The organism is Lentilactobacillus hilgardii (genome assembly GCF_009832765.1).
In the GTDB taxonomy this organism is placed as follows: domain Bacteria; phylum Bacillota; class Bacilli; order Lactobacillales; family Lactobacillaceae; genus Lentilactobacillus; species Lentilactobacillus hilgardii.
Genome location: NZ_CP047121.1, coordinates 115344 through 173014 on the forward strand (window position 1 = coordinate 115344; position 57671 = coordinate 173014).

The 57671-nt window shown below is 40.2% G+C and carries 50 protein-coding genes and 2 other annotated features (2 of these 52 cut by a window edge); of the genes, 39 read left to right on the forward strand and 11 right to left on the reverse strand.

Annotated features, from left to right (window positions below; genetic code table 11):
- The 15 genes from GQR93_RS00555 to GQR93_RS00625 all read left to right on the forward strand — a co-directional run.
- Window positions 1-586, forward strand: partial view of an ABC transporter substrate-binding protein gene (locus tag GQR93_RS00555; RefSeq protein WP_003551222.1) — the 3' portion only. 461 nt of this gene lie to the left of the window's left edge; 586 of the gene's 1047 nt are visible here — the last part of the coding sequence; the start codon falls outside the window, past its left edge; its stop codon occupies window positions 584-586.
- A gap of 12 nt (window positions 587-598) precedes the next feature.
- Window positions 599-1621, forward strand: a complete 1023-nt coding sequence (locus tag GQR93_RS00560) for an ABC transporter permease (protein WP_003551224.1) — start codon at window positions 599-601, stop codon at window positions 1619-1621.
- A 16-nt stretch (window positions 1622-1637) separates the two neighbouring features.
- Complete coding sequence (locus tag GQR93_RS00565; protein ID WP_003551226.1) at window positions 1638-2396, forward strand: ABC transporter ATP-binding protein; 759 nt, start codon at window positions 1638-1640, stop codon at window positions 2394-2396.
- A gap of 25 nt (window positions 2397-2421) precedes the next feature.
- On the forward strand, window positions 2422-3453 hold the full coding sequence (locus GQR93_RS00570) for an ABC transporter substrate-binding protein (RefSeq protein ID WP_187117499.1): 1032 nt from the start codon (window positions 2422-2424) through the stop codon (window positions 3451-3453).
- A gap of 6 nt (window positions 3454-3459) precedes the next feature.
- The gene (locus GQR93_RS00575) at window positions 3460-4557 is read left to right on the forward strand and encodes an Ldh family oxidoreductase (protein ID WP_159298822.1); all 1098 of its coding nucleotides are present in this window, start codon (window positions 3460-3462) and stop codon (window positions 4555-4557) included.
- Window positions 4558-4563: 6 nt separating this feature from the next.
- Window positions 4564-5868 (forward strand): O-acetylhomoserine aminocarboxypropyltransferase/cysteine synthase family protein, encoded by a 1305-nt coding sequence (locus tag GQR93_RS00580; RefSeq protein ID WP_003551232.1) that lies wholly within the window; start codon window positions 4564-4566, stop codon window positions 5866-5868.
- Window positions 5861-7033, forward strand: coding sequence for an amidohydrolase (locus GQR93_RS00585; RefSeq protein WP_003551234.1), 1173 nt, complete (start codon window positions 5861-5863; stop codon window positions 7031-7033). The genes GQR93_RS00580 and GQR93_RS00585 overlap by 8 nt, the downstream gene beginning before the upstream one ends.
- Before the next feature lie 9 nt (window positions 7034-7042).
- Window positions 7043-8236, forward strand: a complete 1194-nt coding sequence (locus GQR93_RS00590; protein WP_003551237.1) for a pyridoxal phosphate-dependent aminotransferase — start codon at window positions 7043-7045, stop codon at window positions 8234-8236.
- On the forward strand, window positions 8233-9231 hold the full coding sequence (locus GQR93_RS00595; RefSeq protein WP_003551239.1) for an NAD(P)-dependent oxidoreductase: 999 nt from the start codon (window positions 8233-8235) through the stop codon (window positions 9229-9231). The genes GQR93_RS00590 and GQR93_RS00595 overlap by 4 nt, the downstream gene beginning before the upstream one ends.
- A 16-nt stretch (window positions 9232-9247) precedes the next feature.
- Window positions 9248-9667, forward strand: coding sequence for a GNAT family N-acetyltransferase (locus tag GQR93_RS00600; protein ID WP_003551241.1), 420 nt, complete (start codon window positions 9248-9250; stop codon window positions 9665-9667).
- 383 nt (window positions 9668-10050) lie between these two features.
- The gene (locus tag GQR93_RS00605; protein ID WP_035462153.1) at window positions 10051-11049 is read left to right on the forward strand and encodes a ketopantoate reductase family protein; all 999 of its coding nucleotides are present in this window, start codon (window positions 10051-10053) and stop codon (window positions 11047-11049) included.
- 509 nt (window positions 11050-11558) lie between these two features.
- Window positions 11559-12257, forward strand: coding sequence for an amino acid ABC transporter permease (locus GQR93_RS00610; protein ID WP_003551247.1), 699 nt, complete (start codon window positions 11559-11561; stop codon window positions 12255-12257).
- A gap of 12 nt (window positions 12258-12269) precedes the next feature.
- Window positions 12270-13025: an amino acid ABC transporter ATP-binding protein gene (locus GQR93_RS00615; RefSeq protein ID WP_003551248.1), complete on the forward strand. Its 756-nt coding sequence runs from the start codon at window positions 12270-12272 to the stop codon at window positions 13023-13025.
- Entirely contained in the window at window positions 13025-13840 is an 816-nt protein-coding gene (locus GQR93_RS00620) for a transporter substrate-binding domain-containing protein (protein ID WP_003551250.1), read from the forward strand. The genes GQR93_RS00615 and GQR93_RS00620 overlap by 1 nt, the downstream gene beginning before the upstream one ends.
- 71 nt (window positions 13841-13911) lie before the next feature.
- Window positions 13912-14155, forward strand: a binding site (T-box leader).
- Window positions 14156-14251: 96 nt separating this feature from the next.
- Complete coding sequence (locus tag GQR93_RS00625; protein ID WP_035444208.1) at window positions 14252-15250, forward strand: ketopantoate reductase family protein; 999 nt, start codon at window positions 14252-14254, stop codon at window positions 15248-15250.
- Window positions 15251-15254: 4 nt separating this feature from the next.
- Here the strand turns inward: GQR93_RS00625 and GQR93_RS00630 are convergent, their stop codons facing one another.
- Window positions 15255-16097 carry a prephenate dehydratase gene (locus GQR93_RS00630; protein ID WP_003551254.1) on the reverse strand — a complete coding sequence of 281 codons (843 nt, stop codon included), beginning with the start codon at window positions 16095-16097 and terminating at the stop codon, window positions 15255-15257.
- A gap of 293 nt (window positions 16098-16390) precedes the next feature.
- Between GQR93_RS00630 and GQR93_RS00635 the strand changes: the two genes are divergently transcribed.
- From GQR93_RS00635 to GQR93_RS00650, 4 genes are all read left to right on the forward strand, one after another.
- Window positions 16391-17326 (forward strand): alpha/beta hydrolase, encoded by a 936-nt coding sequence (locus GQR93_RS00635; RefSeq protein WP_003551256.1) that lies wholly within the window; start codon window positions 16391-16393, stop codon window positions 17324-17326.
- Between the two features lie 496 nt (window positions 17327-17822).
- The gene (locus tag GQR93_RS00640) at window positions 17823-18239 is read left to right on the forward strand and encodes a hypothetical protein (RefSeq protein WP_225430364.1); all 417 of its coding nucleotides are present in this window, start codon (window positions 17823-17825) and stop codon (window positions 18237-18239) included.
- Window positions 18240-18446: 207 nt separating this feature from the next.
- Window positions 18447-19049, forward strand: a complete 603-nt coding sequence (locus GQR93_RS00645; RefSeq protein ID WP_003551262.1) for a nitroreductase family protein — start codon at window positions 18447-18449, stop codon at window positions 19047-19049.
- A gap of 173 nt (window positions 19050-19222) precedes the next feature.
- Complete coding sequence (locus tag GQR93_RS00650; RefSeq protein ID WP_225430365.1) at window positions 19223-20332, forward strand: low temperature requirement protein A; 1110 nt, start codon at window positions 19223-19225, stop codon at window positions 20330-20332.
- A gap of 90 nt (window positions 20333-20422) precedes the next feature.
- On the opposite strand, the gene GQR93_RS00655 is transcribed toward GQR93_RS00650, so the two are convergent.
- Window positions 20423-21394 carry a 2-hydroxyacid dehydrogenase family protein gene (locus GQR93_RS00655; RefSeq protein WP_003551267.1) on the reverse strand — a complete coding sequence of 324 codons (972 nt, stop codon included), beginning with the start codon at window positions 21392-21394 and terminating at the stop codon, window positions 20423-20425.
- Between the two features lie 321 nt (window positions 21395-21715).
- Window positions 21716-21961, forward strand: a binding site (T-box leader).
- Window positions 21962-22109: 148 nt separating this feature from the next.
- Between GQR93_RS00655 and brnQ the strand changes: the two genes are divergently transcribed.
- Together brnQ and GQR93_RS00665 are read left to right on the forward strand one after the other, a co-directional pair.
- Window positions 22110-23513: a branched-chain amino acid transport system II carrier protein gene (gene brnQ / locus GQR93_RS00660; RefSeq protein WP_003551269.1), complete on the forward strand. Its 1404-nt coding sequence runs from the start codon at window positions 22110-22112 to the stop codon at window positions 23511-23513.
- Window positions 23514-23651: 138 nt separating this feature from the next.
- Entirely contained in the window at window positions 23652-23864 is a 213-nt protein-coding gene (locus GQR93_RS00665; RefSeq protein ID WP_003551271.1) for a DUF3923 family protein, read from the forward strand.
- A gap of 79 nt (window positions 23865-23943) precedes the next feature.
- Here GQR93_RS00665 and GQR93_RS00670 read toward each other — a convergent pair whose 3' ends face one another.
- The gene (locus GQR93_RS00670; protein WP_003551273.1) at window positions 23944-24561 is read right to left on the reverse strand and encodes an isochorismatase family protein; all 618 of its coding nucleotides are present in this window, start codon (window positions 24559-24561) and stop codon (window positions 23944-23946) included.
- Between the two features lie 155 nt (window positions 24562-24716).
- On the opposite strand from GQR93_RS00670, the gene GQR93_RS00675 reads away from it, so the two are divergent.
- Together GQR93_RS00675 and GQR93_RS00680 are read left to right on the forward strand one after the other, a co-directional pair.
- Window positions 24717-25445, forward strand: a complete 729-nt coding sequence (locus GQR93_RS00675; RefSeq protein WP_003551275.1) for a peptidoglycan recognition protein family protein — start codon at window positions 24717-24719, stop codon at window positions 25443-25445.
- A 156-nt stretch (window positions 25446-25601) separates the two neighbouring features.
- On the forward strand, window positions 25602-26510 hold the full coding sequence (locus GQR93_RS00680; protein WP_003551277.1) for a metal ABC transporter solute-binding protein: 909 nt from the start codon (window positions 25602-25604) through the stop codon (window positions 26508-26510).
- 127 nt (window positions 26511-26637) lie between these two features.
- On the opposite strand, the gene GQR93_RS00685 is transcribed toward GQR93_RS00680, so the two are convergent.
- From GQR93_RS00685 to GQR93_RS00700, 4 genes are all read right to left on the reverse strand, one after another.
- Window positions 26638-27357 carry a GH25 family lysozyme gene (locus tag GQR93_RS00685; RefSeq protein WP_003551278.1) on the reverse strand — a complete coding sequence of 240 codons (720 nt, stop codon included), beginning with the start codon at window positions 27355-27357 and terminating at the stop codon, window positions 26638-26640.
- Between the two features lie 236 nt (window positions 27358-27593).
- Window positions 27594-28760 carry a GH25 family lysozyme gene (locus tag GQR93_RS00690; protein WP_003551280.1) on the reverse strand — a complete coding sequence of 389 codons (1167 nt, stop codon included), beginning with the start codon at window positions 28758-28760 and terminating at the stop codon, window positions 27594-27596.
- Window positions 28761-28834: 74 nt separating this feature from the next.
- A complete protein-coding gene (locus tag GQR93_RS00695) occupies window positions 28835-29032 on the reverse strand; it encodes a hypothetical protein (protein WP_003551282.1) in 198 nt (65 codons plus the stop codon).
- A gap of 56 nt (window positions 29033-29088) precedes the next feature.
- Window positions 29089-30039, reverse strand: a complete 951-nt coding sequence (locus tag GQR93_RS00700; protein ID WP_159298615.1) for a helix-turn-helix domain-containing protein — start codon at window positions 30037-30039, stop codon at window positions 29089-29091.
- A gap of 383 nt (window positions 30040-30422) precedes the next feature.
- Here GQR93_RS00700 and GQR93_RS00705 point away from each other — a divergent pair, with 383 nt between their 5' ends.
- The 5 genes from GQR93_RS00705 (at window position 30423) to GQR93_RS00725 (ending at window position 38922) form a co-directional block, all read left to right on the forward strand.
- Complete coding sequence (locus tag GQR93_RS00705; protein WP_003555072.1) at window positions 30423-31841, forward strand: MFS transporter; 1419 nt, start codon at window positions 30423-30425, stop codon at window positions 31839-31841.
- A 103-nt stretch (window positions 31842-31944) separates the two neighbouring features.
- Window positions 31945-33912 (forward strand): glycoside hydrolase family 127 protein, encoded by a 1968-nt coding sequence (locus tag GQR93_RS00710; protein WP_159298616.1) that lies wholly within the window; start codon window positions 31945-31947, stop codon window positions 33910-33912.
- A 488-nt stretch (window positions 33913-34400) separates the two neighbouring features.
- Window positions 34401-35585, forward strand: a complete 1185-nt coding sequence (locus GQR93_RS00715) for an MFS transporter (protein WP_050757939.1) — start codon at window positions 34401-34403, stop codon at window positions 35583-35585.
- Window positions 35586-35772: 187 nt separating this feature from the next.
- Window positions 35773-37659: a DUF2264 domain-containing protein gene (locus tag GQR93_RS00720; protein ID WP_003551291.1), complete on the forward strand. Its 1887-nt coding sequence runs from the start codon at window positions 35773-35775 to the stop codon at window positions 37657-37659.
- Window positions 37660-37926: 267 nt separating this feature from the next.
- Window positions 37927-38922, forward strand: coding sequence for a LacI family DNA-binding transcriptional regulator (locus tag GQR93_RS00725; RefSeq protein ID WP_003551293.1), 996 nt, complete (start codon window positions 37927-37929; stop codon window positions 38920-38922).
- A gap of 144 nt (window positions 38923-39066) precedes the next feature.
- On the opposite strand, the gene GQR93_RS00730 is transcribed toward GQR93_RS00725, so the two are convergent.
- Window positions 39067-39966, reverse strand: a complete 900-nt coding sequence (locus tag GQR93_RS00730) for a glycoside hydrolase family 43 protein (protein ID WP_003551295.1) — start codon at window positions 39964-39966, stop codon at window positions 39067-39069.
- Window positions 39967-40319: 353 nt separating this feature from the next.
- Here GQR93_RS00730 and uidA point away from each other — a divergent pair, with 353 nt between their 5' ends.
- Together uidA and GQR93_RS00740 are read left to right on the forward strand one after the other, a co-directional pair.
- The gene (gene uidA, locus GQR93_RS00735) at window positions 40320-42131 is read left to right on the forward strand and encodes a beta-glucuronidase (RefSeq protein ID WP_003551297.1); all 1812 of its coding nucleotides are present in this window, start codon (window positions 40320-40322) and stop codon (window positions 42129-42131) included.
- Window positions 42132-42263: 132 nt separating this feature from the next.
- On the forward strand, window positions 42264-44810 hold the full coding sequence (locus GQR93_RS00740; RefSeq protein WP_003551299.1) for a glycoside hydrolase family 30 protein: 2547 nt from the start codon (window positions 42264-42266) through the stop codon (window positions 44808-44810).
- A gap of 75 nt (window positions 44811-44885) precedes the next feature.
- Here the strand turns inward: GQR93_RS00740 and GQR93_RS00745 are convergent, their stop codons facing one another.
- Window positions 44886-45470, reverse strand: a complete 585-nt coding sequence (locus GQR93_RS00745; protein WP_003551301.1) for an LOG family protein — start codon at window positions 45468-45470, stop codon at window positions 44886-44888.
- Between the two features lie 138 nt (window positions 45471-45608).
- Here GQR93_RS00745 and GQR93_RS00750 point away from each other — a divergent pair, with 138 nt between their 5' ends.
- The 7 genes from GQR93_RS00750 to GQR93_RS00780 all read left to right on the forward strand — a co-directional run bounded on the left by GQR93_RS00750 (window position 45609) and on the right by GQR93_RS00780 (window position 52432).
- Window positions 45609-46679: a M24 family metallopeptidase gene (locus tag GQR93_RS00750; protein WP_035444209.1), complete on the forward strand. Its 1071-nt coding sequence runs from the start codon at window positions 45609-45611 to the stop codon at window positions 46677-46679.
- Window positions 46680-47118: 439 nt separating this feature from the next.
- Window positions 47119-47682 (forward strand): ECF-type riboflavin transporter substrate-binding protein, encoded by a 564-nt coding sequence (locus GQR93_RS00755; RefSeq protein WP_003551305.1) that lies wholly within the window; start codon window positions 47119-47121, stop codon window positions 47680-47682.
- A complete protein-coding gene (locus GQR93_RS00760; RefSeq protein WP_003551307.1) occupies window positions 47683-49419 on the forward strand; it encodes an ABC transporter ATP-binding protein in 1737 nt (578 codons plus the stop codon).
- Window positions 49376-50233, forward strand: coding sequence for an energy-coupling factor transporter transmembrane component T family protein (locus GQR93_RS00765; protein WP_003551309.1), 858 nt, complete (start codon window positions 49376-49378; stop codon window positions 50231-50233). The genes GQR93_RS00760 and GQR93_RS00765 overlap by 44 nt, the downstream gene beginning before the upstream one ends.
- Before the next feature lie 72 nt (window positions 50234-50305).
- Window positions 50306-51031, forward strand: coding sequence for a gamma-glutamyl-gamma-aminobutyrate hydrolase family protein (locus GQR93_RS00770; protein WP_003551311.1), 726 nt, complete (start codon window positions 50306-50308; stop codon window positions 51029-51031).
- A gap of 110 nt (window positions 51032-51141) precedes the next feature.
- The gene (locus GQR93_RS00775) at window positions 51142-51492 is read left to right on the forward strand and encodes an iron chaperone (protein WP_003551313.1); all 351 of its coding nucleotides are present in this window, start codon (window positions 51142-51144) and stop codon (window positions 51490-51492) included.
- A 22-nt stretch (window positions 51493-51514) separates the two neighbouring features.
- Complete coding sequence (locus tag GQR93_RS00780; RefSeq protein WP_003551315.1) at window positions 51515-52432, forward strand: DMT family transporter; 918 nt, start codon at window positions 51515-51517, stop codon at window positions 52430-52432.
- A gap of 126 nt (window positions 52433-52558) precedes the next feature.
- On the opposite strand, the gene GQR93_RS00785 is transcribed toward GQR93_RS00780, so the two are convergent.
- Window positions 52559-53416, reverse strand: a complete 858-nt coding sequence (locus GQR93_RS00785; RefSeq protein ID WP_225430366.1) for a fructosamine kinase family protein — start codon at window positions 53414-53416, stop codon at window positions 52559-52561.
- Window positions 53417-53570: 154 nt separating this feature from the next.
- Here GQR93_RS00785 and GQR93_RS00790 point away from each other — a divergent pair, with 154 nt between their 5' ends.
- On the forward strand, window positions 53571-54944 hold the full coding sequence (locus GQR93_RS00790) for a glutamate--cysteine ligase (protein WP_035444211.1): 1374 nt from the start codon (window positions 53571-53573) through the stop codon (window positions 54942-54944).
- Between the two features lie 368 nt (window positions 54945-55312).
- Here GQR93_RS00790 and GQR93_RS00795 read toward each other — a convergent pair whose 3' ends face one another.
- Entirely contained in the window at window positions 55313-56569 is a 1257-nt protein-coding gene (locus tag GQR93_RS00795; protein ID WP_003555416.1) for an ISL3 family transposase, read from the reverse strand.
- Window positions 56570-56711: 142 nt separating this feature from the next.
- Between GQR93_RS00795 and GQR93_RS00800 the strand changes: the two genes are divergently transcribed.
- A protein-coding gene (locus tag GQR93_RS00800) for a glutamate--cysteine ligase (RefSeq protein WP_003551322.1) crosses the window boundary here: on the forward strand, window positions 56712-57671 show its 5' portion. 378 nt of this gene lie beyond the right edge of the window; only the first 960 of its 1338 coding nucleotides appear in the window; the start codon lies at window positions 56712-56714; its stop codon lies off the right edge, out of view.

The following is a 57671-nucleotide window of genomic DNA, read 5'->3' on the forward strand; positions in this document are numbered from 1 at the left end:
TGTGACATCGATTGCACTACAGCATGCGGGACTTGATCCTAAAAAGGATGTGACATGGAAGGTCTTTAGTACCGATTTGTTGGCGAAGGCTGCCCAAAAAGGTGAGGTTGATGCCATCGGAACAGTTGATCCATATGCTTATCAAGCACAAAAACAAGATGGATTCAAAACCATTGTCGACAACAATAATGATAACGGCAATAATGCTATGGCCAAAATGGGTATGAAGAAAAAAGGGTCTTGCTGTTACCTGTATCTCTCTAATAAATTAATTCAATCCAATAGCAAAAAAGCCAAGGCAATTGTGAAGTCATATCAGGAAGCTGCGGCATGGATTAACAAACATCCGGAAGAAACAGCCAAAATTGAATTGAATAAGGGATATGTTTCAAAAACGAAATTCATTAACGTCGCCAACGTATCACAAATCATTAAAGACGAACATTTCGATTTAAATTTAACCAAAGGTAAATCGGATTTGAATTATTATATCAGTCAGTTAAAACAGGCGGGTTACCTGAAAAAAGATACCAAAAATGCACAATTATTGAAACAAGCTTACTGGAATCCAAAATTAGGAAACTAGATTGGGGGATAAATGATGTTAGATGCTGTCACGTTATCTAAAAAGCAGCGCAGTAAAGCTGTTAAACAGGATAAAGCAGAAACTAAATATTGGAAGCCATGGCGAACCAGCTGGAATATTTTGAGTTTGGCTGCCGTTATAGCTGCCTATGTTGAAAACCAATTGGTACCATCCCAGGAGTTGGTTAATAACGGCGCGTACAAATGGTTTCTGATTGCTTACTTTATTTATTTAGTTGCCGTCTATGTTATTGGGGCCGTTGTTCATGGCAGGATTAGAGTGTATGGCGGACATTTTGCACAGCTAAATGCAGTTTTGGGTCTCTTGCTTATTGGGCAAGACTTATTAACAGAGAAATTTGCAGTCATTAAATTACCATTTTTTGTTAGTTTTGCTCAAATTCTTGATCAGATAAAAACAGATCAAAAGCTATTGATCGAATCAACGTGGTCGTCACTTGGATTATGGCTGATTAGTTTTATTATCGGGACGTTGATTGGTGTTGTCCTGGGGCTCTTTATGGGACGTTATAGACAGTTTAATTACTGGTCATTTCCCTTCCTGAAAGTTATTGGGATTATTCCGGCGGCTGCCTGGATGCCCCTAACGATGGTCATTTTTCCGACCAGTTACATGGCAGAAATCTTTTTAATTGCGTTTGCGGTTTGGTTTCCGGTTGCGTTTATGACGATTGGAGGCGTTCAGAGTATTTCAACGGATTATTTTGAATCTGCTAAGACATTGGGCTTTTCAGAATTTCAAATTCTTCGAAAAGTCGTAATCCCCGGTGCGTTACCAAATATCTTTATTGGTATCTTCACAGCGATGGGCCTTTCATTTACGATGTTGGTTATTTCTGAAATGATTGGCGCAAAAGTTGGGCTTGGCTGGTACATCAACTGGGCTAAAGGTGTCGGTAACTATACGCAGGTGTACGCAGCCATTGTCATTATGGCGGTGTTGTTCTCAGTTATTTTTAGCTTTTTAAATAAATTACAAGAGTACGCACTTCGTTGGCGTCAACGATCAAATTAAGAAGGGAAGATGTCCTATGGTTCAACTCTCTGTCCAAAACGTTAATCGAATCCTGCATGATAATGCCGGTCAGCGGATTAATGTTTTGGAAGACATTAATCTAAGTGTCGGATCTGGTGAATTCATTTCAATCATTGGTCCGTCTGGTTGCGGGAAAACGACATTGCTACGACTTATTTCAGGATTGGATCGGCCGGAGGAAGGCAAAGTAACAATTGATGACCAGTTGATTACCCGTCCCGATGTATCAAGAGGTTACGTCTTTCAACATGGTAGCCTTTTTCCTTGGGAAACAATCAGGGAAAATATTAGTTCAGGTTTAAAGGCTGTCCATGGTAGGCATTATGATAAAAAATTGGTGGACCACTACATTGAGTTAATGGGATTGAAAGGGTTTGAGTCGGCTTATCCCCATCAAGTTTCAGGGGGAATGGCACAGCGGGCAGCTCTGGCAAGGTCAATTGTCTTAAGACCGGAATTATTATTACTCGATGAGCCGATGGGAGCATTGGATGCTTTCACAAGGGCCGATGTTCAGGACGTTATTCAGCGGGTATGGAAGCAGACTAAAACAACAATGATTTTGGTTACACATGATATTGATGAAGCGATTTATTTAGGAACCCGCATTGTTGTCATGACACCGAGACCTGGCAGAATTAAGGAAATCGTTAGCAATCCGCTTACCTTTCCAAGAGATCGAACAAGTAATCAGTTTTTGGAATTTAGAAGAGAAATTCAAGATAAATTGAATTTTGGGGTTGCAGAGAACTAAATACATTATTTGAGGAGTGGCGTATTTGAAAGTAAAACATATCATTATCAGTGCATTAGGGTTGTTACTGGTTGCCGGTGGTCTTGCAGGCTGTGGCAATAAACAAAGTGCTGATTCAACGAAGGGTTATAAGAACGGAACAATTACAATTCCGGCAAAGAATGGATCTATTTGTGGTGCTCCTAACTATATTGCCTACGAAAAAGGGTTTTTCAAGAAAAACGGCATTAAAGCAAATCTGGTTGCCAAGCCAACCAATATTGCTGATTTGGAAGCTGGTTTTGCCAGTGGTAAATATGATGCATTAAATGGAGATTTTCAATATTTGCCGGCAATTCAAAATGGTGCTCAAATTCAAGCTGCAGGTGGTATTCATCAAGGTTGTATTCAGGTACTGGTCCCAAAGAACTCGTCTATTAAATCCGTTAAAGATTTGAAAGACAAAACCATTGCGACTCCAGGGCAGGGATCAACACCTCAATTTGTTGCTTCGATTGCGCTCCAGCATGCAGGAATTGATCCTAAAACAGGTGTCACATGGAAAACTTACGATTATGACTTATTAGCCAAGGCAGCCCAAAAGGGTCAAGTAGATGCAATTGGAAATGTTGATCCATACGCCTATCAAGCAATCAAAGAAGATCATTTCCGGGTAATTGTTGATAATAACAATCATGCCGGAAATAATGAAATGGCAAAAATGGGCATGAAAAAGGATGGTTCCTGTTGTTACTTATACCTTGCTGATAAACTGACCAAACAAAATCCGAAGAAAGCTAAAGCGATTGTTAAAGCTTATCAGGAGGCTGCTGACTGGATCAACAAGCATCCACAGCAAACCGCTTCAATTTTATTAAACAAGAAATATGTTTCATCCAGTAAATTTGTTAATCAGAAAAATGTGTCTAATTTGATTGCCAGCTACCATTTTGGGTTGAAAAAATCAAAGGGTAAAGCCGACGTGACTTACTATGCAAATCAATTAAAGCAAGCAGGATTTTTAAAATCCGATACAAATGTTAAGCAACTGGTAAATAAAGCATATTACGATGGCTAAATATTGATGGAGGTGACCAGTGTGAGAATAAAAGTGTCAAAAGAAAAACAGTTTATTGAACGGATATACAACGGTTATGGCTTTTCACGCAAAGACAGTGCTTTAATTGCCGATACCCTGGTTGATGCCGATTTACGCGGCATTACATCGCATGGTGTCCAACGGCTTGCCATGTATGACCGAAAAATCAGATCAAAGTATATTATCCCTTACAATAAATGGACGGTGCTCAATCAAACGAAAACCAGTGTTTTAGTAGATGCCAATCACACAATGGGTCAGCTCGTATCAGTATTTGCGATGGATCATATCATTAATAAGGCACAGCGTCATGGCCTTGCAATTGGAATTGTACGGAACTCTAATCATTTTGGTGCTGCTGGGTATTACGCCAGAATGGCTGCCAAGAAAGGACTGATCGGGATTACATCTACAAATACTAACCCGTTACTGGTACCGCCACATGCAAGGCAACCATTCTTGGGTAGTAATCCACTTGCGTTTGCGTTTCCGACCAGGACGGGGTCGTTTGTATTTGATGCGGCAACGTCAACCGTTTCTCTTGGGAAAATCGAGGTTTTGCTGAAAAATAACCGACAGGTACCCGGAGAATGGGCGATTGATGGGAACCGTGAACAGCAAAATGATCCGCAGACAATTCTTGATGAACTTTCACGAGCGCATCGACTGGGTGGCATTTTGCCATTGGGAGGACTTGATGAGGCCAATTCAAACTATAAGGGATTTGGTATTTCTTTAATCGTTGAGTGTTTAACATCGATTTTGGCTCAAGGGTCGATTTCTGCCGATCTTGGGAATAAGAATCATGATATTAGTCATTTTTTTCTGGCACTTGATCCGACGTTATTTGGGAGTCTTGATGATATTGAAGGATCTTTATCAGACATGCTGGAAAGAATGCGTCATTTAGACCATTTACCTGACGACGAGATTACAATTCCCGGAGATAAAGAAATTCAAAACTATGATAAAAATCAGACTAACGGTGTTGTTGTTGACGAAAAAACGTTAAACGAAGTGAATGAAATTGCTGATCGGCTTGGTGTTTCCGAGTTGGTAACTTCAAATACAATCAGGGAGTGATCAGGTTTGACTGAAGAAAAATTTGATACATTACGAATTCACGGCGGATATGATCCGGCCAAGCATAACAATTCCGCAACGGTTCCAATTTATCAGAATGTCGCTTTTGCACTGGGTTCCGCAGAAAGAGGCGAGGCCGTCGCTCAGGGAACCGTTCCTGATGCTTATATGTATTCTCGGGTTGGCAATCCAACGGTTGGCGTCCTTGAAAGACGACTGGCGGCATTGGATGGTGGCACGGAGGCAGTTGCTGTTGGCTCAGGCATGGCCGCAATTACTTATGCCATTTTAAACGTTGCAGAAGGCGGTGGTAGAATTATTGCACCATATGACATTTATGGTGCGGCACTGGATGAATTTGAAACACTTTTTCCAAAATATGGCATTAATTTTGATTTGGTTGGCAATATTAATGATTTTGACGAGGTAAAGTCATTGATTCAACCTGATACAAAGGCAATTTATGTAGAAAGTGTTGCAAACCCGACAACAGAGATTTCGGATGTGGAAAAATTGGCCCGAATTGCTCATGAGGCTCATATTCCACTCATTGTTGATAATACTTTTTCAACGCCTTATTTGTTCAAACCAATTCAGTATGGTGCAGATATTGTCGTTTATTCATCTACAAAAGGAATCAGTGGGCATGGCAACGTTGTGTCAGGTGTGATTATTGATGGTGGGCATTTTGACTGGGAAAATAGTCAATTTCCACAGTTCCAGGAAAATGAATTTATTTTGAAAAGTGCGGAACATCCAGAAAATTATAGTTATACGACCGTCTTTAAAAACCAAGCGTTTATCAAACGAATTCGGATGAAGTATCTTCGCCTAATGGGCGCGGTTTTAGGACCATTCGATGCTTATCTGGAGTTGGTCGGGTTGGAAACAATTTCCGAACGGCTGGATAAGGAAGTGGCAACCAGCTTAAAAATTGCCAACTATTTGGAGAAAAATCCACATGTAAAAGCGGTTTATTATACCGGATTACCTGATTCATCCCAGTATTCTTTGGCTAAAAAGTACTTTCCAAAAGGAATCGGAACTGTGCTGTCCTTTGAGTTGAACGGGACAGCTGAGCAGACAAAGAAAGTTGTCGATGCGGTTAAGTTATTTCTGTATTTACCAAATGTAGGTGATAGTCGGTCACTGATTGTCAACCCAATTAAAATTACGCATCGAGAGGTGCCCGAGGATCGTCGAGCAGCCAGTCACATTACGGATCAATTGCTTAGATTGTCAATTGGACTTGAGGATAGTGACGATTTAATCAGCGACTTGGATCAAGCAATTAAAACAGCATTTGAATGAGGTGAATCTTTTGACGATTGACACAAAGACCAATATTCTACCAGAAATTATTAACCTGAGACATCAATTCCATCGTCATCCAGAACTGTCCAATCAGGAATTTGAAACAACCAAGCAGATTGCGGCAATTCTTTCAAATTGGGGAATTTCAATTGTTCCAACGGATTTGGATACCGGTTTATTGGCTGAAATAAAAGGCGGTCAACCCGGACCAATGATTGCGCTGCGTGCCGACATTGATGCGTTACCGGTTCAGGAACAAACCGATTTGTCTTTTAAGTCTGAAAATCCCGGTGTTATGCATGCTTGTGGTCACGATCTTCACTTTTCAAGTTTACTCGGTGCTGCTTATGTTTTAAATGCACAAAAAGAAACGTTGAAGGGAACGGTCAGATTATTGTTTCAGCCGGCTGAAGAGGCTGGTCATGGTGGTGATCAGGTATTGGCCAAGCATGTTTTGGATGGCGTACGGGGGATTGTCGGGTTCCATAACAACCCTAATCTGCCGGTAGGACAAATTGCGTTGCAAGCCGGTCCTTTGATGGCGGGATGCTATCGATTCCTAGTGACCATTCATGGTGCGGGTTCACATGGTGCCAGACCTGAAAAAGGAAAGGATCCAATTATTACTCAAGCGGCAATTATTTCTCAGCTGCAGACCATTGTTAGTCGAAGTAATAATCCCTTTGATGCAGTAGTCGTGAGTGTGACAAAAGTTCGCGCCGGTAAAACCTGGAATGTACTACCCGGCGTTGCAACGCTTGAGGGGACAGTCCGGACATTCTCAGATGAAAATACGGCATTGGTAAAAAAACGATTTTATTCAATTGTAAATGGTATCGCTGATGCCTATGAGCAAACGGCTGATATTGATTGGAGCGTTGGCGCTTACCCGATTAAAAATGATCCTACAATTACAGCCGTTGTTAAGAGTGGGTTAAAAGCTAAGGTCATTAAGCCCGAGTTGACAATGACAGGTGAGGATTTTGCAACGTTTGAAGCACAAATCCCCGGAACCTTTGCATTTATCGGGTCAAACGGCCGTCCAAATGCTTCGGATTTACATGATCCGGGTTTTGTTGGCGAAGATGAAACCATTTCTGCTGCAATTGATTATTTTGTCCAAAGTGCAAACAGTTTATTGACTTACTTTAATTCAAAATGAGGTGGTTGGATGATTGATATTTCGTCCTTAATTAAAAATGATCTGCATAAGGTTGCACCATCACTGATTCGGCAAATTAACAATCGGTTCGGACAAATTCCCGATATCGTTAATTTAACAATTGGTGAACCGGATTTTCAAACGCCGGACCATATTAAACTGGCGGCGGTCCAGAGTATTTTAAATAATCGCACCCACTATGCGCCCAATCGGGGGACCAAAGAACTACTGACAGCGATTAGTAATTACCTGGCAAGCCGATTTGGATTGGATTACGATCCTGATGATCAAATTGTTGTCACTAACGGTGCTAGTGAGGCTATTAGTACCGTTTTTAACGGTATTATCGGGCCTGGGGATGCTGTGCTTATTAGTTCCCCGGCGTTTAGTTTATACCATACATTGACATTGTTGAGCGGCGGAATTCCGATTGAAGTTGATGTTTCATCAACCGGCTTTAAATTGACACCTGATGTTTTGGACCGCTATTTGACACAGTATGGCGACAAAATAAAAATGGTAGTTCTCAATTATCCAAACAATCCGACGGGTGTTACGTACACACCAAATGAAGTTCGCGAACTGGCAGCTGTTTTGCGGAATTACCAAGTGGCTATTTTGAGTGATGAGGTATACAGTGAATTAGCTTATTTTGATGAACACGTTTCGATCGCAACCTATCTTCCGGAGCAAACCCTTTTGGTGAATAGCGTGTCCAAATCATATGCAATGACCGGGTGGCGAATCGGTTACCTATGTGGGGACAGGACAGTTATTAAAGAACTCGCCAAGGTTCATCAGGCTAATGTTGCTACCGTTGGCACACCGAATATGGATGCAGCAACCGAAGCCTTTCTATTTGGCGATCAGGATATTCGGCGAATGAAAGGTGTCTACGATCGGAAACGGGATTATTTATGCAAAGCACTTGAAAAAATTGGCTATGAGTTTGTTTCTCCTAGAGGGGCGTTCTATATTTACGTTCAAGTACCGAAGACGTTTCAAGGAACGGCGATGGCATATGCTGAACAGTTGGCTCAAGATGCACTTGTTGCCGTAGTGCCGGGTGAAGCTTTTGAAAACGGTCATTCGACCTACTTTAGAATTAGTTATGCGACAAGTATGAAAAACCTTCAGCTGGCAGTCCAAAGGTTAGCCGAATATGTCAAACGGCAGTCAGAAAAGGAGGTATTAAAACCATGACAAAAATTCTTGCTTACCACGTTCGGGATGATGAGCAATTCTTTATTGATGAATGGGCAAATCAGCATCATATTCAAGTTGACAGTGTGCCATATGAATTACATGACGATACGGTTGATCGGGCAAAGGGTTATGACGGTATCGACTATAAGCAGCGAAGTATTCTGAGTAGTCGACCGGATTTATATCGAAAATTACATGATTTTGGCATCAAACAACTATCAGCCCGATCTGCAGGCATTGACTCAGCTAACTTAAATTGGGCAAAGCAAAATAATCTGCGGGTGACAAACGTGCCGTCTTATTCACCGCCGGCCGTGGCGGAACTGGTGCTAACCCAAGTGATGCAGTTGATTCGTCATATTCCCCAATTTAATCAACGGCTTAACCGTAACGATTATGTGGTAAACGGGTTACGGTCACGCGAATTATCTGAATTAACGATTGGCATTATCGGGGTGGGTCGAATTGGCGGTACAGTTGCCAAAATCTTTCATGCGTTGGGCGCAACGGTACTTGGAAATGATATCGCGTCTCCAAGAGATGATTTAAAAGGCATTTTAACGTATACCTCGAAAGAAGACCTTTATCGTAAATCGGATATTGTAACGGTTCACGTTTACTATGCCAAACAAAATTACCACTTGATTGGTGAAAAACAATTTGACCTGATGCGGGATACAACATTCTTTATTAATGATTCAAGGGGGCCTGTCGTAAATACAAACGCCCTGTTAGCTGCCCTTCATGAAAAACAGCTCGCAGGAGCAGCACTTGATGTCGTTGAGAATGAAACTAATATTTTTAATTTAAAGTTTGACGAGAAAACGCCGGAACCATTATATAACGCGTTAAAAGAACTACCCAACGTGTTATTAACGCCTCATATCGGTTTCTTTACGGATAAAGCCGTTGAAAATATGGTCAAGCAGTCATTGGATGACACACTTGCTATTATTGAGGGTCGACATAGTGAACACGAAATCTTGCTTTAGGATTGGAGTTAAAGAAATGGTTCAAATTAGAAAAATGAAGGTGACGGATTATGCTGCGGCATATGCACTTTGGGAGTCGGTACCGGGGATGAATTTGGCCTCACTTGATAATTCAGAGCAGGGCATTGCTCGAGTTATTAACAAGAATCCCGATCTGTGTTTTGTTGCAGTTGATGATGAGAAGGTTATCGGGACCGCTTTGGGGGCAACTGATGGCCGAAAGGGGTATCTGTACCATGTTGCAGTTGCAAAATCCTATCAAGGTCAGCATCTCTCAACCCAATTAATTGATCGGGTCACAACGGGATTTAAGAATAAAGGCATTGATAAAATCGGCTTATTTGTTGTCATTGGTAATGAAGAGGGCAAAAACTTTTGGAAGCATCAGGGATTTAAGGAACGACCAGATATAAAATACTTAGATTTGGACTTATAAGGTTGATACTTAAAACGTCGAAATAGTCAACTTGACAATTAAAATTCAATGAGTTACATTAAAACCACATTAAATTGATAGAAAAAATGCATTGAAAAGGAAAGTAGAATTGTGGTTGTAATCAAGTGAATTCCGTTAAGTGTGAAGGAACAGTGCAAAGCAATTTGAAAATCACCTTTGAGCAGTAAATCCGAACAGTGAAGATTTACGGAAACGCACGCCTTATTGTGCCAACGTATCGTTCAGATAATGAACCGTACGCATAAAGGCAACTTTTAAAGTTGCGAATAAAAGGTGGTACAGTGCAAAAGCGCCCTTGGTTTTGAATAGAAGCCAAGGGCGCTTTTTTCTTTCAAAATAATAGTAAACGGAGGATGATTGATATGAAATTTGTAATGGTTGGTGCAGGCGCTATGGGACTACGATATGGTGTTTTGCTTCAAGAAGCTGGTAACGATGTAACATTTGTAGATACGTGGCAGCAGCATATTGATAAGGTCCGCCAGCAAGGGGGCGTTTATGTTATGCGTGATCATAAAGACCGTCATCTAGTGAAAATCAAATTGGAAACACCGGAAACTTACCATGGTGATCCGGACGTTGTGGTTTTCTTTGTAAAACAAATGCAATTAAACGATTATTTAAAGCGCTGTGCCCACTTTTTCAATGACCGTCAATACGCCTTTACTTGTATGAATGGCATGGGACACATTGAAAAACTCCAGAAGTATTTTGCCGACGACAAGATCATTGGTGGGACCGCTTTAATTGCAACCGTCCTTCCAGGCCCTGGTGAAGTTGATTTTATGGGCAAGAGGGGTGCCGGCATGATGAATATGTGCCCACTCAACGAAAAGCCTGACGAGATGTGTCAGCGCCTTTACAATGAATTGGAAAAAGCTCAAATGAATCCGACACTTACAAAAGATTTTACTGGAACATTAATGACGAAGGTGATTTTCAATTCGGTAATGAACTCGCTTTGCACCATGTTTGAAATTCCAATGGGGGAATTCGGTAACTTCTCCGGTGCCCGTGAAATGGCGCGTCAATTAATTGATGAGGCTTATGATATCTGTGCCCGTGCAGACATTAAGCTGGTATCGACACGGGAACAAGAATTAGCTTCTTTGGATCATAACTCACGAATTGATATGCCTTTACATTATCCATCAATGTGCCAGGACATGTTTAAGGATCGTCCAACCGAAGTAGATTACATAAACGGCTACATTGCTAAATTAGGCCGGAAGTATCATTATGAAGCCCACACACATTTATTTGTCACTCAAGAAGTCCATTTGGCTGAATATCATCGGCAAAATGAAGCAAAAAAGCGTCAAATGAAAGAATCAACACAAGCAAGTGTGAAATCTGCGTAAGTTTTGAGAAGAAAAGCATAGAAAATAATTAATCTGTTGAGTCTAAACATGAGATAAGCGAAATGAATTTTTATGCATGTTTAACAAACCTCATGAAAATAAAATCTGATCTTGACACCTTTACTATAAAACTGTTAGTATCACTCTGTATATATAATCAATGTGTTGATGAGAAGAGTAGGCTAGTTGTTCTTGGATCAGGGACCGTCGGTAAGTGAGAAGATGGCTGAGAAACTAATCGAAGATGAGCTCGGAGCAGATTATCAAGGGTGCAAGCTCAAGATACGTGGGAATCACGATACCATTCCGGACATTAAAAAGTGTCTTAAGGTATTGATGGCAACATCAATATAAATTCGGGTGGTAACACGGCTAATATAAAAGGGTCGTCCCTCTGCATGTTTATATGCAAAGGGACGGCTCTTTTGTGATATCATAGAATGCCGTTATTATTAGTCTGGTCATAGTGTCAGAAGCAAACTTCATTTTTAAAGGAGGAAATAGTTAATATGTGGCATATTATTCAAACGTCAACGCCTCAGCTGTTGGAAGCAGGCTTTAAATACACAATTCCAATCGCCATTATTTCTTTTGTTATTGGCTTGATCATTGCTCTATTTACAGCATTGATTCGTCTTTCGTCAAAACGAGGTGCTTTTTTAATGCTAAAAGCAATTTTTCGCTTTTACGTTTGGCTTTTCCGAAGCACGCCATTATTGGTTCAATTATTTATTGTTTACTTTGGACTCCCATATTTAAAAATTAAAGGAATCTTCCCGAATGGCATCCAGCTAAATCCGGTTATTGCTGGGATCATTACATTTTCATTGAATACAGGTGCATACTGTTCGGAGACGATCCGGGCGTCCATTTTGTCGATTCCAGAAGGCCAGTGGGAAGCCGCATATTCAATTGGGATGACTAAATCCGTTGTTTTAAGAAGAATTATTTTACCACAAGCAATCCGAATCTCGTTACCGCCATTGGCAAATAGTTTCATTAGTTTGGTGAAGGATACATCATTGGCAGCTTCGATTACGATTGTTGAAATGTTTGAAGTGAGTCAACAAATTGCTGCCCAAAATTATCAGCCATTAATTATGTATAGTTTGGTTGCTGTTTATTATGCTGTCTTTTGTACCGTACTGACTTGGCTGCAGGGGTATTTGGAAAAGGTAACGTCACGATATGTAACGACAACCAGATAGGGGGTGGATTGTATGTTAAAACTCGAAAACCTAACGAAAACATTCGGAAACCATCAGGCATTAAAGAATATTTCAACAACTTTTCCGGAAAATCAAACAACGGTCATTGTTGGGCCTTCAGGTTCGGGGAAATCAACTTTATTGCGATCGCTGAATTTTCTTGAAAAACCCGAGTCCGGTCATTATTATTTTGATGATTTGGACATTGATTTATCAAAACCGATTTCCAATCAAACAATTTTAAATATTCGGCGTCATACTGAAATGGTGTTTCAAGGCTATAACCTATTTCCACATTTGTCCGTCATCAAGAACGTTATGGAAGGGCCGGTTCAAGTTCTGCACAAGAATAAAATTGAGGCAAGAAAACAGGCGGCTGAACTATTGGCAAAAGTTGGCCTGGAAGAGAAGGCGGATGTTTATCCTGCTCAGTTGTCGGGCGGACAGGCACAGCGAGTTGCGATTGCCCGCTCATTAGCAATGCACCCCGACTATATCTTTCTTGATGAACCCACCAGTGCGCTTGATCCGGAGCTTGAACTGGAAGTATTGAAAGTATTACTGCAAATTGCCAAAGAAAAGCAGTCCATGATTATTGTGACGCATAATTTGGCATTTGCGAGACAGGTTGCTGATAAAATGATTTTTGTTGAAGATGGCCGAATCTTGTTTGACGGTTCGGAGCATGATTTCTTTGCTACTGATAATAAACGAATTTTAGATTTTATTTCGGCAATGACATTTTCTGATTTGGAGGAGGATTCATAATGAAAATAGGAAAAGGAATTAAACGGTTTGCATTAGCTTTAGGTGTTGTCGCAACAGGGGTATTATTGACTGCCTGCGGATCAAGCAACTCATCAAGTAAGGGTGGTTATACATCAGAATTAAAGCAGAGCAAGCAACTAACGATCGGATTGGAAGGCACTTACGCACCTTATTCATATCGACAGGATGGAAAGCTGACTGGATTTGAAGTTGATTTAGGTAAGACGGTTGCCAAGAAGATGAACTTGAAAGCCAACTTCGTGCCAACTAAATGGGATAGTTTAATTGCCGGTCTTGGAAGCAGTAAATACGACGTTGTGTTGAACAATATTGCTGAAACACCGGAACGTAAAAAATCATATATTTTCTCTACACCGTATATTTATTCACGATATGCCTTAATTACTAAAGCCGGTGACAAGTCGATTCAGAAACTTTCAGATGTCAAAGGTAAGAAGCTTGCCGAAGGAACGGGAACTAATAACGAAGCTCAGGCTAAAAAACTTGGTGCCAAAACAGTTCCCTCAGGAGACTTTACCACAACCTTGGCATTGATTCGTCAAGGTCGGGTTCAGGGAACTATCAATGCACGCGAGGCATGGTTTGCTTACGCAAAGAGTAATTCTACCAAGGGATTAACCTATCATAAGGTTTCTGATTCCCAAGCAGAGCCGGTTAACATTTCTGCAATGTTTAATCAAAAGGATACCAAGCTAAAGGCTAAGTTCAATAAAGTTCTACAACAATTGCGTAAGGATGGCACCTTGACTAAATTATCACAGAAGTATTTCGGCGCAGATATTACCAAGGAATGAAATAATTTTGAACTTTGTGTTGACAATTAGAATTATGTGCGTTAGATTAAAGACACATTAAAATTTCGATTGAAAATGCAATGAAGAGGAGAGTAGTTTCGCCAAGTCATTTCAGGGAATCCCGGTAAGTGAGAAGGGATAATGATCACCGAAACGAAAGTAGCCTTTGAGCAGTAAATGCGAAGTAATGAGTGTTTACGGAGAGCACGCCTTAAAGTGCCAGTGTATCGTTGAGTAAAATCAGCCGTACATGATAAGGTAATTTGTGAGAACAAATTATAAATTAAGGTGGTACAGTGCTAAAGCGCCCTTGATCTTTTATAAAAAGATCAAGGGCGCTTTTTTAATCGAAATGATTAATGGCTTTATGAAATGGTAATCAATGATAGTCAAAATTGGAGGATGATTGATATGAAATTTGCAATGATTGGTGCAGGCGCTATGGGACTTCGTTATGGGATTTTGCTTCAAGAGGCAGGAAATGACGTTACATTTATTGATACTTGGCAGCCGCATATTGATAGAATCCGTGAACAAGGTGGCGTTTATGTCATGCGTGACCATAAGGATCGTCATTTAACCAAAATTAAGTTGGAAACGCCCGAAAGCTACAACGGCGATCCCGACATGTTCATTTTCTTTGTTAAACAAATGCAATTAGATGGCTATCTTAAGCGATGTGCGCACTTCTTCAACGATCGTCAATACGCCTTTACCTGCATGAATGGCATGGGTCACATTGAAAAACTACAAAAGTACTTTGCTGATGATAAGATTATTGGTGGTACTGCTTTAATTGCAACAGTTCTACCAGGACCAGGCGAAGTTGACTTTATGGGTAGGCGCGGTGCCGGCAAGATGAACATGTGCCCATTAGATGAGAAGCCTGATGAAATGACCAACAAGCTTTTCAACGAATTGGACAAGGCTCAAATGCACCCAACCTTGACTGATGATTTTACTGGAACTTTGATGACAAAAGTTATCTTTAACTCGGTTATCAATACGCTCTGCACAATGTTTGAAATCCCAATGGGCGAACTTGGAAACTTTAAGGGCTTTTACTCGATGGGCCGACAATTGATTGATGAGGCTTATGATATTTGTGCCCGCGCCGATATCCACTTGGTTTCTACTCGTGATGAAGAAATGACGGCCCTTGATCGCAATGTCCGTATCGATATGCCGCTGCATTATCCATCAATGTATCAGGATATGATTAAGGATCGTCCAACCGAAGTCGATTACATCAATGGCTACATTGCTGAATTAGGCCGGAAATATCATTATGAAGCTGCAACCCATCTATTTGTTACACAGGCTGTTCACTTGGCTGAATTCCATCGTCAAAACGAAGCTAAGAAACGTGCTGCAAAGAAGCAGGCTGAGCTACAGCGCCAGACAGCTTAATGATTTAGTCGGCGTAAAAGCCAAGTAGATGGACGTTATATTTTGAAGCCATGTCACGAAGCGTTGCGAATATGACCTCCTGTTGATCGCGAGTTCCGGAAACTTCAATATAAAACGAATATTCACCTAATTGGGTTTTAGTCGGTAATGACATTAAGGTAATGAGGTTGAGATCGGCTTTAGCAAAGTATCCCAAAATATCGTAAAGTGTTCCCGGTTTATCATTTGACGAAGGCCTGATAAAGAGCGGAGCCTTAAAATGATTGGTTGTGAGCGTCAGGCGTGAAAGGTCATCCAATTTTGCAGGCTTTGCTTTAAAAATGATAAATCGCGTGCTGTTATCATCCTGATCAGCAACGTTTTCCAACATGAAAGGTGCGGATTGATCCGCCATCTGTGATTGAGGAATAATCGCGGCATCACCCTTTTCACCACTTAAAAATTTCTCTAAAGAAATCATATTGGATGAGGTTGTGATGATTTGGATGCCGGGCATTCTTGATAGCAGTTTTTGACACTGGCCTTCCGTTTTAAATTGAACATATAGCCGCTTAATATGAGTTAAGCTATCAGCGTTTGCTACTAATCCAAAGTTCACCGGAATAGTCATTTCACCGATTTCCGTAACGTCGGCGATTTGTAAACGTTGAAGAGTTGCGGACACATAACCGTCAAGCTGGTTTTCTAATGGCAATAAACCGATATTTTCGCCAGTTACTGCTTGATATACCTGATCAAAAGTGGGGTGATAGTCAAAGATAACGTTGGTATATGGCTGGGTTTTTAAATAAGCTTTTGCGGCTGCATCGGCAAAAGTTCCTTCAGGACCAAGAACTGAAAGTTTCATATTTTTTCTCCTTTATAAATGATTGTTAGTTGATTAATACTTATTGTACTTTCTTAAAATTATCTCATAAATGATATGGGTTATGATGACTAAAAATGAAATTAGAAATATTTCTTTGATAAGCTATTCCGTCATGTCGCGCGAGTAACTTGTTGAAGGAATTTTTTCTTTTTTAAAGTTAAGCAAAACAAGGTTGATTATTTCGGAAAGTTGTTATAATAAGTAACTATTAATTCCAAATTGGTTTTTGTTCAAGATGAGAACCAATGTACTTAAGAGGTTATAATTTATTCATGAAAAGATCAATTGTTAGACCATTGTTAATTCCATTAACGGCAGTTACTGCCGGTAGTTTCTTACTCAGTTATCATTTGTTTAAGTTTGCGTTTGAGCGTGTTGATCACGTTCCACCAACTTCCAAGGAGAAACAAAAGTACGCTGATGCTTATTACGACTACGTTGATTGGATGAAAAATGTGCCTTCAAAAACCTGGATACTAAATGCAAATTCACCGGAGAACAAGGTGGTGGCCAGTTTTATTCCTGCGGACAAACCGTCAAAAAAAACGGTTATCATTGCTCACGGCTATAAAGGAAATCGTGAAACAATGGCAAACTATGTCAAAATGTTTCATGAAATGGGATTTAACGCGTTGGTTCCGGATGATCGCGGACATGGTGAAAGTTCCGGAGAATATATTAATTTCGGCTGGCTGGATCGTTTGGATTACTTGCGGTGGATTAAGCGAGTGATCGGTTATGTTGGTGAGGACAGTCGTATACTGCTCTTTGGCGTTAGCATGGGTGGGGCAACGGTAGAAATGATTTTTGGTGAGAACTTACCCTCACAGGTAAAAGCACTAATTGCTGATTGTGGCTATTCAAGTATCCGAGAAGAACTAACCTATTTGTTAAAGCAACAGTTCCATTTACCTGAATACCCGGTTGAACCGTTGGTAAGCCAGATTAATCACCATGTTCTTGGCTTTTCATTAGACAAAGTATCGTCAACGCATCAACTTGCTAAAAATAAATTACCTATTTTGTTTATTCACGGTGGTCGTGATACGTATGTACCTGTAGGAATGGCTTATGAAAATTATCAGGCAACTAAAGCGCCGAAGCAATTATGGATCGTTAAGAACGCGACCCACGCAGAGAGCTTTTGGTACAACCCGGAAGCTTATAGAGATCGTGTGATGACATTTTTGAAGACGTATTTTAGATGATTTAAATCGGCTAACTAGATAATTTAAGATTAGGTTCAGTTAGAAATGACAAAAGTCGGCTTCTGACTGGATCTTTTTCATTGTAATCAGGAATGAAGGCTGAAGCAATAATAATTTCACTCAGTCTTTTTTGTATCCTTACGGTTATTATCAAGCAAAAATGTGAAAAAAAAGCAACTTCCTGCTATGCAACCGGATTATCCCCAATTGTGCTTTGGAAGTTAACTGTTTTTTCTCTTTTTTTAAAACAAATTTGCTATAGTTTTCAATGCACTAAAGAATATGGCAACAGCATACGAAGCAATGGCACTAAACGACATCCATACTCATCTCCATCCTATCTGGGCACTATTAAAATAACTTCGAACCAATATCATATTACCTCGATTTTAGGGCCTTATGCCTTATGAATGTGATAAATAATATAAGCGAATTACTTTGACGCATAATTGTCATGTTGTATATTGAGTGTGGAAGGTCTGAGGAGGCTTTGAATATGAAAAAAATTGCAACTTTTGTAACGGCACTTTCGTTGGCACTACCATTCGCATTTGCAGCCGCACCACTTGCTGCTAATGCCTCGGTAACATCGTCTCAAACAGTTGCTGCGAAAACAGCTGGTACGACATATACGATGACAAAGAAGGGTGCAACTTTCTTTAAGAAGGCAAAATTCTATCACACTAAGGATAAGTCACCTGTTTATTATAAAGGGGCGTTTGCAGCTGACAGTGCAACCTTTACCATGACTAAATACAGTACACTTAATTCAGCAAAGACTTATAAGGTAACGCGTTCTGTTACAGGAATCGCCAAGAAGACCCACAAGACTCAAACATTTCTTTATGTAAAGGGATATGGTTGGGTGAAGTCTTATAGTTTAACAAAGGGTATTTTTAAGCAAGCAGACTAAAATGCTGAATTGGTAGGCATCTTTTATCAATCTGCTAATTAGAAATGATAAGATTTAGATCAGGAAGACGGATTTGTTTTCTTGATCTTTTTAAGTTGAAATTTTTTGTTTTAAACCCTTTACTTACTAAAAGTAACTGGTATAATGTTCTTATACACATTAACTATTTATCGACTATAACAATTAATAAGGGAGTTTAACTTTACCATGAAAGAACAATTACTGAACCTTGCCAAGAACCGTCGCTCAATCTATGCATTAGGACGTAACGTTGACCAAACACCTGATGAAATTGCAAACTTGATTAAGGAGAATATCAAGTGGGCACCAACACCATTTAATAATCAAACGACCCGTGCCGTGATCTTATTCGGTGACAATCATGAAAAGCTTTGGGACATCGTTGCCAATCGTTTGAAGTCCGAGGTACCGACTGAGGAAGCCTACCAAAAGACTTTGAACAAGATTAACGGGTTTAAAGCTGCTTTCGGAACTGTGCTCTTTTATACCGATACGGATGTTGTTCACCGGTTTGAAAATGATTTTGCTTTATACGCTGACAACTTCGCTGATTGGTCGGAACAAGCTCAAGGAAATGCTCAGTTCTCTGTATGGACATCGCTTGCTGAAAACGGTATTGGTGCCAACCTGCAACATTACAACCCACTCATTGACGATCAGGTTAAGGAAGCCTTTGGTATTCCAGACAGTTGGAACCTCCGTGCTCAGTTAGATTTCGGTTCCATCGAAGGTCCTGCTGGTGAAAAAGAATTTATGAATGATGACGATCGTTTTAAGGTTCTTAAATAATTAACGAATTAGTATAGTTTAAGATACATCCTTCAAAGAAGAGGCTGGGTCAAAGATCATTTTTGATTCAGTCTTTTTTGCTGTCTTCATATTTTGGTCTACGATATTGGAGCGTCAATCAATTCAAAAGACTGCAAATGAGCTATTCTATACTTAGTTTGGAGGAAACGGTTATGAAATCAAAGGAAGTCAGCAATTTTGAGCTATTTTATGATTTGATTTTTGCTTACGCTATCAGCAGGATTACCAGTGTTTTACATATTATTAACAGTGAAAGAATTCCGGTTTTGGATGTTGCTGAGTTTTTAATGATGATGCTGGTTTTTTGGACGATTTGGACGTATCAAACAGTGTTTGCAAATCGCTTTTATCACACTAATTTGAGTCATGTTGTCTTTTTAGTTTTCAATATGTTTTGGGTTGTCATACTTTCTCAATCTATTAATACAAATTTTGAGCAAACACATGCTACCTTCGCAGGTGCAACGTCTGTTCTTTTTATGAGCTTGGCAGTTCAATATTTAATTCAAGCAAAGAGAAATAAATCCCAAGAAGTGCGTCATCTGTGCATTCAATTAGGATCACTGTTAACATCAATCGCAGTGATTGGCGCGCTTACAATGATTCAATGGGGGAATTATGGTTTGCGGTTTTCGATTTATGCCATCACTATTTTTATGGCGGCGTTTGTGCCAATCGGCATGAAAAAAACGTTGCGGCATTTTCCAACCCATTTTGATCATCTTACAGAGCGTTACAACTTGTTTACGATCATTTTGTTTGGAGAATCAATTATCAGTGTTGCAGGAACGATTGATAGTCTCAACGTTCACATTGATAGCTTGCTGTTCTTTATCATCATTGCACTGTTATTTTCAATTTATATCCTAACATACGATCTCGGTATTAATCGACATTTAATAACAGCTGGTCTCGTATTGATCCATGCACATTACTTTGTTTTCGTCGGTATTGAATTAATAACGGCATCGTTAGAGTTGTTCATGAATCAAGAACTAACGCAAACCTACTTTATTTGGTTGTTAATTATTGGCTTGTTCTTTTTTTTGGTTCCTGAAAGTGTTGTTTTGTTTGTCTATGGTCAAAAAGGTCGGCGATCTGCCGGCAACGTGTTTTTTATTTTAGCAGGATTCTTTGTTTTGCTGGGGATTATTGCTAACTTCAAGGTTGAAATATCGATGATATATGGCTTGATAGCATTATCAATATTGGTCCTTTGTTATCTTTGGTGGCGGGTATTGCTTAGGGGACAACGCTATTAATCATTTAATGATAAAGTCGATTTAGGCTTGGCCAGGTTAAACAAAAAAGCTCGGGAATTTGCCCGAACTTTTTGTAAAAAGAATTAAATTTTATTCAACACCATTGATCACGTACTTAGGCTTGTCACCCTTGTCCATAGCGACCGTGTTCTTTGCAACAATTTCAGCCATAGCATCACGGGCTTCGACAGTGGCATTACCGATATGTGGTGTCAAAACAACATTTTTAAGTGACTTAAAGCCATCATCGACATGCGGTTCTTTTTCGTAAACATCCAAACCAGCACCGGCAATTTCATGGTTAACCAATGCATCGTAAAGTGCCGCTTCATCGATAATTGGGCCTCGAGCAGCGTTAATGAGCATGGCACTGTTTTTCATTTGCTTGAACTGTTCGGCACCGATCATGTGATGGGTTTTAGGAGTAGCCGGTAAATGAAGTGTAATGATGTCGGCATTCTTAATAATATCATCCGTTGTGGTGAACTTGGCACCCAGAGTTTTTTCGGTTTCGGGATCCAATTGATGACGTTGTGTATAAAGAATATCCATGTCGAATGCATGCATACGTTTTGCAACGGCTTGACCGATTTGCCCCATTCCGATAATACCTAATGTCTTATGGGCAAGTTCGTGGCCTAAGAAGAATAGTGGAGCCCAGCCGCTGAACCCTTCGTGGCGCATCAACGTGTCGCCTTCCATCATTCTGTGAGATAGTGCAATCATTAATCCGCAGGTTACTTCAGCTGTCGAAACAGTCGAAACTTTTGGTGTGTTCGTAACTGGGATTCCTTTTGATTTTGCATAATCGACATCGATGTTATTGAACCCGGCGCCATAGTTGGCAATCAGTTTTAAATTTGGTGCTTTATCAATAACGTCTGAGTCAACTTGAGTTGAAAGTGGTGTGATCAGGAAATCTTTGTCAGTGATTCGTTTACTGAGTTCGTCCTTTGTGATCAAAGATTTACTATCATCGTACACGTCGATGTCCAATCCAGCATCTTTCAAAATGTTTAATGCATGTTCTGGAATCCTTCCAGCGATTAATACCTTTGACATATGCTCACGTCCTTATATAAATTTGTTTGTACAACTCTATTATAGGAGCAATGTTCAAGAAATGAAATCGCTTTCGGAGCTAAAACCCGGTTCTTTTTTGTTCAAAATGACTAATGCAAGTGACAATGTGTTAAATTGATGTTGATTGGGAGGCATATTTCTTTTTTTAGTTATAGGGTAAAATAGTCAACACCAAATTAAATAGATGTAAATTGTCATTTAACGCCGATTTATTAAAAATCCAGTCGTTTTTGGAAATAATCATTACAAAACAAGTTGACATTTGCATGAAAGGTTACTATTATAAGAACCAATAAATTATAAAACGCTGCGAGAAAGTTGAGTAACACTTTCGAAACCTTAAGCGAGCTTTAGTTGGTGAGAGAAAGCAGGCAAGAACGTGTGAAAATCCCTTTTGAGCGATGCATCGAATTTGTGAAAGTAACGTGCATTGGTAACACCCATTAACGTGTTAGCGTATCGCTTCTTCAAGGCCGTACGTGAGAGAGGCAGAATTAGCAATAATTTTGCAAAATAAGGTGGTACAGTGCCGTAAGCGCCCTTAGTTCAGTGAATACTGAATGAGGGGCGCTTTTTTGCGTTGAGTAATTTATTTAATAATTTAAAAGGGGAGTGGTTGTCTTGAAATCTCAGATTGACATTGGTCAGATTAGGTTGCAGTTAAAAATTGTATTAATAAGGGAGTCTATTGGGCATGAAAGATTTACAAGATTTAAATCCAAATCCGTTAACTAAAAAAGAATATTTTGTTGTGAGTTCAATGTTGTTCGGCTTGTTCTTTGGTGCAGGAAATTTAATTTTTCCAATTCATTTAGGCCAATTAGCAGGTTCCCACTGGGTGTTGGCAACAGTTGGCTTCTTGGTAACGGCAGTCTTGTTACCGCTTTTGTCAGTGCTGGCCGTTAGTGTTACCCGATCAGAAGGCGTTTATGATATCGGGGTACCGCTTGGTTCGGTTTTTGCGCTTGTCTTTATGGTATTAATTCATTTAACGATTGGGCCGCTGTTTGGAACCCCTCGTACTGCAACGGTACCCTTTACAGTCGGTGTTCAGCCAATGTTGCCGGCCTCGTGGGCCCACGTTGGGTTGTTTGTTTTTTCGGTTCTTTTCTTTGGAGCTGCTTTTCTGGTTTCTTATCATCAGTCCAACGTGATGAATTCGGTTGGTAAACTTTTAAATCCACTATTTCTTTTGCTATTATTTTCAGTATTTTTAATGGGGGCTGTTCATCCTATGGGTTCTGCCTCACACCAGGCAGCCACGGCTGCTTATCAACATGCCGGCTTTTTTAATGGCTTTCTTCAGGGTTATAACACAATGGACGCGCTAGCTGGTTTAGCTTTTGGGGTAACGGTTGTAACGGCTGTTCGTCAATTGGGCAAGACCCGGCCAAGCAGTAATGCAAAGGTAACAGCAAAGGCAGGGGTGTTTGCGACATCAATGATTGGTTTTATCTATGTTGTTCTAATTTGGTTAGGTGCCACAACCTTGGCTAATTATAAAGTATCCGCAGACGGTGGTGTTGCTTTTAATCAACTAGTTACTTATTACCTTGGCGGTATTGGTCACGCACTTTTGGCAACGTTGATTACGGTTACTTGTTTGACGACAGCTGTTGGGTTGGTGGCTGCCTTTGCACAAGATTTCCATAAACATTTTCCAAAGGTCAGCTACCATACTTGGCTGGCACTAACATGTTTTGCATCATTCTTTACCGCTAACTTCGGCCTTGATCAAATCATTCTCTGGTCAACGCCAATGCTGATGTTCTTATATCCTTTCGCAATGGTCTTGATTTTGCTATCAGTCTTTTCGCCATTCTTTAATCGCGATCCATTAGTGTATGCGTTGGTTGTTGGTTTCACAACAGTTCCGGCACTATTGGACATGGTTGCTGCATTTCCGCCAGTTGTTAGTCAAAGTGCATTTGGCCAAACATTGGGTGCCTTCCAACATAATGTCTTACCATTTGCAAGCCTTGGAATGGACTGGGTAGCACCAGCAGTTGTCGGTGCGGTTCTCGGTTTGGGTTTGCACTTCTTGAGACCGGTTTTTGCCCGAAGCGGTCAAACTACATCTGAGCATGTGTCAAAATAATAGTAAATATCTCATCTAAAAAATGCCTGGTATATAATTTATATATCAGGTATTTTGATATGAGTAATAAAGTGCTTTTATTCAACCTTCTTAGCTTTCGAAGCTTGTTTTAAATTTAGTGCAGATGGGGGGACTTTAATGAATTGGTGGAAGATGACCAGCATTCTTTGGTTGGTCCTTTTTATAGTTGGAGCCGCTTTTCTTTGGTTAAGGAAAACCGATGCGACAGGAGCAATCAATACACCGGCTTATCAGATGACATCGCTGGCAATTTGGTGTGTGCTGTTTGGGTTTATATTAATTATCCAGTTGATATGGTTTGTGATCATGCGCGTTAGGCATCGAAAATGATACTAAGTTAACTAAACAAAAGAGCTTCCAACATCCTTAAATGATGTTGAAAACTCTTTTTTGACGTACTCAATGAGAATTATTGAAGCGGTGTAAAAGCACCATCTTCAAATAGATCTTGGACGAATCCAGGAACAGTATCAGTTCTGTTCCAGTCACGTTGGTACTCACAAATTAATTGTGGAATTGTAATGAGATGGGCACCAGCTTGTTCTACTCGACGTAAGGCAGTTTCATGAGACAGAGGTGATGTGCCGCCGACCGCGTCAACAACCGGGTAAACGTCGTATCCTTCCGCAAGCGCATCAATCGTTGGGAATGTGAGACATGCTTCAGTCCAAAGACCAAGCATAATAATCTTTTTACGTTTCGTTGCTTTAATAGCGTCGTTATAATCTTTATCTTCCCAAGCATTGATGGATGTTCGGTCATATGACGGAACGTCCCCAATTGCCTTTTTTAATGGTGAGATGGTATCTTGATTCCTACCTGTATGAACGTTAACGGTTGAGAGAACGATGGGAACTTTATATTGGTTGGCGATCTTGGCAACTAAAACGGCATTGTGAACAAGATCGGCATGTTTCATTGACCCAATTGAATTGATTTGAGTTGATTGATAATCAATAAAGGTAATTAATGAATTTTCTGGTGAAAGTAGGCGGTCATCAGCACCGCGTTTTGGAAAACTTGTCATAAATTAAAACCTCCCCTAGAGTTAAATCAATATTACTGAATCCGGTTACATAATACACCTGAAAATTGTAAGCAACCATTATTTGCACTCAAAACCTCATTTCTTAAAAAGCAGTTATAAAGCTTTGTTATAGTTGCTTGCAAGGGGCGCAGAGAATGATTAGCATAGAGTTTGAATACAAAATTGTAAGTAAAGTGGCGACGTTAGTAGTGAAGAAACAAATTAACAGTCTTTTTTTAACGGTTTTAACTGTTCTTATCATGTTGATAATAGTTAATGTAGCTGCAAATGCAGCTTCAGTTAACCATTACATTTCTGCACATCATTATTCGCCATCTACAATTACCAAACAAATTTGGAAGGGATTCCCCCATTATAAGTACCGCCATGGTAAAGGTAAGCCAGAAGGCGTTGTTGTTCATGAGACCGGCAATCCAAACTCCACGATTTTTGATGAAATTGCGTATATGAAGAAGAATTATCGAAATGCGTTTGTTCATTCATTTGTAGATGACGATCATATTATTAATATTGCCAATACAGACTACCTATGCTGGGGTGTTGGTTATCCTGGAAATGCCAGGTTTATTCAGTTTGAGCAAATTGAGATGCACAGTAAAAAGAGTTTTGCACATGAGGTGGAAAATGCAGCATATTATACAGCTTATTTACTTGATGAATATAACTTGAAGCCTAACGATGCTGTTTACGACGGCAAGGGAACAGTTTGGTCGCACGGTTCAGTTGCCAAATACATGGGTGGTTCCGATCATACAGATCCGGTTGGCTATTATAAAAAAGCAGGTAAGAAGTATTTTCATAAAGCTTATACGATGAGTCAATTTTATCAACTTGTTTTGACAAATTATAAGAATATAGAGTGATATGAAAGGATTTAATTCACAATTATTTCTTTGATAAGGGGACTGAAGTTACTTGAAATCATGAAAAGTTTTCAAATTCATGTTTACAAGTAACTTTTTTTATATTATCATCGTAAGGGTAATCGTTACTATTTAAAAAACGGAAGAGGTAGACAAATGTTTCGAAAAATATTAAGATTCAAATTCGTGTTACTTGCATTCTTAATTGTAACGCTTGGCATAGTTGCTGCGGGTTGTTCAAGTCATTCATCAAGCAGCAATGGTAAAATCAAAATTACCGCAACCACGGACTTTTACGGTGAAGTTGCCAAAGCGGTTGCCGGTAATAAAGGCGAGGTGACATCCGTTATCACTAATCCCAATATTGATCCCCATGACTATGAGCCAACAACCAAGGTAGCAAAAAACATTGTTGGGTCAAAGATGGTAATTGCTAATGGAATTGGTTATGACGGTTGGATGAATAAATTGGTTTCCAGTAACAAAAAAACCGACTACATAAAGGTTGGCGAGGATTTAATGGGTAAAAAAGACGGGGACAATCCTCACCTTTGGTATAATCCCAAAACGATGCCAAAATTAGCAAATACGATTGCAACTAAGTTGGGAAAGATTCAACCTAAAAATAAACAATATTTTAAGAAAAATGCTCAGAAGTATATCGCATCTCTTAAACCGGTTGAGAAAAAGATTACCCAGTTAAAACAAGTTTCTGCCAAGAGTAAGAACAAGGATGTTTATGTCAGCGAACCGGTCTTTGATTACGCACTTGACGCAATGGGCTTTAAAGTTGGCGATTCTCAATTTGAAAATGATACTGAAAAGGATGTAGATCCATCACCAAAGACGATTAAGGCAATGCAAGACGGTATCAAAGGACGTCAGATTGCATTCTTTGTTTATAACTCTCAAGTTGATGATAAAACGGTCAACAACTTGGTTGCACTTGCTCATAAGAATAAAGTTCCTGTATTGAAAGTAACTGAAACGTTACCGGCAAATAAGAATTATAAATCTTGGATGCTAAGTCAATATAATAGTTTGCTGAAAATTTTAGAAAAATAAATGCAGGTTGATAAAATAGAGTGAAGAAAAGGCGTATCAGTTAGGCAATAGGTATTAATCAAAACGGGTCGAAGCAATTTTTGCTTCGACCCGTTTTAATTAAAATAAAGAATTGAAAATAACCTTTTTAGTCATTTAAATAATAACTGTTATTAAGTTGACTGACATCTAATTTACCTGCCTGACCGGCAAATTTAAAGTTGGATGTCCATTGCCAAGCATTGGCAGCAACATATTTCTTTCCTGTTGGATTATTTGGATAGTTGGCAAGCCACCCGAGATTAGCGGTGTTCATGCTGACATAACTATCAACCCAATTAGCGTTGGTATAAATATCGGTTTTGCTGAAACCGGCAGCTTTAACGACCTTGTTAAATGCCTTGATATTTCGATCATTGGTTGCAATTGAAAGATGAGCTAGTTTGGGAGCCTCAAAATCAACGGCCATGACGACATTTCGCTGACTGGTTACCCCTTTTACTTTTTTTACAAAGTATTTTGCCTCTTTTTTAGCTTGGCTCTTGGTAGCGAATTGAGCATAATGATAAAAATTAATGCTTAAGCCCGATGATTGGGCTGTGGCAGTTTGCTGACCCAGTAATGGATTGGTGTAAAAAGTGCCTTCCGTTGCTTTAATTGTCATGGCCTGTACGCCGGAATCCTTCATATTTTGAAGGCCAAGGTTTGTTTGAGCCCCTTGATAAGCCGAGATGTCAACCATATCAGCGTTTGGGTGATTTGACGAAAAAGTGTTGGCCTGGACGGATAAGCTGGCATTACCAGCAAATAGTGCACCAAAAGTAGCTAGTGCCAAAGCGGCAAGTTTTAGGGAATTTGATTTTTTCATTTAAATTGTACTCCTGTGATTGGATTCTAAGTTGTCGGTAATGATAATATAGTCCGAATCGTATCACAATAGTTGTCTTTTTAAAAATAGCTCTTATGTAGCCTTTCTCAATAGTGGCGCGGATAAAAGCATTTATTTACAGTCATACAACAATCAGGTAACAGGCTGTAATATCTAAAAAAATGAGACTGGAACAAAATTAAATTTTGTCCAACCTCATTTTGGGTTTCTATAGATTATTTATTCAAATAACCGCGCCAAATCCAGCCACCATGCTGGCCGTCTGCACTCTTAACGTGATAATAAATAGCGTAATGTCCGGAATTCTTCATATATAACTTTTCATGGGCGTCGGTGTACCAAGTGATGTCGGGCATATCCGAATTGTAACCGTAACGCATGCCAAGATGCTTGGAGTAACGGGCACCATCCGTTGTTTTGTAGGCATGACGGCCCATATTGCTCCGCCATACTAGTTTAACGGATTTGGAACGGCTGGCTGAATACTGTTTGCCGGATGGTCCCGGTACTTTAACAATTTCACCCGGTGTTGATGATGTTGAACCGCTCGTTGTCGAACTTGACGAGCTGGAAATTGAACTTGATGAACTTGATAAACTCGATGAACTTGATGAACTGCTGGAGCCGGTTGTTGGCGTCGACGTATCAGTTGTTGAGCCAGCTGTTGAATTCAAGTAAAAATCGTTGTTCATTTGGCTGACATCCATGTTTTGATTAATTGACGGGAATCGATAATCGGATGCCCATTGCCATGCGTTGGCAGAAGTATATTTACTGCCGGTTGGGTTATTTGGATAGTCTGCAATCCAACCATTATTGGAAGTGTTCGTATCAATGTGTACACCCAACCAACTTGCCATTGTGTATAGGTCGGTTTTATTATAGCCGGCCTGGTTAAGTGTTGCATCAAAGGCGGCCAGGTTGGCATCGTTTTGCGATTTGGAAACGCCTGCTAATTCTGATGATTCAAAATCGGCAACCATGACGACGTCTTTGGAGTTGGTAACAAGTTGAACTGCTTTAATAAAGTTTTGAGCTTCACTTTGAGCCTGATCGGTTGAGGTGAAGTGGACAAAATGGTAGAAGTTGACACTCAGGCCTGCCTGTTGTGCATATTGAACCTGTTGTGACAGGTAGGGATTCGTATAGTAGGTACCTTCGGTTGCTTTAATTGTCACGGCCTTAACACCGTTGCCAGCCATTGTTTGGTAATCAGCGGCAGTTAGGTTTCCCTGCCAGCTGGAAACATCGACCATATCGGTTTTTGGTAAAGTACTTGATGGGGACAAAGCAGCGTTTGCTGTTACAGAGGTTCCCAACAAGATTCCTCCGGCAATCATTCCAAGGATTGCCAATTTGGTTTTTTTATGATTAAATGTCATCTGATTCTCAACCCCTCATATTCGTTGTGTTCACTTGCGATACTAACATGAATACGGGGTTAACAAAAGCGAATTCACTTGTTGTTACTTCTTTTTCGATCAAGTGAAAAACTCCAGTAAATTGCTAGTAATATAACGGCTGCAAATGTAATAGTTGTTACATTGTTTGGCAACGTGCCGTTATGGACTGCCCAGGCAATCCAAATTAAAATGATTTGGAAAAACCAAGAGATAATTGATTGACCGGCAAATTTTTTTGTGAAGATATGCATTGTAAATTCCTCCTAAGAATTTTTGTGTTGTAATGGAAAGTATGATCGTTTGGGACTTATTCAGGGATGTCACCATTTTCAGGAATGTAATCGATAGAATCCGCAATTCGTTTTGGAATTGGAATTTGAGGATCAACGTGTGGATTATTGAGGTGAATTAAGTTATATGATTTCCTGTATTCACTGGGGGATAATCCTGTTGAGCTTTTGAAACGTCTCATAAATACTTTTGGATCATTAAAATATGAATTATAGGCAACCTGTTTAACCGGCATTTCTGTTCGGATTAGAAGCAAGGTAGCAACTTCTATTTTAATGTGGTTAAGGTACTGAAGTGTGGTCATACCTGTACAATGTTTAAAGAGTCGGGTTAAATAATCCGCGTTTAAACTGACATTATCGGCAATTTCCTCAACCGTTAACGTACTGGACATATTTGCCCGGATCCATTCTTTGATTGAATTAATTCGCGAGCTTTCTTTATTTGAATCCGGATGATTAAAGTAAGATTTATAGAGCTGAATTAAAAGAGCTGACACTAGATAATCCCGTTCTTCAATAAATGAAAGTTCGTTATGAATTGATAAAATCTGGTGAATTAAAATGGTGGCTTCTTCGTAGTCGGACAACTTGAATTGCATCGGTAAGAAAATCTTTCGCTTGGACTGTTTGTTTGTCTTGATCTCAGAAATCATTTGGTCTTCTTCGGATTCAAAAATGTCTTCCCGGTATTGAGAGAAAAAGTGTAACCAGTAAAAATCAACGTCATTCTTTGAATCTTGATAGCCGTACATTGTGGTGAATGGTGGAACAAACAAGACTTCATGGTCATTCAAAGTGACACGACGATCTCCGATTTGTAAATAAATGGGCCCTTTAATACATAGTATTAATTCGTAATCTCCTTTGTGATACATCCTGCGGTGCTTCCACGGCCCGTGCGCAAGAAATTCGCCACCCTTATAATAGAGAAGTGTTTTTGCGATATTAAATGTAGAGAACAACATTTCTATAGCCTCCGTTCTATGTCGGAAATGATCACCATAAGTACATAAATTTGTTCAAAAAAAGATTAAATCAATGAATGTCGGAAATCGTCACCAAAAGTATCAAACTTGATACAAAGCCCTTTGTGAAGTGCTATTTCAACCGAATAAAAATGACAACTAGTCGGAAACCATCACTTCTTTTGCTATTATAGACCTTTTTTTCTTCCTTGCAAACGCTTACTATAGAAATCGTAAATGAGATACAAATAAATATTCGGAGACAAAGGTCTGAAGATATTTATTACTCGCGAGTTGTATCGACTTTTCATTTATCGATTTTGTGCAATAAATTCCCAAATATTGTAAGCGTTTGTATTTATAACTAATTGGAGGTCAGAATCATGAGTTCAAATGCAAGTCATGTAGATTCAAATACGGCCAGTGCGCAGGCACTCTTGGCCAATGACACATTGCCATGGCACAGAAAAATTACCTATGGCTTTACGGATATGTCTGGTAACTTGCTTTACTGTATTATCAGTTCATACATGCTTTACTTCTTCACCAACGTCTTTGGTTTGACGGTTGGAACAGCCGGTGTCTTACTGTTGATCGGTCGTATCTTTGATGCGATTGGCGCACCGGTCATGGGAATTTTGGTTGACCACACCCATAGTAAATATGGTAAGAGTCGCCCATGGTTCCTCTGGATGTCCTTACCATTCGCTGTCTTTGTTTGGTTACTGTTCACTACCCCCGCTTTGAGCGGCACGGCTAAGATCATTTACGCCGGGGTAATGTATATCCTGGCTGACTTGTCTTATACCGCAATGTCAACCCCAATTACCTCCGTTCTGCCTAACTTGACTTCAAGTACCGACGGCCGAATGCAAGCCAACTCAGTTCGTTTGGTTCTTGGTAACGTTGGTAACTTCTTCGCCGTTACGTTCATCATTCCATTCGCCGGTCTCTTAGGCAATGGTAACCAACAACGTGGCTGGTCATTAGCAGTTGGTATTTACTCAATCGTTGCTTTGATTTTGCTCTTAATTGCCTTCTTCGATATGCGTGAAAAGAATATCGAATCTGAAAAAGTGATTACGATTAAAGAAAGTTTGAAAGCCACTAAGGGTAACTGGCCTTGGGTTCTGATCGTCGTTGCCAACTTGGCTTACTGGACCGCCTTTATCGTTCGTAACGCTTCGATGCCTTACTACTTCCAGTACAACATGGGGAGCACCGGTTTAATTTCATTCTTCAACGGCTTTACCATTATCCAGGTTATCGGTATGGCTTCGGTACCATTTTTTGTTAAGTACATGCACAAGTGGGGCACGACCGTCTTCATGCTGGCTTTGACCATGGTTGGTCAAGCTTGGATCGGTTTTGCCGGTGCCAACACCACGTCCGCTTTAATCGGCTGGTGTATTGCATGTATCGGTTCCGGTTCTGCCTGCACCATGTTCTTTGCCATGGTTGGTGACACGGTTGACTTCGGTGAATGGAAGACCGGCGTTCGTGCCAACGGTTTCTTAACGGCCATTGGTGCTTCATTCTGTATCCAAATGGGTTCCGGCTTCGGTTCATTTATCGCTTCCATGTTGTTGAAAGGCTTTGGCTTTAACGCTGCTGTTAAGACCCAAACTGCTTCAAGTCTTTCAGGTATCAGCTTTACCTTCGTTTGGGTTCCGGTTATCATTTACGCCATCAGTTTGATTTTGATGATTGTTTACCGTAAGTGGGAAAATCATGAACCAGTTGTTAAAGCCGACTTGGCAGAACGTCATGCGCAAGATGCCAAGGCTGCCACAGCCAACTAAGCAGTTGGTTGAATCACCATGCCTTTAATCAGTTTATTTAATCGATTTATCTAAACAGCTAATTACTAACTAATCACTGTATTTTCGAGAGGAAGGTCCATTTATGCAAGTCTATACCACGCCGAAGTTAAATAAAGTCAAGGTGACATCCGACTTTTGGAAACGCTATCGGGAGCTCGTCGTTAAAGAAGTCTTACCTTACCAATGGAAAGTTATGAACGACGAAGCCGACATTTCGATTGCCGAAGATCCACAAAACAACGGTCAGGACAAGAACAGTCACGCCGTTGCCAATTTGAAGATTGCCGCCGGTGAAATGACCGGCCATCACTATGGCTTCCCATTCCAGGACACGGATGTCTACAAGTGGTTGGAAGCAGCTGCCTATTCGTTTGGCTACCATCCCAACCCGGATTTAAAGCAGATTACCGACAACCTGATTGATTTGATTGCCAAGGCTCAAGATGATGACGGCTATCTGTCAACCTATTTCCAAATCGATGCCCCGGAACGTAAATTCAAGCGTCTCCAACAATCACATGAATTATATACGATGGGTCATTACATTGAAGCCGGTGTGGCTTATTACAACGCCACCGGTAATGAAAAAGCTTTGGACATTGCTAAACGTATGGCCAACTGTATCGATAACCACTTTGGCCTTGAAGAAGGCAAAATCCCCGGCTATGATGGTCATCCCGAAATTGAATTGGCTTTGTCACGGTTGTATGAAGTCACCCAGGACAAGAAGTATCTTGACTTGGCCCACTACTTCCTCACCCAACGGGGTCAGGATCCGGCCTTCTTTGAAAAGCAGATCAAGGCCGATGGCGACAGCACTGACCGTGATTTAATTCCCGGCATGCGTGACTTTACCCGTGAATATTACTTGGCCGCAGAACCCATTAAGGACCAAAAGGTCCCTCATGGTCACGCGGTTCGGGTGGTCTACCTTTGCACCGGCATGGCCTACGTTGCTCGTTATACAGGTGATAAAGATTTACTGGCTGCCTGTGATCGCTTCTGGAACGATATTGTTAAGCGCCAGATGTACATCACCGGTAACATTGGCCAAACCACCACTGGTGAAGCCTTCACGTATGATTATGATTTACCCAACGATACGGATTACGGTGAAACCTGTGCCTCAGTCGGCATGTCCTTCTTTGCCCGTCAAATGTTGAACATCCATGCCAAGGGCGAGTACGCCGATGTGCTGGAAAAGGAACTCTTCAACGGCGCTTTAAGTGGGATGTCATTGGATGGCAAGCACTTCTTCTACGTTAACCCGTTGGAAGCCGATCCGGCTGCCAGCAAGGGTAACCCCGGCAAGTCCCATGTCTTGACGCATCGGGCTGACTGGTTTGGTTGCGCCTGCTGCCCGGCCAACCTGGCGCGTCTGATTGCTTCGGTTGATGAATATCTCTATACCGAAAAGGGTGACACCATTTTGTCCCATCAATTCATCGCCAACGATGCCGAATTCGATGACGGCATCCAGGTTTCCCAAACCAACCACTTCCCATGGAGCGGTGATATCCACTACGAGATTCAAAATCCCAACCAGGCCGCCTTTAAGTTTGGCATTCGGATTCCCAGCTGGTCTGCCAGTTACGAATTAAACGTGGATGGTGCTGCCAAGACCTTACCGGTTAAGGATGGTTTCATTTATCTCGATGTTGACGGCCAGTCATTAACCATTGATCTCAAGTTGGACATGAGTACCAAGATTATGCGGGCCAACAACCGGGTCAGCCATGACTTCGGCAAGGTTGCCGTTCAACGTGGTCCGGTGGTTTACGCCGCTGAACAAGCCGACAACCAAGCACCGCTTTGGTTATACCAGGTTTCACCGGATGCCCAGACAGACTATCACTTTGATGAGAAGTTATTGGACGGCGTTGGGGTCATCAAGGTGGCTGCCAAACGTGAGAAGCTTAATGCCGACGATGCTGATCTGTATACCGAAGCTAAACCGGCGGATACGGAAACGGTTGACCTGACCATGGTGCCATACTATGCCTGGGCTAACCGTCAGGACGGCCAAATGAGGGTTTGGTTGAATAGATAAGTTTATTCAATTAATGATGATGACTTTTAACGAAGGAGAATTGGAACCGAGTTCTGGTTCTCCTTTTGTTTGAAAGAAGATGTAAGCGCACTCTAGCGGAATGATTGCTGTATGGAATAAGCTCGATTTAAAAATATCGAAAGTAATTGAAACTTATTTCACCCCATGTTACACTATCCGAGTTATCGAAATGAATAGGTAAACGTTATTTCTGACATAGCGTTAATCGAAACCCCATTCGATACTATTCGTGATAATAATGCGCCCCGGTAGTTGTTATTTATATGACAATTACCGGGGCCTTTTTGGCTCTGAAAGTGATTGCAGAAAAATGTAAGTCATTATGAAAACATATAGAAACACCCTAATGTACATATTTTGAAAATGTTTTGTAATAATCCTTAATTGACTTTCATAATCGTTTATACTATTGATGAGATTGCGAAGAGGTGAGAGACCTTCGCGGAATTGATTGGAGGAATTGATATATGAAAAGTCGATCAGGATTGATGGCATTTTCGATTTTAATGCTGTCGCTATTGCCTATGTCTACAGGTGCCAGTGCTGCGACAATTCCCGGTTTAATGAAGCAGTTTCCGGGCTTAGCGATTGAAACAGCAGAACTAACGGTAACTATTCCGTCATTTACAATGGCTTTGTTAATCGTTATTAGCAGTTTTTTAGTAAAACGAATTGGTACAAAGAAAATAGTCATTTCTGGAACCGCAATAACAGCGATTGGCGCTATTATGTCAATGCTTTCACCAAACATGACTGTTTTGCTGATTGCCCGCGCGTTAATGGGTGCAGGAATTGGTCTGTTCAATACACTTTGCATTAGTTTAATCGACCTGCTTTATCATGGTCAGCAACGTGAAAGGCTACTTGGTTTTCAAAATACGTTTCAGGGACTTGGCGCAGCCGGTGGGGCCTTAATTGTTGGAATCATTTTAATATATTCAAAATGGAATGTGGCATTTGCATTTTATCTGATTGCAATCCCAATATTAATTTTATATCTATTATTTGTGCCAGAGGTTCGTTATGATAATGCACAATTTGATACTATTGAAGGTCAAGACAGGCTATCTAAATTTGCTAAACTTCAGTTCGGTTACTATTGGGTTGTTTTGTTTATGGTGATGGTTTTCTATATGACCGTTAATGTTAAGATTCCAAGTTATATTTTGAATAATCATTTTGGATCCTTATCAATTGGCTCCAGCGCGGTTGTCATCATGTCCGTCGGAACAATCGTTGGCGGTATGATTTATGGCAATATTGAAATGGTTTTTAGAAAATTGACATTATTTCTGGCTGTCCTAATTGAAGCTGTCAGTGTCATTGTGATCAGTACGGCAACCAATGCCATTGCTTGTTTTGTGGGTGGTTTTGGAGTGGGATTCGCATTTGGCTTGTTTATCCCCTTTATCTTTTCGAAGGGACTTTCACTTGTCCCCAAAAGGTACGGTAATGATGCGACAACCGTATTAATGATTGCAACAAACGGTGCCAATTTTTTAAGTCCATATATTAGTAAAGCAATTAATTTTGGTGGGACTGATCAAAGCTTATTTATGATTTCCGGCGTTATTGCTGCAGGAATTTCTATAATTGAACTAATTAAATCATTAAGTGCGGACCACTTTAGAATTTCCAGTCAAAGGGTTTAATGGAAGGGATCTTTTGGTGCGAGGATAGAGTCAGCTCTCATATCTGAATTGGGTCATACTGACGGGGATTAGATGATAGACTAAATAATTTCTATTTTTAAGTAAAAACTACTTGTATTTTAGTAAAATGTAAGGTATCCTTTATTTGTTGAAGCGCTTTCAAAAAATTTAATGAGGTGACTTTACTTTGAAGCGAAAATTATTTAATGAGCAAATTAAGGATAATCCATTACGTAGTAAGGCCGATGTCAAGGCTGCATTGACAGATATTTTGGCGCCGGCAATGACTGTATTGGCACAGCAAAAGCAAAAAGGCCGTTTCAGAATGAGTGATAGCGGTGCAGTTTACATTCAAGAAAAGACAGAAATTGAAGGGTTTATGCGTCTCCTGTGGGGATTGGGACCATTTTTTAGTGATAAAAAGCGAATCTACGAGTATCCGCAATGGTACGAATTGGTCACTCAAGGTATCTTGGCAGGTGTCGATCCCAAAGATCCTGATTATTGGGGTGGCGATTTAGGAGACTATGACCAGTTGTTCGTTGAAATGGGCGCTTTAACCGCCTTCCTATACGAAACCAAGGAGACTTTTTGGGAGTCACTTTCCCATCAAAAGCAACAGCAAATTGTTGATTGGATGGACCAGGTAAATCATAAAGTGATTCCTAAGACCAATTGGCTATTCTTCCGAGCAATGGTCAACAAGTTTATTACAGATTCCGGTTATCACGACAATTCGACATTAATTGCAGATGATTACGCCATTACTAATCAACATTATCTTGGTCATGGTTGGTCGTATGATGGTTACAAGAATCAAATTGACAATTATATTCCCTTCGCTTACCAGTTCTTTACAATTTTGACGGTTGGCTTGGCTGATTGGAAAGGCGACCAGGCAGAGCTGCTTCGTAAACGAGCCACTGCTTTTGTGCCAAGTTATGCTAACTGGTTTGCGGCTGATGGTGCTGCATTACCATATGGACGAAGCTTAGATTATCGGTTTGCTCAAGCTGCTTTTTGGGCAGCGAGTGCCTATGCCCATATTGACCTTCCGGAGGGTTATACATTGGGTGATATTAAGCATTTATTACTGAATAACCTTCGCTGGTGGTTTAAACAGAATATCTTTACAACTGACGGTTTGATTCCAATTGGCTATTCATATCCCAACATGGTCTTTGCGGAGGGCTATAATGGGCCTGCATCGGCATATTGGGCACTTAAAACGTTTATTTTCTTTGCATTACCTGATGATGATCCATTCTGGACGACTCCCGAAAACGATGAATTTAAATTTGAACCGGTTAAAAAGCAGCCTGAACCACGAATGTTGGTTTGCCACAGCAAGCATGGACTGGAAGTTCAGTCATTTACGGCTGGACAACATTCTCATGAACATGCAAATGGTGAAGCAAAATATGAAAAATATGTTTACTCAACAACATTTGGCTTCAGTACGCCAAAGGGTTCTGTTCTTCTTAAACAAGGGGCTTTTGATAATACTTTAGCCGTTGCTGAATCAGAAGATTGGTGGCAGACTGCCTTTAAGTATGAGGATTATGCGATTCATGATGACTATGTTTATTCGGATTGGAAGCCATGGGACGATGTTGAAATTAAAAATTATGTTGTACCGGCTATGCCTTGGCATGTTCGAATCCATCAGATTGATACCAATCGTCAGATTCACGTTGCTGAAGGAAGCTTTTCGGCACCGGATTATGGAAAGTCTTATCAAAAACAATTGCCAACAAAGGTAGAAAACGCCATTTTCTATCAAACGGAGGTAGGGATTACCGGTATTGTGGGTCTTTCCAAAGAATTGACGGCTGAGTTATCTGAGCCGGAACCAAATACCAACATTTATTTTCCTAAGACAAAGATTCCACTGCAGACAGGTGTTTTAAACCCTGGAAAATACACACTGGTATCGCTTTATTTAGGAGACCGAGAACTTGACAGCTTGGATGATAATGGTCAATTAGTGATTCCTAAAGTAAAACTTAATAATAACAAAGTATCGATTATTTTTAAGGATCATACTGTCAGTGTTGAATTGAAAGAATTCTAATATAAATCTTCATTTTTAAGGAGGGGCTTGGACAAAAAATATTTCGTCCAGTCTCTTTTTTTGTTGATTTATGGAGGCTAACTTGGCCGTTTATTGTTTATTTGTTAATTTTTACCCAAAAAATGATGAGCCTTAGTCCTTATCGTTTATCAAACCTTCGGGTAGTGGTAAACTAAAACAGTATATTATGATGAAAGTAAGTTGAACTGAACCTAGTAAAATTTACGCAAAAAATCTTAAAATTTAGTACGTTAATAGGTGATAGTAATGACAACGATTAAAGATGTTGCGAATGAGGCCGGCGTTTCAATCTCTACGGTTTCGCGGATCTTAAACTTTGATGATACCTTATCCGTTGGGGAAGATACACGGCGACGGGTCTTAGAAGTTGCAGAAAAACTACAGTACAAAAAACGTAACAAGCGGGCGCCTAAATTAGGAAAGCAAATTGCAATTGTTCAATGGCATACTGATAAAGAGGAACTTTCCGATCTATATTATCTTCAAATTCAGTATGGAATTGAAAATAAAGCAGCTAGTTTGGGTGCTTCTATCGAGCGGGTTACATATGAGTCAATCGATAAGAATCGGATTAAGAACTTTGACGGCATTATTGCCATTGGGAAGTTTGATACTACCGAAGTCACCCAATTGAAGTCTTATGGGTTGCCGGTTATTTGTATTGGAGAGAACTACCTTGGATATAATTTAGATTGTATTCGTAGTGATTTCGAAACGCCGGTTAGAAAGATTATTGATCGGTTTATTCGAAATGGGATTGATGATATTGGTATGATTGCCGGTAAGGAACTTACCGTCACTGAAAAACAAGGCGTCCGTGATCCCCGAGTGGCAACCTTTAATCAATATTTAAAGAGTAAAGGGCTTTATAATGATAAATTTGTTTATCAAGGCCCATTTGGACCGGAATCCGGTTTTAATTTAATGACTAAAGCTATTAATGAACTTGGAGAGGCACTGCCCCATGGATTCATGGTTGGGAGCGATTCAATGGCCGTTGGTGTACTCCGCGCTTTGCAGCAGCATCATATCGATGTACCAAATCGCGTAAGCTTGATCAGCTTTAATGATGTGGCAATCGCTAAATATACCAGTCCGGCACTGACAACTGTTCATGTGCATACTGAATTGATGGGTGAACGAGCAATTGAAATGTTATTGGAACGGGTTAAAAATCCCAAAAAGATTCCGGAATTGATTATTATTGGAACTGAGTTGATGGAACGGGAAAGTAGTATTTAAAAATAAGGGGATTTGTTTTTATTTCGCATTTTAACCTGTTAATGCTTATGATTAAAAAGACGAGGGCAAAGAATATTTTTGCTTTCGTCTTTTGTTGTTTTTTGAAATGAATTGAGTGGCTCGTTTCCAGTGATTAGAGGCTAACTAATCAATTAATCGATTAAATTCGTTTTGTGTAATAGGAAGTACTGTTCCATGTCGTGCCCGGCTTGGCATATGATAAGCGTCAGTTGGTAATCTATTGAATCGGCCACTTGTGAGATCCGTCGTTTCCAATGGATAATAACCTCCCTTAGCGTAATTGTCGACTAATAAAAGCCACTTTTTCTTTCCAATTAACGGATAGCAGGTAGGACCTTCTACGCCTAAATTATCTGTTAAAGTAGGTGATAAGATCTCGGTCGGCTTTGCTTCCAACGAGTTTAACTGGTCTTCAATGATGTATTTTTCTGCTTCGTTTTTAGTGAATCGAAAATAACGGTTATTATTTTTGATGATTGTTGTGTCAATCGCACTAAAAGGACGATCAATATAAATTTTAGGAGATGAGAAGTGCGAAAAGTCGGATGTGTGGGCACAATAAATTCTTTGTTTGGCATAGTTATCGACCGCCGTTTTAGAAGCCCAATAAACCAGGAAGTCTTCTGTTTGTGAGGCATAGGTAGCTTCTGGTGCCCACACACATCCGAAATTTTTAGGTGCCACCGGAATTAATTTCGGCGCAGACCAGTTGATTAGGTTGGATGATTTCCAAACTAATAGTGAGGTACTGCCGCTTCGTTGCGCGTTGTACCAATCGTTATTGCCGTGAATCTTAAGATCGGTTGCCAGAATGTAGTAGTTGTTGTTTTTAGGGTCCTTGATGATGAATGGATCTCGAATACCCTTAGTACCCAAGTTTGAGTAAAGGATTGGGTGATTATGGTTTAAATCATGCCAATTTAAACCGTCCTCACTTAATGCCATATAAATATTTTCACCATCTTCGTATTTTTCACCTGCAAAGTAGACAAACAGGTAGCGGTTGGGCAAAGATTCGTCCATAGTTAAATATCCCTTCTTTAAAAAACATAAAGTTAACGCTTACAATATAATTTAAAGATAAATAGTAAAAATGTCAACGATTCATTTTGTTTTTAGTAAATTAAATTAACGAGATAACGTTATTTTGTTTAGAAATAGACAATGAAAACCAGTATTTTTAATGATTTAAAATTAGTCAGAAGTCTTGTTGCTTAAGGGATAATGATAAATCCAAGAAATTCGAAGAAGAAACTTTACTAAAAAACATTGATTATTTTTCTTAAAATAGTAAAATTAAGATGTAAGAAAAGAAAGCGCTTGCGTAAAAATAATATTGAGAAGATAAAGAGCAACTTAATGGAGGACTTATAAATATGGAAAAAGGACTATTATACCCCGTCATCAATAACTACCGCTCTGATGAAAAAATGGATGGACTCTGGAATTTTAAGTTTGATCCTGCATATGAGGGTGAAAGCAAGGGATGGCAAAATGGTTTTAACGACGGTGTTAAAATGCCAGTACCTGCAAGCTTTAATGATTTTTTCACCGACAAAGACGCCCGTGAATATACGGGTGACTTCTGGTATTCTAAAACCTTTTTTGTGCCAGAATATTTTGAAGGCAGAGACGTGCAAATTCGTTTTGGTGCTGCGACTCATCGGGCAGTTGTCTATGTAAACGGACAGGAGATCCGTAGTCATGAAGGTGGCTTTTTACCATTTACTGCAGAAGTTACAAATGCAGTCAAATTTGGTGAAGAAAATATTGTTTCGGTTAAAATTAATAACGAGCTTCATCGGGATGCATTACCAGCAGGTGATACGGCAACGTTGAAAAACGGTAAAAAGATGGCTAAACCGTTCTTCGATTTTTATAATTATTCAGGGTTAAATCGAAGTGTTCATTTATTAACCGTACCAAAAAATGGTATTTATGATTATTCGACAAGCTATGAAGTTGGGGATGCAGAAGCAACTGTGCATTATTCTATTCAAGCAGATTCCGGAGATGACGTTAAGGTCAGTTTAATCAATGAGGACGATCAAATTGTCGCAACTGGTGAAGGCAACACCGGTGATTTGAAAGTTGATCATCCAAATTTGTGGAATGTTCGAGATGCGTATCTTTACACAATTAAATTTGAGTTAATGAACGACGGTAAAATCGTTGATGAGTATGCAGACCAAATTGGATTGAGAACCATTGAGATCAAAGGACATGAAATCCTCGTAAACCATAAATCTGTTTATTTACGCGGATTTGGTCGACATGAAGACAGTATTTACGCTGGCCGTGGTTTCGATTTAAATGTTGAACGTCGAGATATGAATCTAATGAAATGGATTGGTGCCAACTCGTTTAGAAGTTCTCATTATCCATATGATGAGCAGGTATATAAATTTGCTGATCGTGAAGGCATTTTGGTCATTGATGAGGTGCCGGCTGTCGGATTTAAGATGGCTGCTGCAAGTTTCTTGGGCGGTTTAAATCAATCATTTTTTGATGGTGATTGGACACACGAACTATATAAAAAGCATCTTGACCAAATTATCGATATGATTAAGCGAGATAAGAATCACCCAAGTGTTCTTGCATGGAGTCTATTTAATGAGCCGGATACATCCAATGAATCAGCTGTTCCGTATTTTGAGAAACTATTTGCAGCAACTGCAGACCTGGATCCGGAAAAGCGACCACGCACGTTTACACTGAATGAAGACGATACTTATGAGACGTCAAAATGCCTTAAATTCCCCGATTTTTATCTGTTAAATCGTTACCCTGGTTGGTATCATAAATGGGGATATGAAATTTCCGACGGCGAAGCGGGATTGCGTGCTGAACTTGATGAGTGGCAAAAATCAGATATTGATAAACCAATTGTCTTCTCGGAATATGGTGCAGATACTGAACCGGGTCTTCACAAACTGCCTTCAATTATGTGGAGTGAAGAGTATCAAATTGAATTATTGGAAATGTTTGATAGGGTCTTTGATTCATATGATTTTATCCGTGGAGAACAGCCATGGAATTTGGCTGACTTCCAGACCGTTGAAGGTAATATGAGGGTTAACGGAAATAAAAAAGGTATCTTCACACGAGATCGTCAGCCAAAGGCGGCTGCTTTCTATTTGAAGAAACGATGGACTAAATTACCATTAAATTATAAAGCCGGTAAGTAAAGAGAAGTGCCAAAGATTTTAGAAAACGCTGTAATCTATCTTGAATAATCTGGGTGGATTGGGGCGCTTTTTTCGAAAGCGACATCAATGAATGTCGTTTTTGACGTTCATTAATTGATAAGGAGGATTATCATGAACGAAACTAATTTTATTATTGACGGAGATAAATTAGACTTAAACGCTTTAAATGCCAATACCTTTAAGGGGTTTGGATATATTAGTTGTAATAACTCATCACGGTTATTACTGGATTATAAATGGGAGCATCGTGATAGTTATGATCAGATTTTGACCATCTTATTTGGTGGTCGTCATCCTCTAATGAGACTGTTAAAAGTTGAAATGGGAATTGATGCCAATACATCTTCCGGAACGGAACCGGCGACAATGAGAAGTCTTGATGATGAGGCAAATGTCCGTCGAGGAGCAGGGTTTCAATTAATTGCCGATGCAAAAAAGATTCAACCGGAATTAAAAACTGCAATCCTGCGGTGGGGAGAACCGGGTTTCCTGAGAAAAAAATGGGCTAAAGTTAAAACAAATAATCCGGATAATAACGTTTCGGAAAAAGTCTATGAAGATATGTATCAGTGGTACAAGAAAACCATCGTGGCAGCTTATGAAACATATGGTTATCTCATTGATTATGTTGATCCAGATAGAAATGAAACAAAACATCCAATGTATAACTGGATTAAGTGGTTTGCAGATCGAATTTCAAACGATCAATCAGGGTTTCCGAATGGGTTTCCGATTCAGCAATATCAACAGATTAAAATGATTGCGGCTGATCAAAATTACGAGCGGGACTTTGGCGATCAAATGATTGCTGATAAAGCACTTAGAGTTAGAGTACCTGCAGTTGGCTTTCATTATAATACGGATGATAGTCGGAATAAGTCATTTACTAAATTGGCTGATGACTACCACCATGAAGTTTGGTACAGTGAGGGAATTGCCCCGATGACTTTTGGAAAGTATCGCGTAAAGGCCAGCAATGGTGATGGTATAGGCGGTGTTCAAAGCGGTCTGGATGTTGCAAACCGATTGATTAAAAGCTATGTGAATTCTCGTCGAAGTTTGTATCTGTTTCAGCCGGCTGTTTCCGCTTATTATCCCGGTGTCAATTACAGTCATAAGGAATTAATTGCGGCCAGCCGTCCATGGTCCGGATTCTTTGATGTCGATAATGTCGGAATGCAATGCATGAAGCACTTTACTGATTTTGCCAAAGCCGGTTGGGATGATGAAAATGCTTGGCGGTACTTAACGAGTGCGTGTGACAGCGGTATCGGTGGAACGGAAAACCTGGACCATCATACGGAAGCTCCAAGCTACATGACTTTGGTATCCCCGGATAGGAGAAACTACTCCGTTATCTTTGTAAATGATAGCGCTCAACCGCGGACTTATCATTTGTCTATAAAAAACATTGGCAGCCGGGCTAATCAGCCGCTGGACATATGGGAAAGTATTGGTCCCGAGAACTCGTCGGATGCTTATGACAGTCGAATGAAACGAATTCGGGAAACAATTGTCCCAATTGATCATAAAGCAAGCATATTTGTTCAACCACATTCGATGGTAACGGCAACAACCCTTGATTTAAAACATGATGAAGATGTCATTTATCACCGAATTGAGAGCCTTCATAATGATCAGGTACTTGAAGACGGCAGCGATATTTTATATACAGACGATTTTCAGTATAGGGATTATCCAAGCGATTACCTGGCATCAAGAGGAAACACACCTCGTTATACAGCTGACCAGGGTGGTGCGTTCGAAATTGTTCAACGACACGGGAAGAATGTCTTGCAGCAAATGATTTCGGAAAAATATCGAGCTTTGGATTGGGAGTATTCTTTTGCACCGAGTTTAACAGTTGGTGATGATCATTGGCGGGACTACGAGGTAGCCGTTTCAATGAAGTTTGATGATCATACATGGCAAAATTCACCAACTGGAAACTATTTCGGAATTGGTTTGCGGGAATTAACCGACGTTAAAGGGCGATTGGAGAGTGCACCATACGTCTTTAAGGTATCGATTGATGGCGCATGTCAGCTTATTAAAGAAGATAAGGTCGTTGGCCTGGCTTATGTCGATGGACTCGATCTTTCCGCTGAACATCAGATTAAATTCTCAGCGGACGGCAACCATTTACTTGCTGAATTTGACGGGAAAAAAGTTTTTGATTTCGTAGATACCGATAATCCAAAGTTCAGTGGTCGAGTGAAGTTGGGAAGTGGTTATTATCATACCCGTATCAATAAGATTATGATTAAAAAGATAGCTGATCATCCAGTAATTAGTTATCGTTTGGACAATTTAGATGATGCGCTGAACTATAGTGGCAATTGGACCCACGTTTGCGGCCTTGGCAACACAAAATGGAATCGGACGCTTTCTCACGGAGAGGCTGATGGAGAAAAGACGCCTAAGTTGAGGTTCTCGTTTAATGGAACGGGATTCTCATTGATTGGACGTCAGGAGTCACCATCCAGGTTAAAACTGATCGTTGATGGTCAGGTGATTGATTGGAACTATCAACCACAGATTGGTGCTGATCGAACAGAGAATACAAAGATTTTGGGGTTACAATCAGAGACTCACCAGGTTGAGATTTCAGTTGAAAGTGGCAATTATACACTAGATGCAGTAGACCTCATCGACTAAAATAGTTATTAAAATACGATGTGGTGTCCACCGTAACAGGATTGATACGTGTTACGGTGGACACCACACTTTTGCTTAATGACTGGATTTATAGGTACGGATCTTTGGTGGAATATAAGTTGTCATGAAAGAATAGATTTCCTCCAATGAAGATGAAAAGAGCAATTTGTCATGATCAGTTTGAGTTAAGAAGTCGCTTGTCACCATTTTATCAAACATGGTTTTTAGTGAGTCGTAGTAACCGGCAACATTATAAAAAACGCATGGATTAGGATTATTTCCTAAGCGAGCCCACGAAAAGGCCTGCGACATCTCTTCAAGTGTCCCAATACCGCCTGGTAATGCAATACAACCATCAGAAAGTATCATCATTTGTTCTTTTCGTTCGGACATATCTTTGACAACGGTTAAGTCTGATAGCTTAGCCAGTTCGACTAGTTCCGCACCCCTGTCAACGAGTTCTTGAGGCATAATGCCATGAACCCGACCACCCCGCTTAATAACCTGTTTGGAAATTGTTCCCATCAGGCCGATACCACCGCCACCATAAATAAGTTCAAGATGATGATCGACCAGCCAATTTCCAAGTCTAATGGCAGCCTGTGTGTAAATAGGATCATTACCTGTTGACGCACCACAATATACTGCAACTTTTTTCATTCTTAACTCTCTTTTCTTTTAAGTGAATTTAAGCGATAAACATATTATATCCTAAGTGTCCATTTATCAACCGTCGGTGTTTATTTTCTCAGGTTGTTTTATAATTAATTAAATTCAATAGTTTAGAGGAGTGATGACTTGGATAAGCGAGTGAAAAAATTGCAGGCAACAATTCAAGAGTTGGGATTAGACGCATTTTTAATCACTAACGAATTTAGCTTAAAATATTTAAGCGGATTTGATGGTCTTGATGGTGATGGCTGTTTAGTGGTCACACCAAACCAAGTGACATTGATCACGGATGCCAGATATCAAGAGGCTTTGGAGCAGTCATTGCCTAAAGATGTCAGTTTGGAAATTACCCGGGATTATTATCAAATTGCGAAAAAGGTTTTAGATGATGAAGCCTATCGAAAAGTTGGTTTTGAAACCTCGGTAAGTTATGAATTATATAGGACATTATATCAGTTATTCGGTGATCAATTAGTTCCGGAAAATAATATTGTTGAGAAACAGCGGGAAGTTAAAGACGCAAATGAGGTTTCCGTTTTGAAAAAGTCTACATTGCTTGCAAGTGAGGGATTCTCGGCCCTTGTGAATTACGTCAGAGTTGGTTTGACAGAGCGTCAAATTTCCAATTGGTTGAATAATTGGATGTTGGAAAACGGCGCTGAAAAGCCAAGTTTTGACACAATTGTAGCTAGTGGCTACCGATCCGCACTGCCACACGGTTCGGCTTCCAATAAAAAGCTGCAGCGTGGTGAAGTTGTGACTGTAGATTTTGGCTACTATGTTGATGGATACACGTCTGATATTACTAGGACAATTGCGCTGGGGGATCCAGGGGATGAACTAAAAAATGTTTATAACATTGTACATGAAGCTCAAGAAAGAATGTTTAAGACTATCAAACCAGGGGCTGATGGACAAGAAGTCGATGCAGCCGGCCGCGATTACATTCAGCAACAAGGTTTTGGTAACTACTATAATCATGGAAGCGGGCACGGTATTGGATTAGATATCCACGAGGGGCCCAATTTTGGTCCCCGTTGGAAATCAAATGTCATAGAGGAAAATAATGTGATGACCGTTGAACCGGGAATATATCTTCCCGGAAAAGGTGGTGTTCGGATTGAAGATGATTTGCTCATTACGAAAAATGGTTACGAGCAAATCACAACAGCTGATCGGGATTTGATTATTCTGTAATTAAGATTCAAGTTAAAATAAGTTGACGCAATGAGAATTGGCGGTACAATATAAACAATCTATTTATCCGACTGTGATTGAATGAGTAGTTGGTCTTCTTTTATATAGAGAGCTGTCTAATTGGTGAAAGGGCGGTCAAAAGAGCTAACGAATATGGTTCAGGAGTCGATTGATGCCGAATTTTTATGAGGCTGTCGTGGTTGGCTCATTATCGCCTATAGTTATGAAAGTAACTAAGTGAGGGAATTTCCGTGAGGAAGTTCTAAATGAGGGTGGTACCGCGACTTGATCGGCCCTAATATAAAGCTAATTGTAGACAAAACCAGCTTGTGGAGACAGGCTGGCTTTTTTATTTGATTAGTTCTTTTGGTGACAGTCCGGATGTATTTTATATTTTATAATTTGTTGGTAGTTTGCTATTTTTGAAAGGAAGTTTTTTATGAAGTCAAGTAAACGTACAAAAGGATTGTCTGTTGAGGCAGTCGTCGCAACCGGGGTCGGAATTGCCATTGTGTTTTTGTTAAAGAGGTTCTTGCCAATTCCAACGGGAGTTCCTAATACAACGATTGATTTGGGCGAGGCGTTTATTGGATTCTTGGGAGCGGTATTTGGTCCGGCAGTCGGCGCATTGGTTGCGTTTTTTGCACATTTATTTAATGATCTTTCATGGGGTGATCCTTGGTGGACATGGATTGTTGCTGATGCAATCTTTGGATTTTTGATTGGATTTAGTCGCAACTTTTTGAAGTTACGGACTGAACCGCTTACCAAGAAAAAGTTGATTCAATTTAATTTATTACAGATTGTTGCAAATATTATTTGCTGGGGAATTATTGCCCCACTTGGTGATATTTTGGTATACTCACAACCAGCTGGGAAAGTGTTTTTACAAGGAGCAACGGCAACAATCACAGATATTCTGTCGGTTGGAATTGTTGGCACACTGCTTATCTCTGCCTATGCTAAAACGCAAGTTCAGAAAAAAAGACTCACAAAGGATTAAATGATGCGTGAACAACCGATTATTCAATTTTCAGATGTTTCCTTTCAATATCAAAGTCAAGAGGAAGCAACATTACACAATATTAATTTATCTATTCACAGGGGAGAAAAGGTTTTTATTACAGGACCTTCCGGATCTGGGAAGTCAACACTTGGAAACATTATTAACGGTGTGATTCCTGAAGAATTCCCCGGTAAATTAACAGGTAAAATAACGATTAACGGCCAGTCTCAAAAGGACCTGGATCTAACCGACCTGTCTTTTATTGTAGGGACGGTTCTTCAAGATCCGGATTCGCAGTTCGTCGGCTTGACAGTTGCAGAGGATGTTGCCTTTGCCTTAGAGAACGATGCCAAGCCCGTTGATGAACTACATCAAAAAGTGGCTGAATGGGCGCAGAGGTTAAATCTGGGGCCTTTATTGGGAAAACATCCACAAGATCTGTCAGGCGGACAAAAGCAACGGGTTTCTCTAGCCGGCGTTTTAGTCGACAACGAACCGATTCTATTGCTCGATGAACCGCTTGCAAATTTAGATCCAGCGTCCGGACGCGACTCGATGAAACTATTGAATTGGCTTGTGGCACAGCAGAATCTAACGGTGATTATTATTGACCATCGAATTGAGGAAGTTTTGCAAATTCCGATTGATAGGATGATTGTATTGGCAGAAGGCCGTGTGATCGCAGATGACACACCAGACGGGATTCTTCAGCAGAATTTATTACTGAAGAACGGGTTGAGGGAACCGCTTTATGTCACTGCTTTAAAGGATTCGGGAATTAATGTTAGTCAAGTGACGCATTTAAGTGATCTTACCAATCTTAAGCTGAGTCGGGATGATTATCATAAGTTGGTGACGTGGGTCAAACAACAAAAGCTTCCTGATAAACCCGTTTCTTTGTTACCAATAATCTCGCTTAAAAATATGTCGTTTGCGTATCCAAATGAGGCAGCTATTTTTAAAGCGTTTAATTTAACGATTAACCGAGGTGAAATGGTAGCGCTAGTAGGTAAAAACGGTACTGGGAAAACAACGTTGATTAACTTAATTACCGGGTTTTTAAAGCCTCAAAATGGTGATTTGTTTTTTGGCAAAGAAAATATCAGTCACGATTCAGTTAAGCAGCGTGCTGACCGAATCGGCTATGTTTTGCAAGATCCTAATCAAATGATTTCCAAGACAATGATCTATGATGAAGTTGCGCTTGGACTTCAACTTCGAGGAATGAATTCGGAAACTATAAAGAAACGGGTTTTCGATACGTTAAAAATTACCGGGCTTTATCCGTATCGAAACTGGCCGATTTCGGCATTGAGTTTTGGACAGAAAAAACGGGTTACCATCGCGTCTGTTCTAGTATTACAGCCTGAGGTCCTAATATTGGATGAACCGACAGCCGGGCAAGACTTGGCTCACTATTCACAAATGATGACCTTCTTGGAAGAACTTAATCATAGTCAAGGCACAACGGTTATCATGGTGACTCATGATATGAATCTAATGATGGCCTATGCAAATAGGACCATTGTTTTGGATAAGGGCGGTGTTTTGGCAGATGCATCACCAGCAAAAGTGTTAACAGACAAGGATATCATTGAGAAAGCCCATCTGGCGCAATTAAGTTTACAAGTATTGGCAGAAAAGGCACAAGTTTCTGATCCAATTGAATTTGCTGAAAAGTTCATTTCATATGAGAGGAGACAAGCCAGTGGTAAATCAACAGTTGTCTTATGATGTCAGTGGGACACAAAAGGGTCATTGGGTGACTCGTTTAACCGGAATGACAAAGATCTTGGTATTACTCAGTTTGTCTATCATTGGAATGGTTAGCTACGATACGTGGTACTTGGTAGCACTAACTATTTTTGCCATTACTTTTTATCAATCGGCACATTTAAGGTGGCATCAGGTACGGGGGTTGTTATATGCTATTGCGGCATTTACCGCACTTAATTTGGTGCTGGTCTATGTTTTTAATCCTGCATATGGTTCTCAAATATACGGCACCAGCCATGTGCTGGTAGGCCATGGCTTTTTCGTATTAACGTGGGAAGAGTTATTCTATCTGTTGAACATGCTGTTAAAATATGTATTCATCGTGCCGCTAATCCTAGCCTTTTTATTTACGACAAACCCGTCTGAATTGGCTTCTGGAATGAATCGTATCGGTTTTTCATATAAGATCAGTTATGCGGTTGAATTATCGTTAAGATATATTCCCGATGTGATTAGAGACTTTAAACAAATCAGTTTGGCTCAGCAGGCACGTGGCTTGGAAATGTCTAGGAAAGCCGGTATGTGGAAACGTTTAAAACGTAGTACGCAAATTTTAATTCCGCTGGTATTTTCGTCAATGGATAAAATTGAAGTCACAACCAGGGCGATGAAATTACGGCGGTTTGGAACAAACAAGCACCGAACATGGTATATGACACAAAAGTTGGCCAAAATAGATTATCTCATTTTGATTGTAACAGTGGTTCTAATTATGATTGGCATTGGTTTATTTTGGGTAGATGGTGGCAGGTTCTATAATCCGTTCAGATAAAACGTATGCGAGTCCAGATTATGATAGTAACCGAAACCTTGATTTCAATGTTGAGTAAGGAAGTGACCGTGCATGACTGTTACAATCGGTATCGCAAGCAACCACCTGATTCACCCGACAAAGCGTTGGGGAACCAATTATGTGGATTATGTGCAGCGTGATTTTGTTGATGGCGTTCGATGGGCAAATGCAGTACCTCTGATTATTCCGTTAACGGAACCCAAGGATGCTAAAGTTTACGTTGAAAAAGTAGATGGTCTTTTATTAACTGGCGGTCAGGATGTGACTTCTCTTCTGTATGGTGAAGCACCACTGATACAATCCGGTGAAACAGATCGTTACCGTGATGAATTTGAAATTGCTTTGGTCAAGGAGGCGGTGCGGGTTCACAAACCTGTTTTAGGCATTTGTCGCGGTCAGCAAGTTATTAACGTTGCATTTGGTGGTTCACTCTACCAAGATATTCAATCACAGTTGGGTAATTCTACAAAACATGAGCAGTACCCAACCTCATGGGAAATTCCGACCCATTATATTAATACAATTGCCCATTCCTGGCTAAATGATCTGTTAGGTGATCGATTTGCTGTGAACAGTTTTCACCATCAGGCTATTCACAAATTAGCAACCGGATTAACAGTTATTGCAACAAGTGACGATGGGATTATTGAAGGTATTCAGTCAAATGACGGTCAGGTAATTGGTGTCCAGTTTCATCCAGAAATGATGATTCGTTCGTATCCAACGTTTAGGAAGATCTTTGCGTATTTTGCAAAATTGGTTGAAACAGTTGAGTAACAATAATGAATCTATGGTTGGCCCTTCGCTTAACTGTAAGTTCATTATTTTTTTGTTGCCAAATTGTTATATAATTATCTAGATCAGATCAACAAAGGAGCTCGTATTTAATGCCAAGTAGACCAAAAGTCAGTACATCGGATGAGTATATTAAAATGGCGGCACCGGATACCCAGCCGATTTTACAAAAATTACGCACCTTGATTCATCAAGAACTGCCGAATGCAGAAGAAAAGATTCTATATAACATGCCCTTCTTCATTTTTAACAATAAAAAAATTGGAATTGCGGCTTATAAAGCACATGTTAGTTTACAAATTTCGGATGATTTAAGTTCGGAAGTGGTAAAGCTTGCTAGAAAGTTAGGCTTTGAAACCGGTCAGAAGCGTTTGAATATCGGTTTGGATCAACAAGTTCCGGAAGAGCTGGTATTAAAGATTTTACAAATGATTGAAGCCTGATGAATGAAAGGGATGGCGAGTTTTGCGAAATTTAAAAGTCAGGGGCATTGTACTTGCGGTGGCTGGTCCTTTGCTTTGGGGCGTATCCGGAACGACAGCTCAAGCATTATTCACTCATGCTGACGTTAGTTCAAATTGGCTGGTATCGGTTCGAATGTTGATTTCCGGAATATTATTGGTACTATATGGCTTGTTGACAGACCGCAAACAGAATTTAATGATTTGGCATCATTGGCGGGACGCTTTATACTTACTATTTTTTAGTTTTGTTGGCATGGCAGCTTCACAGTATACATACTTTAAAGCGATTGATTACGGAAATGCCGCAACGGCTACGATTCTTCAGTTTCTATCTCCTGCCATTATCATTATCTATTTGGCATTGAGTACCCGGAGCTGGCCCAGAAGAATCGATATTTTATCATTGGTAATGGCACTAACGGGAACTATTTTATTAGTGACGCATGGGCAACTAACGACATTGGCAATTCCTGCGAGAGGCTTTTCATGGGGGTTACTGACGGCAATGAGTGCAACTTTATATACACTGTTGCCTCGTAAATTATTGGGGAAGTATGGCTCTATACCGGTTGTTGGTTGGTCGATGTTGATTGGTGGGATTGCCTTTAGTATCTACTATCGGGTTTGGACGCACATGCCCGACTTTAATTTAGCTACCTATGGCAGAATCGGGTTTGTGGTTATTTTTGGAACAATGTTTGCCTATTTGTTTTTTCTGGGAAGTTTGCAGTTTATTACCGCAACAACTGCCAGTGTGCTCGGTTGCTTTGAGCCGTTATCGGCAACTTTTTTATCGATTGTTTTTCTGGGCGTTCAGTTTGGTATTCCAGAAACGATTGGCGCAATTTTAATTATCGGAACCGTTTTTGTGCAATCCTGGGCAACGATGAAGGGAACGTTACACGCACGGGAAACCTGAAAGTCGGGATAATCGCATGTAAATGGGACTAGACGATTATGCCATTCGATAATAGTTAAGACGCAAAAAGGAGACAGCATCAGAACTCATTTGATGCTGTCTCTTTTTCTATCAATTATTGAAAAGCTATTTTTCGGCACATAAGGCCAACATTTGAAGAACACTACCCTGATAGCCGGCACCAAATTGTGATAAATGAAACATTAAATAATAGAGTTGATAGAAAGGAATACGGTTATCTGATCCCTTCTCTAACGGATATTCATCATTATATCCTTTATAAAAATCGGCATTGAAGCCGCCAAAAACATGGGTGATACCCAGATCAAATTCTCGATCACCATAGAATACAGCCGGATCAATAAAAACGGGATGACCATCCGGATTGAACATAAAGTTTCCCGACCAAAGATCACCGTGAAGTAATGACGGTATTGGATGATAGGCATTCATAAGTCTTTTAAAGACTTTGATTGCCCGTGCATATAATACTTCCATTTCAGGTGTCCACAAACCACGATCTCGAATTAACCGTTTCAAATCTTCCAATCGTTGATCAACAAAAAAAGATTCCCAATCAGGTCGCCACGAATTATTCGCCGTGTACGTCCCCATTGTAAAGTCCTCATTAAAACCATATTGTTTATTCGGACTTCTACGTTTGTGAAGTGTTGCAAGTTGCTTTCCCATTTCGTATTGGTCGCCGGCTGGCTGGTGGTTGATGTAACTTAGTAGAAGATAAGCATCGGATCCAAAGGTACCCCAGTCGAGAACTTTTGGAGTTAAAACGGTTTGCGATATCAACTGCAAACCGGTAACCTCATGCTGAAAGAAATCTTTAGAATGGTTTGGCTGAATAAGCAGGAAGTAACGGGCACCATCTTGATCATCCAGCTCATAAGCTTCGTTGATATCGCCACCGCCTACCGCTCGATAATTGGAAACATGATTGATCGGTAATTTTTTAAATAGTTCAGGATTCAACTTAATCCCTCCTTGTCTAGCTATCATGACTTTATGTTACCACGGACCAAAGTCTCATGCTGAGTTAACCATATTAAAGTTTTCTTTGAATTGTTGGATGAAGTGCGTTAGAGTATTTGTAACAATTAAATGGTGTGAAGGGGGATGCATCAATATGTTTGATGAAATTGGGCAGATTATATTTAACAATGAAATAGTTGCAAAGGCCAGCGATTTCAATATGGGGATTGAAGTTGAGACTATTCGGATTGATTCATCCGGTAGACTAACTAAGGAAGAGTACCCAAAAGCGTTGGGAAATCAACGCAAGAATCATTTTATTAAGACAGATGTTTATCAGATTCAAAGTGAAGTGATTACACCGGCCGCAAGAAAGTCTTTGGATGCGATGCATTATTTAATGGCACTTAATGATACGCTGCGTAATGCGTTGGAGCCTAATGAGTTATTGTGGCCGCTAAGCATGCCGCCGATTCTTCCTCGGGATAAAAAAACAATTCCGATTGCGAACGTTGATCCTGATCAACGGGCATATTATGAACGTTGGATTAATACTCGAAGCGATACACAAGGCATCCCAGTTGGTGTTCATTTAAATGTTAGTGTCAATGAGACAGTTTTAAAAACAGTTTGGGAAGCCGAAAAAGATAAGTTTGATTCCTATCCAGAATTTGTTAACTATATGTATATTAAAATTGCACAGGGGTTCGTTTACTACCGTTGGTTGATTACATATTTGTTTGGGAATAGTCCGATTGCGGAAAAGAACTTCTTTAAAGCTGAAGATGATCAACCAGCACATGCTGTTCGAAGCATTCGTTCTTCAAATTATGGTTTAACTTCTGATATTAAAAAAGATTATAGATCTGTGGCAGATTATGTGCATAATATCGAGTCTCACATTGAAGATGGGACTTTGTTTAGCGAAGCCGAATATCATGCAAGTGTGAGGTTGAAAACGGTTCATGGAGATTTGACGAAGATGGTTAAGAACGGTGTTGATTACATCGAGTTGAGAATGCTGGATCTGGATCCGACAACTGCACTAAGCATCCGAACAACAACTATCAGGTTCTTTCGAATTATGCTGAGCTATTTCATGATGACACCGCCAATGGAGGAATCGGATAAGGTTAATTTGAAGCTTGCCCAGGGAATCTCAATGAACGAGGTAGTGGCACTTGAGAGCCCGTACCAGCAAACGATTTATCATCATGAAGCACAGAACTTTTTGGACAAGCTGCAAATGTTTGGCGCTACAATCCAATGGGGACCTGAGTATCAGGAGGTGCTTGACACCATGCAGGATCGGCTGGATAATCCTAATTTAACGCCAGCCGCAACGCTTTGCGATCATGAAGTTGATGGATCATTAATGTCATATGGGTTGGCAATGGCAAACCGGTATCAAAATCGGGCACATGAAAACCCGCACCCATTTACCGGTTTTGAGGAGCAGCCTGATATGACTGCCAATGAATTAAGGCAACGTTTATTTGGTGTTATGGGTAAACCGGAAAATTTGTAAAACTAAATGATTGACAAGCATATTTATTCTGACTAAACTTTTTGATAATTATAAGTAATAAATACAGTGGTGTGATGCTTATCTGACGACTGACTATAAAGCGATTTCCAATAGGTGAGAGTGGAAAAAGTCGAGTCAGAAAGGTAAGTGGTTAACAATTGATGGTTAGCGCCCATTATCGTGTATCGTGCAATTAAGCACGTATTGAGGCAGATTGAGTGATTAATCTGTGAACCCGGGTGGTAACACGTGGAAACGTCCCGCAAAGTAATTTCTTGCGGGATTTTTTGGCTCTTTGTCAACTGAGGTTGATATCAGCTTATATAGCAAATCCGAAAGGATTTGCTTTTTCTTTTGCATTAATTGAATTAAGCAAATAATTCCATTTGAATCCTAGTTCGATAATGGTCAAAATTCCGATAACCGTAAGCAGTTCTACCAATAGCTTTAATTTTGCGGTTAACTCCCTCAAGAGGTCCATTGGAGTAAGCATATTTCAAGGAATTGGTAACTGCTTTTAAGTTTTGTTTTAGGCTACGAATAGTGGTATCCATTGAACAATTGAGTTTTCGATAGTCACAGATCGTCTTGGCAAGTAAATCCTGGTCATGTCTTTGAACAGCCGTTAAAATATCCTGATAAACCAAGTAAACACTGGTAAATTTAGGGCTAAGGGCAACGGCATCTGTCACAATTCGTTGACTAGTCATCTCTCGTTTTAACGGTGTCCGATAATAGAGTCGTTTAGCTTCCAGCTTATCAAAGGGCTTGTCGAATAAACGCCAATATTTCTTAATCATCCGATATTCACGCGAGGAATGAGGTTGCTTTTTCGCGACTGACAAACGTACCTCATTTAGGGACCTTTGAGTCATTTGAATGATGTGGAAGCGGTCAATTATAATTTTGGCTTTAGGGAAAAGCTCTGGGATTAGGTGAACGTAGCCAGCGTTTAGATCGACAGAAATGGTTTTAACGCGAGCTCGTTCTTTGTGTGAGTACTGCATGAAGTAGCTCCTGAGGAACGCCTTACGGCGGCCATACAGAATAACGACTCGATTATGATGATCGGCATCTTGAAAGATAAACCGCATGCGCCGATTTTGGTGCGAAGAGGTAAACTCATCAAAACTGAGATGTTTCGGTAAGCGAACAAACCGATTACTGATCATTTGCGCTGCTTGCGGATATGCTCGATTGACGGTACTGGCAGAAACCCCGTTTTGTTTAGCAATCAGTGTCGCTGCCATATTATCATGAAAGTCCATCACCACTGATTGCCAAACGTTCTTGGAAATTTGGCAGTTAGGCTTAACAGCATCCGTTTGCGAAGTAATGATTGAACCACAGTGTTTACAAAGAAACCGTTGCTTAGCTAACCGGAGAATTAATAAGTGGAATCTCTGTGGGGATAATTTTAAATTAACGGTCTTATGACCGTCTTTTACAAGGCAATCAGCAAACCCGCAATTTGGACACTGTGAAATCTTTTTAAGCAATTTAGCATTGATAAATAATGCCGGATGACCGTGATATAGCCCGGTTTGGGTTTTAGCATCAGCCTCGAAGTGAATGTGGGGGTCTTTTAAACCAACTAAATTTAAGATAAGCTTGTCTTGGGACATCGTTTTTACTTCTTTCTATCTGAATTATTGGCTAATTCAATAGTAGGGCGATGCCCTATTTATATGCAAAAAAAGATTGATACCTTACGGTATCAACCCCAAAAATTTTAGACCCGATTTTTTGTAGCAAAGGGGTGGTCGTATGATCAGGATTAAAAACGCAACCTATATTGCCAGCTTAATTAATTCATTTGTTGGATTGGAAGTGGAAACACATCGAATAAATACAGACGGTGGGTTAAGTACCCACCCATATCCAAGCGGATTGTTAGACGAAAAGAAGCATCATTTTATAAAAAATGATTTTTTGGAAACGCAATCTGAGCTCATTACACCACCGGAAGAAAATACGCATCGTGGATTGACATATCTGGGAGCTTATCATCAAGCACTAAGAAGCGAGTTAGCAAGTAGTGAATATTTGTGGCCATATAGTATGCCTCCTAAGCTGCGATCGGATCATGCCGATATTGAAATTGCCCAAACCGATCATGATAATTACGTCTATCGACAAAAGGTTGCCCAAATCAGAAAGATTGAACGGACAGCTGAAACCGGTGTTCATGTAAACATTGGATTAACACCAGCAGCGATTCATCAGGTAGGAATTCCCCCCACCCAAGACGAGATAGACAACCTGTATTTACAAGCAGCCATCGGGTTTATGAACTATCGTTGGCTTTTAACCTACTTGTTTGGTGCGACGCCGTTTGCGTTTGATAACTATTTTTCAAAAACCGCTAATATGCCTGCACAAGCTGTTCGTTCTTTGCGAAATTCTCACTTCGGGTTTGGGAATGGGTTTCTAGCAAGTTACCGAAGTGTTTCTGAATATGTAACCGATATTGAAGACGCGGTTCGTGACCACGAAATTATAGCTGAAAGAGAATATTATGGGACGGTGCGGCTAAAGAGAACGCCTCACTTAAAGGACTTACTGGCAGACGGGATTCTTTACACTGAATTACGAATTTATGATTTGGATCCCTTTGAACCAATGGGGATTTCTGAAGATGCAGTTAATATTATTCGACTAATGTTTGCGTACTTTGCCGGTAATCAGCCGTTTAATCTGGATGAATCTGATCATGAAATTAGCGCA

Bases quoted from the DNA above. Each gene is read 5' to 3' on its own strand.
- GQR93_RS00560 (WP_003551224.1), top strand. From the start codon at position 599: ATGATGTTAGATGCTGTCACGTTATCTAAAAAGCAGCGCAGTAAAGCT.
- GQR93_RS00565 (WP_003551226.1), top strand. From the start codon at position 1,638: ATGGTTCAACTCTCTGTCCAAAACGTTAATCGAATCCTGCATGATAAT.
- GQR93_RS00575 (WP_159298822.1), top strand. From the start codon at position 3,460: ATGGAGGTGACCAGTGTGAGAATAAAAGTGTCAAAAGAAAAACAGTTT.
- GQR93_RS00590 (WP_003551237.1), top strand. From the start codon at position 7,043: ATGATTGATATTTCGTCCTTAATTAAAAATGATCTGCATAAGGTTGCA.
- GQR93_RS00595 (WP_003551239.1), top strand. From the start codon at position 8,233: ATGACAAAAATTCTTGCTTACCACGTTCGGGATGATGAGCAATTCTTT.
- GQR93_RS00600 (WP_003551241.1), top strand. From the start codon at position 9,248: ATGGTTCAAATTAGAAAAATGAAGGTGACGGATTATGCTGCGGCATAT.
- GQR93_RS00605 (WP_035462153.1), top strand. From the start codon at position 10,051: ATGAAATTTGTAATGGTTGGTGCAGGCGCTATGGGACTACGATATGGT.
- GQR93_RS00610 (WP_003551247.1), top strand. From the start codon at position 11,559: ATGTGGCATATTATTCAAACGTCAACGCCTCAGCTGTTGGAAGCAGGC.
- GQR93_RS00615 (WP_003551248.1), top strand. From the start codon at position 12,270: ATGTTAAAACTCGAAAACCTAACGAAAACATTCGGAAACCATCAGGCA.
- GQR93_RS00620 (WP_003551250.1), top strand. From the start codon at position 13,025: ATGAAAATAGGAAAAGGAATTAAACGGTTTGCATTAGCTTTAGGTGTT.
- GQR93_RS00625 (WP_035444208.1), top strand. From the start codon at position 14,252: ATGAAATTTGCAATGATTGGTGCAGGCGCTATGGGACTTCGTTATGGG.
- GQR93_RS00630 (WP_003551254.1), bottom strand. From the start codon at position 16,097: ATGAAACTTTCAGTTCTTGGTCCTGAAGGAACTTTTGCCGATGCAGCC.
- GQR93_RS00635 (WP_003551256.1), top strand. From the start codon at position 16,391: ATGAAAAGATCAATTGTTAGACCATTGTTAATTCCATTAACGGCAGTT.
- GQR93_RS00640 (WP_225430364.1), top strand. From the start codon at position 17,823: ATGAAAAAAATTGCAACTTTTGTAACGGCACTTTCGTTGGCACTACCA.
- GQR93_RS00645 (WP_003551262.1), top strand. From the start codon at position 18,447: ATGAAAGAACAATTACTGAACCTTGCCAAGAACCGTCGCTCAATCTAT.
- GQR93_RS00650 (WP_225430365.1), top strand. From the start codon at position 19,223: ATGAAATCAAAGGAAGTCAGCAATTTTGAGCTATTTTATGATTTGATT.
- GQR93_RS00655 (WP_003551267.1), bottom strand. From the start codon at position 21,394: ATGTCAAAGGTATTAATCGCTGGAAGGATTCCAGAACATGCATTAAAC.
- brnQ (WP_003551269.1), top strand. From the start codon at position 22,110: ATGAAAGATTTACAAGATTTAAATCCAAATCCGTTAACTAAAAAAGAA.
- GQR93_RS00665 (WP_003551271.1), top strand. From the start codon at position 23,652: ATGAATTGGTGGAAGATGACCAGCATTCTTTGGTTGGTCCTTTTTATA.
- GQR93_RS00670 (WP_003551273.1), bottom strand. From the start codon at position 24,561: ATGACAAGTTTTCCAAAACGCGGTGCTGATGACCGCCTACTTTCACCA.
- GQR93_RS00675 (WP_003551275.1), top strand. From the start codon at position 24,717: ATGATTAGCATAGAGTTTGAATACAAAATTGTAAGTAAAGTGGCGACG.
- GQR93_RS00680 (WP_003551277.1), top strand. From the start codon at position 25,602: ATGTTTCGAAAAATATTAAGATTCAAATTCGTGTTACTTGCATTCTTA.
- GQR93_RS00685 (WP_003551278.1), bottom strand. From the start codon at position 27,357: ATGAAAAAATCAAATTCCCTAAAACTTGCCGCTTTGGCACTAGCTACT.
- GQR93_RS00690 (WP_003551280.1), bottom strand. From the start codon at position 28,760: ATGACATTTAATCATAAAAAAACCAAATTGGCAATCCTTGGAATGATT.
- GQR93_RS00695 (WP_003551282.1), bottom strand. From the start codon at position 29,032: ATGCATATCTTCACAAAAAAATTTGCCGGTCAATCAATTATCTCTTGG.
- GQR93_RS00700 (WP_159298615.1), bottom strand. From the start codon at position 30,039: ATGTTGTTCTCTACATTTAATATCGCAAAAACACTTCTCTATTATAAG.
- GQR93_RS00705 (WP_003555072.1), top strand. From the start codon at position 30,423: ATGAGTTCAAATGCAAGTCATGTAGATTCAAATACGGCCAGTGCGCAG.
- GQR93_RS00710 (WP_159298616.1), top strand. From the start codon at position 31,945: ATGCAAGTCTATACCACGCCGAAGTTAAATAAAGTCAAGGTGACATCC.
- GQR93_RS00715 (WP_050757939.1), top strand. From the start codon at position 34,401: ATGAAAAGTCGATCAGGATTGATGGCATTTTCGATTTTAATGCTGTCG.
- GQR93_RS00725 (WP_003551293.1), top strand. From the start codon at position 37,927: ATGACAACGATTAAAGATGTTGCGAATGAGGCCGGCGTTTCAATCTCT.
- GQR93_RS00730 (WP_003551295.1), bottom strand. From the start codon at position 39,966: ATGGACGAATCTTTGCCCAACCGCTACCTGTTTGTCTACTTTGCAGGT.
- uidA (WP_003551297.1), top strand. From the start codon at position 40,320: ATGGAAAAAGGACTATTATACCCCGTCATCAATAACTACCGCTCTGAT.
- GQR93_RS00740 (WP_003551299.1), top strand. From the start codon at position 42,264: ATGAACGAAACTAATTTTATTATTGACGGAGATAAATTAGACTTAAAC.
- GQR93_RS00745 (WP_003551301.1), bottom strand. From the start codon at position 45,470: ATGAAAAAAGTTGCAGTATATTGTGGTGCGTCAACAGGTAATGATCCT.
- GQR93_RS00755 (WP_003551305.1), top strand. From the start codon at position 47,119: ATGAAGTCAAGTAAACGTACAAAAGGATTGTCTGTTGAGGCAGTCGTC.
- GQR93_RS00760 (WP_003551307.1), top strand. From the start codon at position 47,683: ATGATGCGTGAACAACCGATTATTCAATTTTCAGATGTTTCCTTTCAA.
- GQR93_RS00765 (WP_003551309.1), top strand. From the start codon at position 49,376: ATGAGAGGAGACAAGCCAGTGGTAAATCAACAGTTGTCTTATGATGTC.
- GQR93_RS00770 (WP_003551311.1), top strand. From the start codon at position 50,306: ATGACTGTTACAATCGGTATCGCAAGCAACCACCTGATTCACCCGACA.
- GQR93_RS00775 (WP_003551313.1), top strand. From the start codon at position 51,142: ATGCCAAGTAGACCAAAAGTCAGTACATCGGATGAGTATATTAAAATG.
- GQR93_RS00790 (WP_035444211.1), top strand. From the start codon at position 53,571: ATGTTTGATGAAATTGGGCAGATTATATTTAACAATGAAATAGTTGCA.
- GQR93_RS00795 (WP_003555416.1), bottom strand. From the start codon at position 56,569: ATGTCCCAAGACAAGCTTATCTTAAATTTAGTTGGTTTAAAAGACCCC.